Origin of the sequence: Faecalibacterium sp. DFI.5.82 (genome assembly GCF_029076575.1) — a bacterium.
Classification (GTDB): Bacteria; Bacillota; Clostridia; order Oscillospirales; family Ruminococcaceae; genus Faecalibacterium; species Faecalibacterium duncaniae.
In genome coordinates, this window is record NZ_JARFIS010000006.1 from 1 (window position 1) to 57,547 (window position 57,547).

Genomic DNA, 57,547 nt, shown 5'->3' on the forward strand with positions numbered 1-57,547 from the left:
TGGGAAAACTTTGGAGAGAATTTCAGGAGAGAACGACCGAAAATCGTTCACTCTCGAAGTCGGAAAAACCGCATGAAACCTAGCAAAACCGGAAATCCACTTCCAAAAAGCCAGTTGGATTTCGAGTCGTTCTCGTTACGACCACTTCGATACATCTCCATATTCATAGCTATATAATTATAGCAAAAAGCCGCCGTTCCGTCAACACTTTCTGCCGGAGGAGCCCACAGCGCCAAAGAGGCCTTCTGGTCTGGGATAAGTGGAAGCCGCTGCCACCCTCTGTGGGGTGGGCACCCTCCTTTTCTTCTCTGCTCCGGGGAGCCTTTTCCATGCTGTACTGTCATTTCCAAGGGCAAGATTGTAAAATCGTGGAATCATCGCCTGAATTTTCACAAAATATTACTATTTTGCCAAAAGATTGTACAAACTCTGCCCCCCTCTGATGTGCTATACTAAAATCAACAATCGGCCTGTTTCCGGCATTTCTTCTGCCATGCAGGCCGCCGAAACAAAGAAGAAAACCAGAAGGAGCAGTATCGATGAGAGAGATCATTTCCTTGAACGAAAACTGGACCCTGTCCTTCCCCAAGGGCGAGCGTCCCACCGAGCAGGTCACCCTGCCCCACACCTGGAACGCTGTGGACGGCATGGACGGCAACGGCAGCTATCTGCGCACCACCGGTGTCTACACCCGCACCTTTACCCAGCCCAAGCAGCCTCTGGCTGGCGGCCGCACCTACGTTGAGGTGCTGGCAGCTGCTCTGGCCGCAACCGTGAAGGTCAACGGCCAGGTGGCAACCACCCACGAGGGCGGCTTCTCCATCTTCCGTGCCGATGTCACCGACCTGTGCCACGAGGGCGACAACGAGCTGACCATCGAGGTCTCCAACGAGGACACCCCCTCCATGTACCCCGCTTCCGCCGACTTCACCTTCTACGGCGGCCTGTACCGCGGTGTGAACCTGATCAGCGTGCCCGGCACCCACTTTGACCTGGACTACTTCGGCGGCCCCGGCATCAAGGTCACCCCCAAGCCCACCGAGGACGGCGGTGCCACCTTTGAGATCGAGAGCTGGGTCACCAACGGCGAAGAGGCCTATACCGTGATGTACAGCATCGAGGACTGCTACGGCAACGAAGTTGCTTCCGGCGTGCGCCCCTGCGACAGCACCAAGGTCACCCTGTACGTTCCCGATGCCCAGCTGTGGAGCATGGACGAGCCCAACCTGTACACCGTGACCGCCCGCCTGCAGAAGAACAACGAGACCTTTGATGAGATCTACGCCAACGTGGGTGTCCGCAGCTATACTGTGACCCCGAACGACGGCTTCTCCATCAACGGCGTGCCCACCCCGCTGCGCGGCGTGGCTCGCCATCAGGATCGTCTGTACAAGGGCAACGCCCTGACCGCTGAGGATCACTACGAGGATGCCATGCTCATCAAGGAGCTGGGTGCCAACACCATCCGTCTGGCCCACTATCAGCACAGCCAGGACTTCTACGACGCATGTGACGAGCTGGGCTTCGCCGTCTGGGCTGAGATCCCCTTCATCAGCGTCTTTAAGAAGGACCCCTCCGCTCACCAGAACTGCCGTCACCAGATGACCGAACTGATCATCCAGAACTACAACCACCCCTCCATCATGTTCTGGGGCCTGTCCAACGAGATCCTGATCGGCGGCATCTGCCAGGAGCTGGTGGACAACCACCACGACCTGCAGAAGCTGGTGCGTGAGCTGGATCCCACCCGTCTCACCACCATTGCCCACGTCTCCAACACCCCTGTTGACGGCCCCATGCATCACATTACCGATGTAGAGAGCTACAACCACTACTTCGGCTGGTACGGCGGCAAGATGGAGCAGAACGGCCCCTGGCTGGACAAGTTCCACGCCGAGCACCCCGACATCTGCATCGGCATCTCCGAGTACGGCACCGAGGGCATCATCAACTGGCACAGCAACGATCCCCAGTGCAAGGACTACACCGAGGAGTATCAGGCACTGTACCACGAGCATCTGGCTCAGGTGTTCGAGGATCGTCCCTGGGTGTGGGCTACCCACTGCTGGAACATGTTCGACTTTGGCTGTGCTGCCCGCCACGAGGGCGGCGTTGCAGGCCGCAACAACAAGGGCCTGATGACCATTGACCGCAAGACCAAGAAGGACAGCTACTTTGTCTACCAGGCATACTGGTCCAAGCTGCCCATGGTCCACATCGCCGGCCGCCGCCATGCACAGCGCGCAGGCGAGACCACCGAGATCAAGGTCTACTCCAACCAGGACAACGTTGTGCTGTACGTCAACGGCAAGGAAGTCGGCCAGCAGACTGCACACCGCGTGTTCAAGTTCAATGTTGCTCTGGAAGAGGGCTTCAACACCATCCTGGCCGTTGCCGGTGACGTGAAGGATTCCATCACGCTGGAAAAGGTCGAGAAGGAGCCTGATTGCTACACTCTGCCTGAGTTCAACGAGCGTCAGGAGGGCGTTGCCAACTGGTTCAAGCAGGTCGGCAGCCTGGATCTGAAGGCTCCGATGGAGTTCCCCGAGGGCTATTACAGCATCAAGGACAGCATGGAAGATCTCTCCAAGAACGAAGAGGCTCTGGCTCTCGCTACCAGGGCTGTCAAGCTGGCCACCAACTTTGACGTCAAGCCCGGCGTTGGCATGTGGGATATGATGAAGCGCATGACCCCTGAGGCTATGGCTAAGATGATCAACATGCCCGACGGCTTTATCGAGAGCCTGAACGCACAGCTGATCAAGATCAAGAAGTAAGTACTTCCCGCATCTGAACACCAAAAAACAAACGAACCGCCCCGGCACTGCACAAAGCAGCCCTGCCGGGGCGGTTTTTGTTTCCCCAGCTCCACACACGCTGGCAAACCAAAAGGGCCCTGCGGCATTTGCTGCAGGGCCCTTTCGGTTATGGGAGATCATGAAATATCAAAGCATCTTTGCCGCGCTATCTCAGCCTGTGGCTCAGCGCTTCTTGCTGCGCTTCTTCTTGCGCGGGGCAGAACGGGCAGGGTTCTGGGTGGGAACAGAATCATTGGAGCGCTTCTGCTCCATCCGATATCTGACGTAATTGGGAATCACGACCGCGATCACGATCAGCAGGACCCAGACCAGGATGCTGGGCTGCTCGTGGTTGGTGTTGAACAGAAACTGCATGACATTATCCATAGGGTGTTTTCCTTTCCGGCCCAGCAGGCCGCCAGAGAGCTTTTTACAGCCAGATGTTGCCGTTCTCGTCCGGTTTCATGGGCACGGCAATGATGAAGTCCACGATGGTCATAGCGGCAGAGAAACCACTCCAGAAGGTTGCCAGATACAGCAGGCCCAGCACCGGGCGCTTGGCATAGAACTGGTGCGCACCAAACGCACCCAGAATGCACAGGCGCATATACTTCTTGCGGCTGACACAGTGCTTTTCACGGTGTTCTCTCCAGTATAACAGGTGGTCGATGGTGTTCCAGATGAACCCATGATCCGGGTCCTTTCCCCACTGTGTCTTTTCTTCCATTTACGATGTACCTCTTGTTTGAATTTTGTTCCAAAAGCAGAAAACCGCCCGCCGCAAGGGCGAGCGGTTTTTCTATTTGATTTTACAGGTTTCCGCAGAAAATTGCAAGTACCAATTAGGCGTTCTCAGCCATGGTCTTCATCTTGATCTGAGCGACCTCATCCTGGATCTCTTCCATCTTCTCCTTGGTCAGGGGATAGAACTTCATAGCGATCAGGTTGCAGACCAGGCCGATCATGATCATGCCGTATGCGCAGAAGACAACGCCGCCGCGCAGGCCCGGGGTAACGGGGTCACCCATAACGGGGTTGTGGTCGGTGTAGCCGCACATGCTGAACATGACACCGGCGACCATGGGTGCGAAAGAGGAGACCAGCTTATCCACGAAGCTGAACAGGGTGCCCATCAGGCCGGGGACGTACTTGCCGGTACGGTAGACTTCGTAGTCGGCGCAGTCAGCGGTCATGGGGATAACGATGTTGCCGGAAATGCCCTGGAAACCAGCGGCGATGATGGTCAGAACGAGGTACAGGATCAGGAAGTAGCCCCAGTTCAGAGCACCGGTAGCGGGGTTAGAGGTCATGGTGGTGGGATCGCCCAGCAGCCACAGGGCTGCCAGAGCGCCGTTGATGACCAGACCACCCACAGAGCCGATCAGCATAGCCTTGCGCTGACCCAGTCGGGTAGCAAAGAAGCTGATGAACAGGAAGCACACGATGGTGCTGGGGATGGTGACCAGACCGGTAACGTTACTCTGCAGCAGGTTGGAACCAGCGATGCAGGCGAACATGGCGACCATGACGGCGCTGGACTTTGCAGAGGAGCCCAGTTTATCGGTAGATGCGGACAGGACCAGCATCTGAATGGCACGGTTGTTCTTCAGGGTATCCCAGTAATCCTTGATACCGACCTTGATGGGCTTGCCGGTGCCGAAGAATTCAGGACGATCCTTGGGGGTAATGGAGATCACAGCGATCACGGTGAAGCAGGCGGACATGATAGCGGTCATCAGCCACAGGGTGTGCATGAACTGGGTGGAAGCGTAGCCGCCCACATCGGTGTAGCCATCAGCAATACGAGGGATGATGATGCCCAGAATGGCGAACAGCAGGGTGTTGAACACGCCGTCGAAGGAAGCGAACATGGGGCGCTGCTTGGGGTCATTGGTCATGCAGCTCTGTGCAGACTTGGTAACAACACACTGGCAGGTGTAGCCCAGGTAGTAGACCATCAGGACGACCACATAGAAGGGGAAGCGCACGCCCTGAGGCAGCTTGTGGGTGACATGGAAAGCGATGTAGCTGGTGACGCACAGGATGATCTGACCGATCACGATGAACGGGCGGTTCTTGCCGAACTTGCTGTTGGTCTTATCGACCATGAAGCCGACGAACGGGTCAGTGACACCGTCCCAGATACGCATCATCATGGTCAGGGAAGAAGCGACCATCATGCCAACGCCGACCCAGCCCATCAGGTAGTAGGTGGCGTAGTTCATCATCATCAGATAAACGTTGGTTGCGGTGTTGTTCAGCGCGTAGCCTGCGATACGCCACAGGGGAACGCGGTGGATGCCGTTGTGCTCATAGTCCTTATCATAGAACTTATCCGGCAGACTTCTGGTTTTTGCCATTTCATTCTCTCCTTTGTTCACACAGGAACATTCTCCGTTTTCTCCATGGGGCTTACAGCTGCCACTGCGTACCAGCCCGTCCGGAACTTTATGTCTATATTATGAACGCTTTTTGATATATCTGTTAGTAATATTTTAAGGTAAAACAGGTCAATTTTACGATTATGGGAAAAGTTTCACTAATGTGAAAAATTCTATTGTGCTTATTGCACAATCAATTGATATACTAGTATAGCACAACGCCAGTTAGCTGCCACTATGTTCTGCGCCGGAGAACGGGCCTGCAAACGCCAGAAAGGGCCCACGGCAAATGCCGCAGGCCCTTTCTGGCGCTAGGAGGTAAATGAATGAATAGAGGAAGATGTCAGATCAGGATGTCGCCGTTCTCATCGGCCTGCATGGGCAGTGCAATGAGAAGGTCGGTCACGCAGAGGAAGAAGGGCACCACGCTCCAGAAGAACAGGGTGTAGAAGGCCGCCAGCGCATACCGCTTTTCATAGTAGCGGTGGCCGCCGCACCAGCCCAGAAACAGGCAGAGCAGAAGGTACTTCTTTTTGTTCACCTTGTGCCTTACGCGGTTCTTTTTCCAATCGTGATACTTACCAATGAGGCCCGGGCTCTTCTCCTTTTCAAGATCGATGCCGGCTTCCAGCTTGGCATCCTGCAGCGCCAGTTCCGCCTTGATAAAGTCATCCCGGGTGAACTCTTCGCCGGTCTCCAGCTTGTGGAACACATCGTCCGTTACCTGCTGGCGGCTGCCGGTGCCGTAATAGCCGGTGCTCCAATCGTCTTTTTCCTCGTCGTAGTGCTCCACATCGCCCAGCAGCTCGCCGGTGGTGGGGGCCTTTTCCGGGGCCTCAGCGGAGGGGGCCGGGGTGATCTCAGGGGTCTGGTTCAGCTTGTTTTCTTCTGCCATAGTGGTATTCCTTCCGGGTCTCAGGGTATCAGAAAGTCCTGCGGCAGAGGATGGCCCGCCGCAGGACATTTCCGGTTACGATGCAGGACAGCGGCGCTGTCCCGGATTCAAAATTTCCGCAGGGAGATGGTTGGCATTAAGCCTGCTTTGCAGCAGCCTCAGCCTTGATGCGGCCGATCTCAGCCTGGATCTCTTCCATCTTCTCCTTGGTCAGGGGATAGAAGTGCATGGCAACAACGTTGCACAGCCAGCCAACGATGGGCAGCAGGACGAAGCAGCCGATGGTTGCCCAGAAGATGCCGTCAGAGTACGGAGTCATAGTGTCGGGCAGAGCGTCCTTGAAGCCGACCATGGAGTAGAACAGAGCCACAACGGTAGCAGCCAAAGAGGAGACCAGCTTATCCACGAAGCTGAACAGGGTGCCCATCAGGCCGGGAACGTACTTACCGGTACGGTAGACTTCGTAGTCGGCGCAGTCAGCGGTCATGGTGATAACGATGGAGGAGGACAGTGCCTGCACGCCGGACCATGCGATGACCAGCAGCACGAAGATCAAAGCGGTGGTGGTCCAGCCGGTGAACAGGGTGCCCCAGGTGTCAGGACGGATCAGGCGGAATGCGGGCAGAGAGAACTTGGAAGCATCGCCCTTGGGGTTGAAGAAGAACAGGAACAGGGTGATGGCGATGGAGCCGATGATGCCGCCCCAGGTACCCACCAGCATGGATGCCTTCTGGCCCATCTGACGTGCGATCTTGTTCATCAGCAGGATGGAGATCAGGCAGATGGGGATAGAGGTGATCTGAGAGTAGCTGGAGTATGCGGCATAGTTGCCGAAGATGATGCCGAACAGGCAGATCATAACGGTAGCGTTGCTCTTGGTGGACATGAACAGCTTATCGGTAGATGCGGAGACCACCAGCATCTGGATGGCACGGTTGTGAGCCAGGGTGTCAACGTAATCCTTGATGCCGACCTTCTGGGTGGTGCCCAGACCGAAGTACTTCGGATTGTCCTTACGCCACAGGGCGATGATGGCGCAGACTGCAAAGACAGCGGACAGGCCGCCGAACATCAGCTGCATGGTGGTGAACAGGCCGGGGTTGTAGAAAGCGGACAGGCTGCCGCCGGACTTCTCCACGATGCCTGCCAGAGCAGGGTTCTGTGCCACCAGAGAAGCGATCTCGGCAGCGTTGGCCTCGGCAGTCAGGGTGAACTTGGGCACCAGGACATCGGTGACAATGATGGGGAAGAGAATGTTCATCAGGATGATGTTGTACACGGTATCGCACATTGCGAAGATGGGGCGCTGCTTGGGATCGTTGGTCAGGCAGGTCTGAGCAGACTTGGTGACAACGCACTGGCAGGTGTAGCCCAGGATGTAGATCATGTAGATGATGATGAACGCAACAAAGCGGACACCAGTGCCCATCTTGGGGATGAAGTTGAACATCACGAAGGTGGTGACGAACATGATGATCTGACCGATGACAATGAACGGACGGTTTTTGCCGAACTTGCCGTTGGTCTTATCGACCATCATACCAACGAACGGGTCGGTGACACCGTCCCAGACACGCATGATGGTAACAATAGAACCGGCCAGCACGGATGCCAGACCGACGATACCGATCAGGAAGTAGCTGATGTAACCGACCACCAGCATGTAGGTGTTGGTGGAGGTGTTGTTCAGAGCGTACATCATGATCTCCCACATTTTCGCTCTGTGGATGCCGTTTTCTTCAAGCGGCTGTTTGACCTTTGCCATAGAGAAGCTCTCCTTTCAATTCTGCGGCCGGTGTGCTGCCACTCACTCCGGCCTTTCATTCGGTCCCCCGTGGGCTGCGGCTGCCACATCGCGAACCGGGGGATTTTTATGTATACATTATGAACTATCCCTCAAATTTCTGTTAGTAAAATTTTGAGGTAAAACAGGACAATTTTACTCTCCTTGGGCGAAATCAACAGTTTTAAAAAACAGCGTTCGTCATTTTGCACATGATTGCAAGATACTAGTACAGCACATTCCACAAAATAGACTTGTATTCCAACCGCACGCAAAAAAAGAATACAAGGAAAGTGCGGAAATATCCAAAAAATTTTCTAGTTGTTCCGCGCGGCGGCCTATTATAATAGGTATAGCATCTGCGGCTCTGTGGCATGGGCCGCTGCTTTCAAAAGAAAAGGAGAAAACACTATGGCAGTGAAAGCATCCGAGCGTGTAAAGCGCTACCAGAACCCCAACGGCCCCACCATCAGCACCGTGGAGCGCAAGGTCATCGAGCAGGACGGCCTGTATTTCAAGGACATCGACGGCACCGGCACCGTCAGCGCAGTCAACGACTGGCGCTTGACCCCGGCTGAGCGCGCCGAGGCCTATGTCAAGGTTCTGACCACCAGCGAGAAGATCGGCCAGATCTTCACCTCCGACTGGCGCATGGGCCCCAAGTATCCTTCCCCCCGTCTGGCAGCCAACGGCCACAAGCCCGTGGCGGACGAAAGCGGCCTGCTGGACGAGGCACCCGTGAACGTCTCCGACAGCATCTTCGGCTCCCAGTCCCTGCCCAGCACCTCTGACATGGTCAAGAAGAGCTTCAACCGCCACGTCATCCTGCGCGAGAGCCCCACGCCCGAGGATCTGGCAGATTACCTGAACCAGCTGCAGTACCTGACCGAGACCTGTGACCACTTTGTTCCCATGCAGGTCATGTCCAACAGCCGCAACGAGAACGGCGAGGTCGTGTTCGGCATGAACGATGCCACCGGCGTGTTTGCCACCTATCCCGGCACCCTGGGCATTGCTGCTGCCGTCAAGGGCACTGCACGCATCGACATCATCGACAAGTTCGCCGACACCATCCGCCGCGAGTGGAACGCCTGCGGCCTGAAGAAGGGCTACATGTACATGGCCGACTGCGTCACCGACCCCCGTTGGCAGCGCACCTTCGGCACCTTTGGCGAGGACCCCGAGCTCATTGAGGAGATCTTCGACCACCTGATCCCCGGCATCCAGGGCGGCAGCAACGGCGTTACCCCCGAGGGTGTTTCCATGACCGTGAAGCACTTCCCCGGCGGCGGTGCCCGTGAGAACGGCTTTGACCCCCACTATGCAGCAGGCCAGTGGAACATCTACGCCACCCCCGGCTCCCTGCAGAAGTACCACATCCCGGCATTCCGTGCAGCCATCCGCCACAATGCCGAGTCCATCATGCCCTACTACTCCAAGCCCAGCGCCGAGAAGAGCGCTCCGCAGGAGGACTTCAACGGCAACCCCATCGAGCTCCAGCCCTACGGCTTTGCCTACAACAAGGTGTTCATCGACGGCCTGCTGCGCGGCCAGATGGGCTTCAAGGGCTACATCAACTCCGACACCGGCATTGTTCACAATATGTGCTGGGGCGTTGACATGCTGGACGAGCCCGAGCGCATCGGCTATGCTGTCACCCAGAGCGGCGTGGATCTGATCTCCGGCCTGCTGGACAACGAGCTGGGCGAGGAGAGCTACGCCCGCGGCACCAACGACTACTACGACACTCACGCGGTGCCTGCCGGTTTCAAGAAGGAAGATCTGGTGCTGACCGATGCCAGCCTGAACCGCGCTGTCAGCCGCACCCTGACCGAGCTGTTCCGTCAGGGCATGTTCGAGGACACCTACGCCGACCCCAGAAAGGCCGCCGAGGTCGTTGCCACCAAGGCCGACTGGGAGGAAGCTTCCCGCGTGCACCGCGAGTCCGTTGTCCTGCTGAAGAACGACGGCACCCTGCCCCTGAAGGACGGCACCAAGGTCTACGCTGAGGCCTTTGGCAAGAGCGCCGAGGCCGGTGAGGCCGCCACCAAGGCCCTGCGCGAGATGCTGGGCAATGTCACTCTGGTGGACACCCCCGATGAGGCCCAGGTGGCCCTGCTGATGGTCAGCCCCCAGTCCGGTGCATACTTCAACGCCACCCCGGGCTACCTGGAGCTGGACATCTGCGAGGACAAGACGGTCTGCAACGTGGATGAGAGCGGCAAGCCCACCACCGAGACCCACAAGGAGACCACTCTGGTGGGCGCAAACCGTCTGGCCGGTATCGCTGCTGCGGTCCACGCCCACGGCGGCAAGGTCGTTTCCAACATCAACTGCCCGCTGGCCTGGGAGGTCGGCAATGTGGAGAAGGTCTCTGACGCTCTGACCGTCGGCTTTGACACCTACCCCTCCGCAACGCTGGATGTGATGTTCGGCCGCTTTGCTCCCGTTGGCAAACTGCCCCTGACCCTGCCCAAGGGCGACGAGGTGCTGGCTGTGAACGCGGACGGTGTCTGCATCAGCCCCAACGACGTGCCCGGCTTTGCAAAGGACGCCTACATGCCCGACAGCATGAAGGACGAGAACGGCAAGGCTTACGCCTACCGTGATGCCGCAGGCAACTACTACGAGATGAACTTCGGCCTGACGTTCTGAGGGCAGCCCTCTCCGTCTCGCTCAAACCAAAGGAGACACTTTCCATGGCACAAACGCAGAAAAAACAGCAGGATATGGGCACGGGTGACGTGAAAAAGCTCCTGCTCCAGCTGATGATCCCCGCCGTTGTGGCGCAGGTGGTCAACCTGCTGTACAACATCGTGGACCGCATCTACATCGGCCACATCTCGGGGATCGGCGCGGCGGCTCTGACCGGCGTGGGCCTGTTTACCCCCATCCTGATGCTCCTGAACGCCTTTGCCATGCTCATCGGCTCCGGCGGCGCGCCCCGCACCGCCATCGCCATGGGCCAGGGCGACAAGAAGCAGGCAGAAAAGATCGTCAGCAACAGCTTTACCATGCTGCTGCTCTTCTCGGTCGTCCTGACCATCGTCTTTTACGCCGCCGCACCCACCCTGCTGCGGCTGTTTGGTGCCAGTGACACCACCCTGCCCTACGCTCTGGCTTACAGCCGCATCTACATTCTGGGCACCATCTGCGTGCTGATCGTGCTTGGCATGAACACCTTCATCACTGCGCAGGGCTTTGCCAAGATCAGTATGCTGACCACCGTTATCGGCGCGGTCATCAACATCGTGCTGGACCCCATCCTCATCTTTGGGCTGGGCATGGGCGTAAAGGGTGCTGCCATTGCCACCGTGCTGAGCCAGGCAGTGGGTGCCATCTGGGTCATCCGCTTCCTCACCGGCCCCAAGACCATCCTCAAGATCCGCAAAGAGGACATGAAGCTGGAAGGGAAGATCATCCTGCCCGTGCTGGCACTGGGCATTTCCACCTTCGTCATGCTCTCCACCGAGAGCCTGCTGTCCATCAGCTTCAGCTCCAGCCTGGCCCGCTACGGCGGTGACGTGGCCGTGGGTGCCATGACCGTGATCACCAGCGCCTCCCAGCTGTGCACCATGCCCATCTCGGGCATCTGCCAGGGCGGCCAGCCGGTGATGAGCTTCAACTTCGGCGCAGGCAAGAAAGACCGCGTCAAGCAGGCATTCCGCTTCCAGCTGACCCTCTGCCTGAGCTACACCACCATCTTCTGGCTGCTGATGATGCTGGTTCCCGGTGCAGTGGCCGGCATCTTCACCTCGGATGCCTCCCTGATCGATTACACCACCTGGGCCATGCGCATCTACATGGCGGGCATCTTCTCCACCGGTGTCCAGATCGCCTGCCAGCAGAGCTTTATGGCGCTGGGTCAGGCCAAGGTCAGCCTGCTGCTGGCCTGCCTGCGCAAGCTCATCCTGCTCATCCCTCTCATCTTCATCCTGCCCCATGTGGTCGCGAACCCCGTGTTCGGCGTGTTCCTTGCCGAGCCCGTCAGTGACATCATCGCCGCTGCCGTGACCGCCACCACCTTCTTCCTCCAGTTCAATAAGATTCTGGACAAGGGCGCTGGCAAGGTCTGATGCCTTGTCCGCCTGAAAATAATCATCCGTATCCCCACAACCATCTGATCAAAAAAGGAGTATCCTCGTGGAAAAGAATGTTCTGAACACCGACCTGTCCGGCAAGGTTGCCGTGGTCACCGGTGCCAGCGGCACCCTTTGTTCCATTTTCGCCAAGGCTCTGGCCCGGGCAGGAGCCAAAGTGGCTCTGCTGGGCCGCAACATGGAGAAGCTGAAGGAGCTGGCCAATGCGATCGAGGCAGAAGGCGGCGTGGCCAAGGGCTACACCTGCAATGTTATGAACAAGGCCAACTGCCTGCAGGTGGCAGAGGAGGTGATGGCGGATCTGGGTCCCTGCGACATTCTGGTGAACGGTGCCGGCGGCAACAACCCCCGGGCCAACACCGACAAGGAATTCTTCGAGATGGCGGATCTGGACGATGACACCGTGACCTTCTTCGATCTGGACGAGAGCGGCGTGGAGATGGTGTTCAACCTGAACTTCATCGGCACCCTGCTGCCCACGCAGGCCTTTGCCCGGCAGATGGTGGGCCGCCCCGGCTGCAACATCATGAACATCTCCAGTATGAACGCCTACCTGCCCCTGACCAAGATCCCGGCCTACTCCGGCTCCAAGGCTGCTGTCACCAACTTCACCCAGTGGCTGGCAGTGCACTTCAGCAAGGTGGGCATCCGGGTCAACGCCATTGCCCCGGGCTTCTTTGCCAGCGAGCAGAACGCACGGCTCCTCTACAACGAGGACGGCACCCCCACCGCCCGCACCGAAAAGATCCTGGCTGCCACCCCCATGGGCCGCTTCGGCGACAGCGAAAAGGACCTGGTGGGTGCCCTGCTGTTCCTGCTGAACAACGAGGCTGCCGGCTTCATCACCGGTATCTGCCTGCCCATTGACGGCGGCTTCTCCGCCTACTCTGGTGTCTGATGAGGGCTCCGGCCTGAGCCGCAGACCCTGAGAGAAACAATAAGAGCCCCGGAGCTGCAGTTCCCATGCAGCCCCGGGGCTCTTTCTCATTTTTTACAGACCGGCCAGCAGGATGGCCAGCACGGCTTTCTGCACATGGAGACGGTTCTCGGCCTCGTCAAAGATCTCGTCGGCGTGCTCTTCAAAGGCAGCGGTGGAGATCTCCTCGCCCCGGTGCGCAGGCAGGCAGTGGAGGAGCATGGCATCGGGCTTTGCCCCCTCCATCAGCCTGCTGGTCACCTGAAAGCCCGCAAAGTCCCGCAGGCGGCGCTCACTTTCGGGGGTACCGGGGGCCGTATTCCATGCGGCGGTCACCACCACATCGGCATCCTTCACACCCTCGGCGGGGTCGGTGAGCAGGTGAAACTTTTCGCCATACTTGTGGGCGAACATCAGCACGTCGGCGGCAGGGCGGTAGCCCTCGGGGCAGACGCAGGTCACACGCATCCCTGCCAGCAGGCCGCCCACGATGAGGCTGTTTGCCATGCTGCAGCCATCGCCAATAAAGCAGAGCTTCTGGCCCTCCAGCGTGCCCCGGCGCTCCCGGATGGTCATCAGGTCGGCCAGCACCTGGCAGGGATGGGCGTAGTCGGTCAGGCCGTTGATCACGGGCACACCGGCCAGCTCGGCAAACTCTTCCAGATCGCACTGGCGGTAAGTGCGCCAGACCACGCAGTCGTAGTAGCGGCCCAGCACCCGGGCGGTATCCTTGAGGGGCTCGCCCCGGCCGGACTGCAGCTCGGTGGCGGCGTTCATGTAATTGCCCAGACCGCCCAGCTGGTAGACACCCACCTCAAAGCTGGTGCGGGTGCGGGTGGAATTTTTGGAGAACATCAGCGCCACGCTCCTGCCCTTGAGCAGCGCCGGGGTCGTCCCGGCCTTCTGCTCTGCCTTGAGCTCCTCCGCCACATCAAGGATGTGGTGGAGCTCAGCGGGGGAGAGGTCGCTCATTTTCAGCAGATGTTTCATGCCTGCTCCTTTGGAGCCTTCTGCTCCATCTCGGTCAGCACCTCGTTCAGGATGCCCAGAGCCTTTTCCACATCGTGGGCGGTCAGGGTCAGCGGGGGCAGCAGGCGCAGGCGGCTCTTGGCCGTGAGCACCAGCAGGCCCTTTTCGCGGCAGGCGGCCAGCACATCCGCGGCCTGGATGCCGCCAAAGAACTCGATGCCCACCATCAGGCCAATGCCGGAAAGGTTCTTGACCATGGGCAGCTTGGCCAGACCAGCACGCAGCTGGACGGCCCGCTCACTGACATTGGCCAGAAAGCTCTGATCCATCCGATCCACCACCACATTGGCACCGGCGCAGACCACCGGGTTGCCGCCAAAGGTGGAACCGTGGCTGCCGGGGCCCATGCCCTCGGCGGTCTTTTCGTTCAGCAGAACGGCACCGATGGGCAGGCCGCCGCCCAGGCCCTTGGCCAGCGTGACGATATCGGGCTTGAGGTTGTAGTGCTCACAGCACAGGAAGGTGCCGGTGCGGCCCACGCCGGTCTGCACCTCGTCCACGATGAGGACAAGGTCCTTTTCATCACAGAGGGCGCGCACAGCCTGCACATACTCAGGGTCCAGCGCCATCACGCCGCCCTCGCCCTGGATCAGCTCCAGCATAATGGCGCAGGTATGGCGGTCCACCAGTTCCCGGAGGCCCTCGATGTCACCGGCGGTGGTATAGACAAAGCCCTCGTTGAAGGGGCCAAAGTAGTTGTGGAACACCTCCTGACCGGTGGCGGTCAGGGTGGCAATGGTACGGCCATGGAAGCTGTTGACCAGCGTGATCACAACATCGCGGCCCTTGCCGTAGTGATCAAAGCTGTACTTGCGGGCGGCCTTGATGGCACCCTCGTTGGCCTCGGCACCGGAATTTCCGAAGAACACCTTGTTCATGCCGGTGCGCTTGCACAGCTTTTTGGCCAGCTTACCGCAGGGGGCAGTATAGTAAAGGTTGGAGGTGTGCTGCAGCTTGTGGGCCTGCTCGGAGACGGCCTCGGCCCAGGTCAGGTCGCAGTAGCCCAGGCTGTTCACGCCGATGCCGCTGGTGAAATCCAGATACTTCTGGCCCTCGGGGCCGGCGGCATACAGGCCGTGGCCCTTTTCCAGTGCAATGGGGTTGCGGTTATAGGTGTGCAGGACATATTCGTTGTCCCGCTTGATGACTTTTTCGGAATCCATAGATATACCCTCCTTGGTTAGCGTCCTCGCCCTCTCAGTCTCGCATTCGCTCGCCAGCCCAGGTTGTGGCTCCCAGCAGCTGCTTCGTGCAATTGCACTCGCACCTTGCTGGCCACTGCCCCAACAACTCCTCCCTCAATCCGCCACTGGCGGCGGTCGTCGTCGTTGCCCCCAAAGGGGGAGCCTATTCATCTTTATTATATCGCCCGATATAATTTTCAGCAAGCCTTATTCCTGATGGCTGCGGCGGTAGAACCGGGTGCCGGAGCCCCGGTTGGAGAACAGCTCCAGCAGGATGGAGTGGGGCACGCGGCCATCGATGATGACCGCCTCGTGGACTCCCTGATAGATGGCATCGGCCATGCCGCCGATCTTGGGGATCATGCCGCCCGCAATGATGCCGGCAGCCTTGTAGCCCTCGATCTCGCTGACCTCCACCTCGGGGATAAGGGTGGTCTCATCGTCCTTATCCCGCAGCAGGCCGGCGATATCGGTCATGGAAACCAGCTTCTCGGCCTTGAGGGCAATGGCGATCTGTGCGGCGGCGGTGTCGGCGTTGACATTATAGGCCTGGCCCAGATCGTCCATGCCCACCGTTGCGATCACAGGGATATAGCCGCCATCCAGCAGGGTGGAGATCAGGGTGGGGTCCACATGGATGATCTCGCCCACATGGCCCAGCGCGGGGTCCAGCTCGGTGCAGCGGAGCATCTGGCCGTCCATGCCGCACAGGCCCACGCCGCGGCCGCGCAGCTTTGCCACAAGGTCCTTGTTCACCTTGCCGGCCAGCACCTGCTGAACGATCTCCATGGCAGCGTCATCGGTCACGCGCAGACCGTTGTTGAAATGGCTCTCCACGCCGACTTTTTTCAGCATCTCGTTGATGGCCGGGCCGCCGCCGTGCACCAGCACCACCCGCACCCCCAGCAGGGTCAGGGTGACAAGGTCGTTCATCACGGCGTTTTTCAGCGTCTCGTTGATCATGGCGTTGCCGCCGTATTTGATGACCATGGTCTTGCCATGGTATTTCTGGATGTAAGGGGTCGCCTCCGAAAACAGGAGGGCCATTTCTTCGTTTTTCATATACTCTCCTTGCCGCCAGCTCGCTTGCTCCGGCATTCATTTTCCACCAGACAAACTCCTTCCGTCATCGCTGCGCGATGCCACCTCCCTCAAAGAGGGAGGCTTTCAGGCTCCCTCCGTGAGGGGGCTGTCGCCGCAGGCGACTGGAGGAGTTCCATTAAGTTCTATAATCCCCGTTGATCTTCACATAATCATAAGTCAGATCACAGCCCCATGCCTTGGCGTTGGCATCGCCGGTACCCATATCCACCTTGACAAGGATATCATGCTCCGCCAGAACTTTGGCGGCCTCGTCCTCGCTGTAAGGGTGGTAGGCGGCGTTCTCGCAGACATAGACCTCACCTGCGGCACTGCTCAGCCAGACACAGACCTTGTCGATGGAGAAATCGCCGGGGGTGTAGCCGATGGCGCAGAGGATGCGGCCCCAGTTGGCATCGCGGCCAAAGACAGCAGCCTTGAACAGGTTGGAGCAGACCACGCTGCGGCTGACGGCACGGGCCGTTTTCAGGTCGGGGGCGTGGGTCACCTCGCAGGTGATGAGGTGGGTGGCACCCTCGCCGTCACCGGCGTGCTCGGCGCACATGTGCTCAGCAATGGCGGTCAGGGCCGCCACAAAGGCATCGTAGTCGGCGTTCTCTTCGCAGATCTCGGGGTTTCCGGCCAGACCGGAAGCCATAATGATCAGGGTATCGTTGGTGGAGGTATCCAGATCCACGCTCATCTGGTTGTAGGTGCCGGGCACCACGGTCTTGAGGGCCTTTTCCAGCAGAGCGGGGGAAACGGCGGCATCGGTGGTGTAGAAGGCCAGCATGGTGGCCATGTTGGGGGCGATCATGCCGCTGCCCTTGCCAATGGCACCCACGGTGCAGGTCTTTCCGCCCAGCTCAAACTGGATGGCGTACTCCTTTTTGTGGGTATCGGTGGTCATAATGGCCGTGGCCGCATCGGTGCTGCCCTGCGCAGTGGCCGCCAGCTTTGCGGCGGCGGCAGGGATTCCCCGGGCAAAGGGGTCAATGACCATGGGCTGGCCGATGACACCGGTGGAGGCGGGCAGCACATCCTCGGCGGGGATGTGCAGCGCCTCGCCCACCAGCGCACAGCACTCCTCGGCCAGAGCCACGCCGTTGGCGGCGCAGGTATTGGCGTTGCCGCTGTTCACAAGAATGGCCTGTGCATAGCCGTCCTTCAGGTGGGCACGGTCCACCTTGATGGGTGCACCGCAGACCTTATTGGTGGTGTAGACACCGGCGGCGGCACAGCGCACCTCCGCCTTGATGAGTGCCAGATCGTATTTTTCATTATGGTTTGCGCGGATGCCGCAATGCACGCCAGCCGCTGCAAAGCCTTTGGGGGCACAGATGCCGCCCGCAACTTCCTTATACTGCATAACGATTTTCCTTTCCCACAAAGAAATACTCCCTCAGTCACGGCATTCGCCGTGCCAGCTCCCTCACGGAGGGAGCCTTTGCGTAACCGTCAGCTGCAAAAGCCTCCCTCTTCGAGGGAGGTGGATGCGAACACCGTGAGCAGACGAAGGGAGTTTTTATTCCAACCCTTTGGTTTCTTCCAGACCCAGCATCAGATTCATACACTGGACTGCCGCGCCGGACGAGCCCTTGCCAAGATTATCAAACAGGGAGACCAGCATCATCTGATCCCCGGCGGCGTTCACGGTGCTGTACAGCTCCATGCGGTCGGTACCGGCCATGGCGTTGGAATACAGGCCATTCTCGGGCAGCGGCTCGTTCAGGGCGTGCACCTTGATGGTGGCGGCATCCCTGTAATACTCCGCCAGCCCTGCGGCCACCTTTTCGGCACCGCCCCAGACCGGCTGGAAGGGCACCAGCACCTGCATCCCGCTGTAATAATCGCAGACCACAGGCACAAAGGCGGGCGGGTTTTCCAGCCCGCTGATCTTCTGCATCTCGGGCAGATGCTTATGGGCAAGGCTCAGACCGTAGCTCTTGGGTGCATCCAGCTTGCTGTGGGCCGGACGGTCGGGGCTTTCGTAATCGGCGATCATCTTTTTGCCGCCGCCGGAATAGCCGGAAATACCGGTGCAGCTGTAAAAATCACCCGCTCCGGCAAGGCCCAGCTCCACCAGAGGCCGCATGATGCTGATAAACCCGCTGGCATAGCAGCCGGGCACCGCCACGCGGCAGGCGTTTTTGATCTTTTCCTTCTGGCCCCTGAGTTCCGGGAAGCCGTAGACCCAGTTGGGATCCGTGCGGAAAGCCGTAGAAGTATCCAGCACCTTGACATCCGGACGGAGCAGGGGCATGACCTCTCTGGAGGCGGCATCCGGCAGGCAAAGGAAGGCGAGGTCAGCCGAATTGATGACCTTTGCCCGCTCGTTCACGTCCTTGCGGCCCTCCTCGGAGATGGAGAGCAGTTCAATTTCGGGCCGGGCGGCCAGACGGTCGGCAATGCGCAGACCCGTGGTGCCTGTGGAGCCGTCGATAAAGACCTTTACGCTCATGCGTTGTTCGCCTCCCATGCGGCCAGCTGGTCCATGGCCAGCCGGATCTGGTTATTGACGCTTGCCTCGCTGGGGCCGCCGTAGCTGGTGCGGCCCTCACAGCACTTGATGAGGTCGATGGCATCATAGATATCGTTCTCGAACAGGGCGCTGTAGCCCTTGAATTCGTCAAGGGTCAGTTCCTCCAGGGTCTTATCCTTTGCGATGCAGTCGGAGACCATGCAGCCGGTCAGCTTGTAGGCATCCCGGAAGGGCATCCCCTTCTTGGTCAGGTAGTCGGCGCAGTCGGTGGCGTTGATAAAGCCCTTGGCGGCAGCGCGGCGCATGTTGGCCGGCAGGGTCTTCATGGTATCCAGCATGGGGGTGACGGTCTTGAGGCACAGCTCCAGCGTATCCACCGCATCGAAGATGGCTTCCTTGTCCTCCTGCATATCCTTGTTGTAGGCCAGCGGAATGCCCTTCATCATCACCAGCAGGGTGTTCAGGTCACCATAGACGCGTCCTGTCTTGCCGCGGATCAGCTCGGTGACATCGGGGTTCTTCTTCTGGGGCATGATGGAGGAGCCTGTGGTAAAGGCATCGTCCAGCTCGATGAACTTGAACTCCCAGCTGCACCAGAGGATGATCTCCTCGGAAAGGCGGGACAGATGCATCATGCAGATGGAGATGGCATTGGCCAGCTCGATGCAGAAGTCACGGTCAGAAACGCCGTCCAGGCTGTTGGCACAGGGTGCGGCAAAGCCCAGCTTTTCGGCGGTGAACTGACGATCCAGCGGGTAGGTGGTACCGGCCAGAGCGCCGGAACCCAGCGGGCACTGGGCATCCATGCGGGCGGTGGCATCCTCAAAGCGCTGCAGGTCGCGCAGGAGCATGGAGGCGTAGGCCATCAGCGCATGGCCAAAGGTGATGGGCTGGGCGCGCTGCAGGTGGGTGTAGCCGGGCATGACAGCGGTGATATTCTCCGCGGCCTTCCTGCAGATGACCTTGATGAGCTCCACGATGTAAGCCTGCAGGGTGTGGCTGTAGTCCCGCAGGGTCAGGCGGATATCCAGCGCCACCTGATCGTTGCGGCTGCGGCCGGTGTGCAGGCGCTTGCCTGCATCGCCGATGCGGGCGGTCAGGGTCTGCTCCACGAAGGTATGCACATCCTCGGCGTTGGGGTCGATCTCCAGCGCACCGCTTGCCAGATCGTCGGCAATGGAGGCCAGCCCGCTGAGGATATCCTCGCAGTCCTTTTCGGAGATGATGCCCTGCTTGGCCAGCATGGCGGCGTGGACCCCGCTGCCGCGCATATCCTGCGCGATCATCCGCTGGTCAAAGCGGATGGAGGAGTTGAAATCATTGACGCGCGAATCGACCGCCTTGGAGAAGCGGCCCTTCCAGAGTTGTTCTGCCATCGTTATTGTCCCTCTATCTCAAAATGTTAAAGCTCTGCGCAACCAAACCCCTCAGTCTCGCATACGCTCGACAGCCCCCCTAATAGTGGGGCCCTTGGCATAACGGAAAACTCGCATATCCTCACGCAACGCCAGGGCCGCCCCTACTAGGGGCGGTGGCAATGCGAAGCATTGACGGTGGGGTTGAATACCTTTAGAAACGGCAAAGCCGCCGCAGGGGAAAACGCTCCTGCGGCGGTGCCGCCGGCAACTATGCCGGTTTTGGAACTCCGTTGTGAAAGTGTAGAAAACACACCGGAGAGAAAGTTGGCTTTGTGTGATCCCGGTGGATCAGCCGCTTAGTCCTCGATCTTCGGCCAGCTCTTGGACAGCTTTGCACGCTCCTTGATGGACAGGCCGAACAGGTTGATGAAACCTGCTGCATCTGCCTGGTTGTAATCCTCGTCCTCACCAAAGGAAGCGGTCTGCTCATCGTACAGGGTGAACGGAGAGGTGACACCAGCGTTGATCATGTTGCCCTTGTACAGCTTCAGCTTCACGTCACCGGTCACGGTCTTTGCCAGGCTGTTGGCAAAAGCATCCAGAGCCTCACGCAGCGGGGTGAACCACTGGCCGTTGTAGACGATGTCGGCATACTTCTGTGCCAGCTGCTCCTTGAGGTGTGCGCTCTCCTTGTCCAGGGTGATGGTCTCCAGAACATTGATGGCCTTGTACAGGATGGCACCGCCGGGGGTCTCGTACACGCCGCGGCTCTTCATGCCCACCAGACGGTTCTCAACGATATCCAGCAGGCCGATGCCGTTCTCGCCGCCCAGCTTGTTCAGGTACTCCACCAGCTCCACAGCGCCCATCTCCTTGCCGTCAACGGCAGTGGGAACGCCCTTTTCAAAGTGGATGGTCACATAGGTCGGGGTGTCGGGAGCCTGCTCAGGGCTGACACCCAGCTCCAGGAAACCGGGGTGGTTGTACTGGGGCTCGTTGGCGGGGCTCTCCAGATCCAGACCCTCGTGGCTCAGATGCCACAGGTTCTTGTCCTTGGAGTAGTTGGTCTCGCGGTTGATCTTCAGGGGGATGTGGTGAGCCTCGGCGTAGTCGATCTCTTCGTCACGGCTCTTGATGTCCCACTCACGCCAGGGAGCAATGATGGCCATATCGGGGCACAGGGCCTTGAGGGTCAGCTCAAAACGCACCTGATCGTTGCCCTTGCCGGTGCAGCCGTGGCAGATGGCATCTGCGCCTTCCTTGATGGCGATATCGGCCAGAGCCTTGGCGATGCAGGGGCGTGCAAAGCTGGTGCCCAGCAGGTAGTCCTCGTACTTTGCACCAAACTTCAGGGTGGGGAAGATGTAGTTCTCCACAAAGTCCTTCTTCAGATCCAGAACGTACAGCTTGGAAGCGCCGGTAGCCTTGGCCTTTTCCTCCAGGCCGTCCAGCTCGGTGCCCTGGCCCACGTCACCGGAAACGGCGACGACTTCACAGTTGTTGTAGTTTTCCTTCAGCCAGGGAATGATGATGGAGGTATCCAGACCACCGGAGTAGGCCAGAACGACTTTTTTAATGTTTTCCTTTTTCATAATAAACGCGCTCCTTTTAATAAAAATACACTTTTGTACCCTGATGCGCACTTTCCCTTCGCATCCTCTGTCTTTGATTCGCGGTTGATGCTTTTATTATACGCCACGCGACTTTTCCGTCAATGCTGAAAACTGCCAAACATGCCGCGCATTTGCGGCAGGATTTGTTACACTTTGTATGTTTATGCAGTATTATTTGTTTATATTCAAATTTTATGCAGTTAAAATGTATATATGAAATGCAAAAAAGCGCCCCGAAGGACGCTTCCTTTATGCTTGATATCTTCCCAGGATCTCCTCCACCTGTTCCTGTGTCAGCGGGTGGGTGGGCTCCGGCTTTTCATTGCCCCTGCGCAGGGGCAGCCACCAGGTGGACAGGCCCAGCCAGCCGAACTTATAGGCAGTGTGGGGCTCACGGCCCACGCAGGTGAAGCCCAGGCGGGCATGGATACGCTCACTGGCGGGGTTGGGGTCTGCCACAAGGGCGTAGACATTCCAGTAACCCATCCCGTCCAGAATATCCAGCAGGGCGCGGTAGAGGGTATCCCCCACACCAAAGCCCCGGGCATCGGGGGCACAGTAGATGGTGCTCTCCACAGCCCAGTCGTAGGCCTCCCGGGGGTGGTAGCGGTGGGCGCAGGCGTAGCCCAGCAGCTTACCGTCCCCATCCCGGGCCAGCAGCAGAGGGATCAGCGCACGGGTGCTGTCCACCCAGTTCTCATACTCCGGCAGGGAAGAGGGCGTTACCTGAAAGGTTGCCGTGTGGTGCAGGACATACCAGTTGTAGATGTCCAGGATCTCCGCCGCATCGGCCCGGGTGGCCAGCGAGAGCCGGGGCAGGTTCTTCTCAGCCCATTCGGCGCACAGGGCTTCCTTCTGCGCTTTGGTCAGCTTTTTCAGGGCTGCTTCCCGGCGCAGGGCGGCAGATTTGTCTGTGCACCGTTCCAGATACGCGAACCGCTGTGCCCCCAGCGCACGGGTGCACTTGGCCCCCTTCCCGCTCTTGTGGGCGTGCAGGCGGCTGGCCGGGTCATTTGTCCAGCCCGTGTAGAGCTGGCCGCCTGCGCAGCGCACCATATAGACATAGGCCCGCTCCGTCTTCTCCGCTTCCCCGCTCATATCACAGTCTCCCGTTGTTTTTCAGCACCTGACGGCAGGCGGCCAGCGCCGTCTCCTTGTCCTTTGCGGTGATGAGGAAGCGGCTGGCGTGGCAGAAGCTGATGCCCTCGATGCCGCTCTTCTGCTCAATGACCTCCTGCGGCTGGCCCGCCCAGCTCTGGGGGAAGGGCAGCCTCGGCTTTTTGGTCTTGTGGTCGGTCACGCACTGGGCACTCCACCCGCCGCGCTGGCTGGGGTAGATGACGAAGAGGGCATCGGTCTTGTACAGGCCATTCTTCCAGGGCAGGTAGCAGGGCAGGATCACGATGCCGTCCCGGGAATTCTTATAGGCCTGCTGCACTTTCTCGTCGGCGCGGTTCACGGCGTTTGCGCTCTCGATCTGGTTTTCCAGGATCTGCTTTGCCACAGCCACCGCCTTGAAGAAGCAGGTGTCCTGATCCTCCTTGGAATCCCACACCGGGTTGAAGAAGCCAATGGCATCGCACAGGCTGTTCTGCTCGCCGGTGTTATCGTTCAGATCAAGGGGCTGGATAAAGTTTTCATCGATGAGCCGGGCCTGACGCTCCCCCACCAGCCCCGGGCCCAGCACCCGCCACAGCAGGCCGAAAGCCGCATAGGGGATGCCGTTGGCGCGGTACTCTCGGGGCTCCTGATGGTGATCGAACATGCCAAAGCCGATATCATACACGATGCCGTCGAAATCGTCCGGTACCACAAAGCCGCGGGTGATCCTGATGTCCGGCCGGATGATCTGCAGCAGCGCCGTTGCAAATACGTCGTCCGCATGGAACTTGCCGGCGTGGGTGAAGCCATTTGCAGGAATTTTCATAACAGCAATACCTCGTTCTCTTTCTTTGGGAACAGTATATCACATTCTGAAGCAGGGGACAATAAAACCCCGGAACATGGAGTTTTCTTCCTTGTCCCGGGGCTGTTCTCTAGCTTCTGGTCACTTTCTCTTCCGTGCTGTCTTTGTAACGGCGCGGGTGGGGGTCTTGGTCACAGCTGTGGTGGGCTTCACGACGGGGGAGAGGTTCGGCTTTTCGGTGAGGGCGGTGGTGGTGGGCTCGCCCAGTGCCAGCACCTCGGCCAGTTCCTTCTGCACCTTGGCGTTGACAGGGTCGTTCACAGCCAGCACATCGGAGTAGAACTGCTCCATCTCTTCGCGGGTGGAGAAGGTTGCAACGTACATCTGGTTGCCCATGGCACCAGACAGGGCCTCAGGGATGCGGTCCACCATCCGCATATTCTTCTGGTACTTCTGCATGATCTGCTCATGGCTATACACAAAGTTCTTGCCATCGCGGCGGCCCGCAAAGGGGCAGTAGTAGTGCTCGCCCACCGGCATATCCGTGCCGCCGAAGGCGATCATATCCGCCCAGATCTTGTACACGTTGGTGGAGCGGGCAAAGTTGATCATATCCGGGGTAAAGCCGCCGCAGGGGCGCATATTGACCTCCAGTGCCACGATCTTTCCCTTTTTGCCCATGCTGGCCTGATCCTCGGTCATGCGGAAGAACTCAAAGTGGACGAATCGGCTCTTCACGCCAAAGCTCTTGACGGCGGCACGTCCGGCGGCGCGGGTATCCTCGGGCAGATCCTTGATGATATAGTAGATGGAGTTATCGTTGTCGTTGACGATGTCCATGATGGACACCGGGCTGACATTGCCCGCCTCAAAGATGGGGTTGCCGCTGCCGTCGATGATGGCATCGTAGCTGTTGACCTCGGCGTGGACGAACTCCTCCATGATGTAGGAGAGGTCGGGGTGATAGGTGCTCTTATAGAGCAGGAAGCGCTTCAGCTCCTCATCGCTGGACAGCTTATGGGTATCGGAGGCACCCACACCGTTGTCCGGCTTGACCACCACCGGATAGCCCACCTCGTTGATGAACTTCCTGCAGCTTTCCAGGTCGTCCACCATGTGGTAACGTGCGGTGGCGATACCGGCCTTCTGGTAATACTCTTTCATCTTGCTCTTGTACTTGATGCGGGGCATATCCTCGGTCTGGAAGCCGGACTTGATGTTGAAGTCCGTGCGCAGGGCCGCATCCCGCTCCAGCCAGTACTCGTTGTTGGATTCCAGCCAGTCGATGCGGCCATACTTGAAGGCAAAGAACGCCACCGCCCGGTAGACCTCGTCATAATTCTCCAGACTGCCGACCTTGTAGTATTCGTTCAGACTGTCCTTCAGCTCCGGCCTCAGCTCATCATAGGGCTGGTCACCGATGCCCAGCACATTCATGCCGTTATTTTTCAGCTCCCGGCAGAACTGCCAGTAGTTGGTGGGGAAATTGGGGGAGATAAAGATAAAGTTGCTCATTGTTTTTGATTCCTCTTTCTTGTTCACGTCCTCGCCCTCTCCGTCATTGCTTCGCAATGCCACCTCCCCCAAAGTGGGAGGCCTTGGCAGTCCCTGCAAAGTTCACGGTTTTGCCAAAGGCTCGCCCTTTGGGAGAGCTGGCAAAGCCGCAAGGCTTTGACTGAGAGGGTGAGCCGCCTTATCCTAGAATATAAGGCATATAATACACGACCTGCTGATACCACCAATCCCAGTCGTGCTTGACATCATAGCCCCACAGGTCCACCCAGACAGGGATGCCTTTCTGCTCAAAGATCTGCTTGAGCTGCCGGGTGGTATCGGGCTGCTCCCAAGCACCCTGACCGCAGCAGATGACCGCTTTCCTGCTGCGGTAGAGATCCATATAGGGGTGATCGGTGGGGAAGTTGGCCATATAGTCCACGGGGGAGTTCTGGTAGACCACCTCGTCCATGTAATCGCCAAAGCCGTATTTTGCGGTGTAGATGCCGCTGAGGGCCAGACAACCATCGAAAAGATAGGGGAACCGCAGGTAGAGGTTGACGGCATGGGTCGCGCCCAGGCTGCAGCCAAAGGCGATCACGCCGGGGAGGCTGTCCCAGCCGTTGCGCTCCTTGGCGATATACTGGATCTTGGGCACAACTTCCTCCACGATGTAGCGGATCCACTGCTCATAGCGGCGGATCCGCCAGTAGGGGTCGCCGTTGGTGTCGGACCAGGTCTCCTGATCGATGGTGTCGATGGAGATGACCATGATCTGCCCGGATTCGATCCACGGAGCCAGCGTACCGGCCATGTGGAAGTCCTCAAAGTCGAAGAAACGGCCATCCTGACAGGGGATAAAGAGCATGGGGCGGCCTGCGTGGCCGTAGACCTTGCATTCCATCTCCCGGCCCAGTGCGGGGCTGTAATCCTTGAAGTATTGTGTTTCCATGTAGTTCCCTCCTCTATAAAAAACCTCTCAGGCGCTCCGCGCCTCTCCTACCCGGAGAGGTGGCATCCCGAAGGGATGACGGAGAGGTTCAATCCAGTTCATACATCAGTGTATGGAACACGAACGGCAGCTGCTTTTCCCAGCTGGCTTCGCTGTGGGTGCCGCCGGGCACCAGGCGGCTGGTCAGGTGGATGCCCCGGACCATGATCTTGCTGCACATCTCGGCAAATTCCCTGCGCATTCCCTCGTGGCTGCCCATCTCCTGGGAACCATAGTCCATGTAGAGCACCGTGCCGGGCTCCAGCTTTGCGCGGCCCACCAGACCGCTGAGCTTTTCAGGAGACACCCAGATCGACGGCGACAGGGCTGCCGCGCGGCTGAAGGTATCGTTATACTGCAGCAGAGCGTACAGGCTCATCAGGCCGCCCATGGAGCTGCCGCCGATGAACGTGTGCTCCCGGTCCGGCAGGGTGCGGAAATTGTGGTCAATGAAGGGCTTGAACCGGTGGATGAACCAGCTCATGGTCGCCTGCCCCTTGCCGTCAAAGTGGCCATAGATCGGGTCATCGAAGCGGTAGGGCGAATACTCCACAAGGCGCTCGTTGTTGGAGCCTGCATTGCACTCCACTGCCGCCACGATGAGCGGGGTATCGGTGTAGTCCAGATAATCCGCCACGCCCCAGCTCTTGCCGTAGGTGGCATCCGCATCAAAGAACACATTCTGGCCGTCGAACATATACAGCACCGGATACCGGCGCTCCGGGTCGGCTTCGTACATGGTGGGCAGGTAGACATACACCCGGCGCTGCTCCACGCCGTTCACCGCAGGATAGCTGACGCTCCATTTTTTGACCATATTCCAGTTCCCTCTCGTTTCTGTTTTTCTGCACATAGTCTAGCACTGTGCAGGCGGAAAAGCAATCGGGGAACAAAACCTATGATACGGCAAACGCCGCCTGGCGGCATTCCCACTCGGCGGCGTTTGCAAAAATTCTGAACAGAGAGAAGCGCGGGAAGGATCAATACTTCTTCTCAACCGGAACGATCCAGCCCTTGGTATCGGGGATCTTGCCCCACTGCATCCCGGTCATGGTGTCGTACAGCTTCTGGGTCACAGGGCCGATCTTGCCATCGCCAATGTAGGCGTGCTCACCCTTCCAGACCAGCTCCTTGACAGGGGAGACGACTGCGGCGGTACCAGTGCCGAAGACCTCCTCCAGCTTGCCCTCACGGGCGGCCTGCATGATGTCCGCAATGGCCAGCTTGCCCTCGATGACATCATAGCCCCAATCCTTCAGCAGCTCGATGCAGCTGCGGCGGGTAACGCCGGGCAGAACGGTGCCGACGGTTGCAGCGGTGTAGACCTTGCCGTCGATCTTGAACATGATGTTCATGCTGCCGACTTCCTCAACGTACTTCTTCTCCACACCGTCCAGCCACAGCACCTGTGCGTAGCCCTGCTCCTCGGCCAGCTCACCGGCCTTGATGGAAGCAGCGTAGTTGCCGCCGCACTTGGTGAAGCCGGTCAGGCCGGGAGCGGCACGGATGTATTCATCCTCAACGTAGATGCGGACGGGGTTGATGCCCTCGGCGTAGTAAGCGCCGGAGGGAGCACAAATGATGCAGAAGATATAGTGCTTGGAAGCGTGCACGCCCAGACCCACATCGTTTGCAAAAATGAAGGGACGGATGTACAGAGAAGCACCATCGGTATGGGGCACCCAGTCGCGCTCCACGTCCACCAGAGCCTCAACAGCCTGCACAAAATCCTCCTCCGGGATCTTGGGGATGCACAGACGGTCGGCGGAATCCTGGAAACGCTTTGCGTTGCACTCAGGGCGGAACAGCTGAATGGTGTCATCCGCGGTGCGGTAAGCCTTCATGCCCTCAAAGATCTCCTGCGCATAGTGGAACACCACCGTGGCCGGGTCCAGCGGGAAGGGTGCATAGGGGACGATGCGGGCATCGTGCCAGCCCTCGCCCTCGGTATAATCCATCACAAACATGTGGTCGGTAAATTTCTTGCCGAAGCCCAGCTTGGTCTCGTCCTGAGGCTTCTCCTTGGGAGAAGTGGTACGAGTGATCTTGATATCCAACATGATATATTTCCCTCTTTTCTGATCTCACACAGCAGATTTTGCGCGGCACGCGCCCGCACCTGAAATGCCGAATGTTGTTTTCTATTATAGTAGCATGAGCCGGATTTGCAAGGAAACGCAAAATCTTTCATGTTTGGGGGCTGTAAGTTGTCGCAAATTGTGATATTATTGCTGTAAGCAGGGCTTCTCCCACAGCGGCCCCTGCTGTTAAACCTCTCCGTCAAAACCTATCGGTTTTGCCACCTCCCCTAGTAGGGGAGGCCTTGGCAGTCCGGGCAGGTTTTCAGTTTTGCCAAAGGCTCCCCTATTAGGAGCAACAGCAACAACCGCCGCCAGTGGCGGATAAAGGGCGTTGCTGTTGGGGCCGCGGCCAGCAAGACATAAAATTGGATGCTGGGAGCCGCAGCCCGTGTCTGCCGAGCGATAGCGACGGCTGAGAGGTTAGACAAAGTATTATCTCATCAAGAAGGGAACCAATCCATTATGATCAACGGCGTGATTTTTGATATGGACGGCCTGATGTTCGACACCGAGCGGATGTGGGCTACTTTCTGGGAACCGGCGCTGGCGGCGCTGGGTCTGGAGTACAAGGAGGGCCTTGCCGAGGCTGAACGCGGCACGGCAGGCGAAACTTCCCGTAACATCGTGCGGCAGTTCTACGGAGAGGACTGCGATGCCAACGCCATCATCGACAGCCTGCACCGGGTGGCCGATGAGGAGTTCCAGAAACCGGTGCCCAAAAAGCCTGGGCTGGACGAGCTGCTGGCCTGGCTGGATGCCAACCACATCCCCATGGCAGTGGCCTCCTCCAGCCGGGTCCATGTCATCGAGGGCAACCTGAACAACTGGGGCCTGACCCACTACTTCAAGGCGCTGGTATCCGGCCAGCAGGTCAAACACTCCAAGCCCGACCCGGAGATCTTCCTGCTGGCGGCAGAAAAGCTGGGCACCGCCCCCGCCCACACGCTGGTGCTGGAGGACAGCTACAACGGTGTCCGCGCCGGTGCCGCCGGGGGCTTTGTCACCGTCATGGTGCCCGATCTGCTCCCCGCCGACGATGAAATGCGCGGCCTGTATACCATGGAATGCACCAGCCTGAACGAGGTGCTGGCCAAGCTGAAAACGGGAGAACTGTAATTGAGGGAAAGCTCCGCAAAAGGGTTCCCTGTTCCGGAGTTTTATTGTCTCCTGTGTTATGTTATAATAAAAGAAAAGAAAAAAGGAGATATCCCCCATGAAAATCGCAATCCCTTATGAAAACGGTATGGTATTCCAGCACTTCGGCCACACGGCAGAGTTCAAGTTCTACGAGGTCGAAAACGGACAGGTGACCGCCAGCGAGGTCGTTTCCACCAACGGGCAGGGCCACGGCGCACTGGTGGGCTTTCTGGCCCAGCACAATGCCAATGTGGTGTTCTGCGGCGGCATCGGCCCCGGGGCACAGAACGCCCTTGCACAGGCAGGCATCCAGCTGTTCGGCGGGATCAGCGGCCCGGCAGACGCGGCAGTAGTAGATTATCTGGCCGGAAAGCTCCGCTTTGACCCCAACGCCCATTGCGACCACCACGACCACGGCGAGGGCCACCATTGCGGTGAGCATCATTGCGGCGGGCACTCCTGCGGCCAGTAACCCATAACATCACAAAACCCCGGAGCGATGCATCACAGCAAACGCTCCGGGGTCATTTTATGCCTTAGAAGAACCGGCAGAAGCCAGGGCAGTGCTGTGAACGCTCTGCCTCATCTCGACAGCATTTTATTGGGACACAAAAGAGATGCTCTCGGTCTGCTTCGATTCGGCCGGGCGGGGCGGATCTGCTTTGGTCAGCATCTGCTGGAATTTCCGCGCCGCCGTATTCAGTGGGCGGTGGCGGTCGTAAACAAGGCAGATTGAACGGGTCGGGATGATCTCCTGCAGATGAAGCTGCACCAGCTCGCCCCGCTCCAGGCTATCCCTCGCCATGGGTTCCGGCACAAAGGCAAGGCCCAGCTCGCTTTTGACCAGCGTGAGCATCTGGTCGGTGGTGGCGGCTTCCGTATCCGGCTTGAGGACCGCGCCGTGATCCAGGAAGAACTGCCGGTACAGGCTGCGGGTCACGCTCTCGTCGCTGAGGGAGATGAGGGGATAGCTGCGCAGCTCCTTCAGGGTCAGGCTCTGACTTGCCAGCGCGGTGAAGGTCCTGCCACCCACCAGCACCTCGTAAAACGGCTTCAGCTCCACCATTTTCAGCCCTGACTCGATCTCCGCCGGGGTGCTCACAATGGCAAAATCCACCTCACCGTTCTTCACGGCCTGCACCGCCTGCGGGGTGGAGTGGTTCGAGATGCGCAGGCGGATGCCGGGATATTCGGTATGGAAATCCCGCAGCTTTTTGGAAAGATAAATGTTGAGCGCCGTCTCGGTGGCGCTGATGCTGATGGTTCCGTGCTCCAGCGTGGCACTGGCGCTCAGCTCCTCCTCGGCATCCTGGATCTGCACCGCCGCCGAAGCAATGCGGGAGTAGAGCATCTCGCCTTCCGGTGTCAGGGTCACACCCCGGTTGGAGCGGATGAACAGCACGCAGTTCAGCTGGCTTTCCAGTCGGTTCATCGAGTGGGTGATATTGGGCTGGTTGTTACCCAGCACCCGCGCGGCCTTGGTAAAGTTCTGATACTTCGCCACATAATAGAAGATCTTGTAATACTCCCAATCCACATACATGATATGCCTGCCTCCTCCATGTAAAAATCGCATTGCTGCCTTGTGCAGGATACTTTTTGCACATTCTTTCCCTGCCCGTATCATAACAACTGCAATCGAAAATTGCAAGAGGAAATTGAAAAATAGTACACCTATCAGGACGAGTACGGCAAGAGCTGCGACAAATGGGAGAGCTTTCCCACCAAAGAGGAGGCGGTCAAACGCCAGAAGCAGATCGAGCACGAGCTGGCGACCGGTAATTTCCTGATCGGACATGGAAAACACCGACCGTGCAAAAACCGTGCAACCATGGCTTACAAAACAAAAAAGCCATGAAATCTTTCGATTTCACGGCTTTTTCTGGTGCGATGGAAGGGACTCGAACCCCCGGCCTACTGATTCGTAGGAACCGAATGGCACATTTTGTCCATTTCATCATTTGACGTTAAAACGTTATTTTAATCGAATTACCGTTATTTTGCTGTTGTTATTCTATTGCATTCTTTGCATTGCTTGCACGTCTTTGCACCTGTTATCCATCCTTGCGATGTGCAGAAAATGTGCAAAAGTGTGCAGAGCCAAAATCAGCCCGGCAAAACAGGCTGTTTCGCACAGCCCCAAAAGCTGGATTTCAACGGTATTTATCACGCATAATCTTCCAGTTTTGTCCCGACAACAATCTTACATAACACATCGGTTCTATGGCAGGGTTTAGGACATCCGAACAGACACCATTTGATATAGAAATGAGGTTCACCATGAATAAACTGCTTTCCTGCCGCTACAATATGGACACCAACCGGGTGGAAGCCCGGTTCGCAGATGGCACCACTCTTGCCATCGACTGCATCGCCGTCGAGGATGAGTACGGCAACACCCCGGCACAGCGGGCGGAACTGGACTGGCTGCTCTACAACAAGCCCTTGGAGTATGCCCAGATGGTGCTGAGTGGGGAGATGGAGCTTTATCTTTCTCTCGGCTGCGACCACGGCAGGCTGGAGGATTGAGCCACAGAAAACGCGCAGCAAAAATGCTAATCGCGCAGCGCGCGTTTCAGCGCGCGATTAACGATTTCTGTTTTTATCGAATTGCAGTCATTTTCTGCCCTTTCCCAAGAAAATCGCACGTTTCTTTGCGCGTAATAATCGCGCGGCGCGCGTTTTTATCGCTGATTTTCTTTTAAGCAGTATCTCCTTCCGCGCCCTGCTCCTTTTACTTCAATCTTCCCTTCTTCTACAAGCTTTCGGAGAATACGGTATGCCTGATCTTTTGTGTATCCGCACAGCTCTTGTGCTTTCTGATTCGTAATCCACGGCTTATGCTTCAGATATTCAAGAATCCGATCCTTTGCTTGAATCTGGCTGACCGTCTTATCCTGCACATAGGCCACATCGGTTTTCACCGTTTCGTAGACCTTGAGGGACAGCATATAGGTCTTACCGTTCAGTTCCAGAAGCCCCTCGTCCCGGAGACTGTTCAGAACCTTGTGGGCATTGTCATCGGTTTCCTGAATCGTCTTTGCCGCCTGCTTCAGGGTGATTTTTTGGTGCTCCCGCAGATAGTGCAGAATCATCAGCTCCGACAGCGTGAACATCTTGGACCGCTTATCCTGCGTCTCTGCGATGAAACGCACGAAGTTCTGGTTCTCCATCGTGCTGCGAAGGGTCAGCCGGACAGAGTTGGGCGTGCTGGCATACTCCGGGTAGGGTTTGCCCTCGGTGAGCATACTCTGGAACATAATGTCCACGCCCTGCCCGGAACGCTGCACATACTTCAGGTGTTGAAGGGTCATGGCGATCAGCTTGTTCCGGGGAATGGACTGGTGGGTGATGATGTTGCTTTCGTTGATGTCCCCCGGAAAGCCGCCGGGGTTTTCAATCACGATCTTTGTGGGGTAGTGCTTGACGTAGACCGGTGCCATGTCCTCATAGGAGCGATGCGCCAGCGCATTCAGCAGCGCCTCCTGAAAAACCGCTTCGGAGAAATCGTACACCTCCAGCCGGAACAGCCCCACCTGCACATTGGTCAGGCGGTTATAGGTGCGGATGCGCTCGGTCAGCTTATCCAGAATCGAGATCACCGGCTCCTGCATATCCATGCGGTTGTCGTATTCCGTCTGCGCCTCGTCGCTGTAATGGAGGTAGATCACCTCCGCCTGGGGCAGCAGCCGGGCAATAGACGCTGCCTTGCCCACAAACAGCAGCCCTGCCACCGTCACACGCACTTCGTCCTTGTCCATGCGGATCAGGTTCAGGTTGTCCAGAAAGGTGGTATCTGCCAAATCCGGCAGGGCAGAGCCTGCATCCCGAATCCGCAGCTTCTCTTTCAGGCGGTACACTTCCAGCAGGTCAATGTCGCTTTCGGTTGCGCCCTCCACGATCTTTGCCGAAAAATCCGGGTTATCGGCAGGGGAGTACACATCGTTTGCCGGGTAGTCGGGCTTTGTCACGTTCCCCAGCCGTCTGTAATAGATGCCGCCGGTGGTGGCAACATGAGAATTGGATTTCTCCACCGATACCACCAGCACCACACCGTCAGAGGTTTCCACCGGCTCAATTTCGGTAAACAGGCTGGGCCGGGTCATATCGTAGATGGCTTCCATCAGTGCCTGCGGGTCGCTTTTAGGGCAGCCCGTAATGGTGCCGTCATCTTCCACACCAAACAGCAGAATGCCGCCCTTTGTATTTGCCAGCGCAACCGCACTTTTCACCGCAAGGTCTTTCCGCTGCCGGTAGTCCTTGCACTTCACCCACGACTTAAACTCCTGCCGGGTGCTTTCCCCGGCAGCAATCATTTTGCGGAGTGCTTGTTCGGTCATGGTGGGGCCTCCCCTCAACATATATTGCATTTCTGCCTTCAAAAAGGAAACAGGACGTACAGCTATAAACTGCACGTCCTGTTTTGGACTAATTAGCGATTCTTGTCAGACTGCGAGAGAACGCTGCCTGCAAGAGTTTTGGTCGTGCTGCTGTATTTCGGGCTATTCAAAGCTGCCGATGCAACGCCTTCCATTTTCTTTCCCGTCTGATGACCGCTCTTTGCCTGCGAGAGTGCACTTCCGGCAAGCTGCCGCTGAATCTTGGAAGTGCTACTGCTACGCAGCGCACGAGATGCCTGAGATGCAACAGACGAAGATGTCTTTTTGCTGTTCATATAAAAATCCTCCGTGTTATAAAAACAAGGAGGGCGAAGCCAACCCGATACCCTCAACGATCAAATCACGCAAGCATCACTTGCGTTTGCGGTGTTTGTTGTCACGAATGTGAAGTTCAAACGCCTTTTTGCCGTACTGCTTCGCGTACAGACGATGTCCGTTACGCAGCGTAATATACGCAGTGTAGACGATGGTCACATTCTCATCCATCCGATTGTCTCGCATAGTTGCACTCCTCCTTTCAAGCAACGCTCGAACACGACGGAACATTTTTCCGACGAATCCGTGGAATGCTTGAAAAAGCCGGAGCAACCGGGTATACTAATCATGGTTATAGGATTAGCTTTGAGCTTCTGCTCTGGCTTTTTCAAGGAAAGCACTTGTCGGATAGTTGCCGCTATCCGATGGGTGCTTTTTTATTTGTCAAACAGTTGGAAACTGTTAGACCAAAGGTTTTGCGGAATTTAGATCGAAAAGCATCAAGCCATCTTCGATCAATTCTCCGTCAACACGGTAACCGTGCTCTTGGAAATCGTTCTCTAACAATCGTTTGAACGTCGCAACCAAATCTTGCGAACTCCATCTTACAGAAAGCACACCGTTCTTCTTGGGCTTGTAAAACGTGGTTGCCTTTGGAGTTGTTCCTTCGCAAACCTGAAGCACCACCTGACGGCTTTCCTCATTGATGAGAAGTCGCACATAAGCCGGAGAGCCCAGCTTGAGCACAACCGCCTTATTAAATGTAAGCCCGTTCAAAGTGACTGAAAAGTAAGGGACGCCTTCAGAAAAATCGAAAGCCGAAAAACCGCTCAAATCCATCTTTAGACACCTCCTTCGTCCTTTTTAGTATAATCTCATTTATCTCGCATGTCAACCACATTTTCATCAAAAAATCTTCTAAAATTTTTTCGTCTACATTTTTGAATTTTTCGTGAACGCAGTTGCATCGCAATTTTGCGTTTTGTATTGTTTGCGCATTTGTCGTGTTTTTGCTTTTGATTGCGACTATTCGCGATTATTAGGGTTTATCATACAAGAATACGCATCTATAAGTGAGTATTTTCACTCCATCACTCTAATCGTACTCTCAATAAACGCAATCTCATCTTCCGTCAGCTCGTACTTCTTGTACAGCTTTTCATCCGTCCATTCTTCTGTAAAATCCTGATCGGGCACAAAGATAAAGTTTGCTCTTGCAATGTGCATGGAAGAATAGGTCAGACGCAGCATGAAGCGAGTAAACTTACACATCAGATACTGCTTGTAGTTTTTGATTTCTGCTTCGGTATCGAATGCACCCAGAACCAGATAGGAGAAGGTGTTCACCTCACCCGGAACCTCAATCCGGGGTGTTGTGATGGCCTTATAGCCCTTGGACGGGTCAATGCCAACCTCACCATTGCAGGGAACCAGAATGGAGATCGTTGCCTTGTACTTGTCGATCAGCTCCGCATTTTTCTTGACATCGCTTCTCTTAATATAGCCGGTGCCTTGGCTGTGAATAAGGGAAATGCAACCATCAAAGGGTTCTTTCTCACCACGAGCCGCCGAGGGGAAACCAAAGGCATCAATGGGCTGCACCCGATCGGTCAGGAAGTGTTCCGAACGGTTCAGAACCTTATGGATGATGGATAGCGATTCATTCGACCGAATGAAGATCTCCCCAAACTCATTGAGGTTGCGCCGCATGGTATGGCTTTCCAGACCGCTGACGTTTGTAACCTCGCAGACCTCCTCCTTATCCCGATCCCACAGGAAATAGCAAATGCCGCCTGCAATATCCACGGTGCTGAAACAGTCCTTGGAGTTTACAAAATCCGTCAGCCTGATCAGATGCGGATCGTTCAGCATCTCATTGCGGAAATCGTTCAGACCGATGCCGCCAGCATACCAGCGTGCCGGCATAATCATGGAGATATAGTGGGGCTGCATGGTTTTTGCCTGATCCACAAACAGGTTATAAACCGGGCGTGCCTGCTTTGCCGCAACATTGGCTGCGCTGCCGCCGCCTGTATCCTCCTGATACGGCGGATTGCCCACAATGGCATCAAATTTCATGGGCTGTCCCTCCTTTCCCCATGTATCGGTTCGCTGCAGCTTCTTTGCCAGACGCTGCGGGTCGTTTTCCATCCGTTCCAGCAGGTGCGGAATGTAGGTGGTGTTGACCGTCCAATCCTGATAGCCCACCAGCGTCCGCCGGGTGATGCTTTCTGCCATCCGGGTCTTGCACAGAACAAAGATCTGCTGCTCCACGGTCTCCTGCCAGAGAGCCTGTGTCTGCTCCAGCGGCAGCTTGTCCTCCGGGCCGGGCAGCTTCATGGCGTACAGGCTGTATGCCATATACAGGGGATACAGGCCGGATTTGGAGTTCATTTCCAGAATCCGTGCCTCCGGGTTGAGGAAGATGTCCTCCGTGACCTGCCCCTGATCCACCAGACGAGGTTCCTCCAGAACCTCCTGCGAATCGAGCTGCTCGTTGAGGAAGCAGTAACCGCCCACCATGCTGCTCAGATGAAGGTTCACCACCCGCCACGGGGTCAGAACGGTTTCCTTGTCGGGGTTGCGGAAGTGGCTGAAGATCTCGGCAATGCGCTTCACACGCTCGGTGGGCGGCAGCTCGTCCGCAGCCTTTGCCATGCGGCGGATGCGCAGACCCGCCCCGCTGACTACATCCTCATCGTAGTATTTCAACAGCTTGCGGAATAGCGGCTTGTCCACGGTTTTGGGCATGAACTCCTGCCAGGATTCCTCATCCACCAGCGTGATGAAGTCTGCCATCTTGATGCTCTCGGTCAAATCCACCTTGGCACCGTAAATCAGCAGGGGCAGACGGATGGACACATTTCGCAGCAGCCGGATGACCTTTTCCCGCTCTTTCTTCTGCTCTTGCAGTTTCTTGAGCAGGTCATCGTCCTCTTTGGTGCGCTCCCGCTTGGGCTTATTGGAAATCTTGTCTGCTTTTTCGTATTCCTCGCCCGTCAGCCCCTGATGGTTGATGTGGACTTTAGTTTCCTTTTTGGCGGCTTTCTGCTCGCTGAGCTTGTCCGACAGGGTATGGAACAGCTGCACATCGTCCTCGTCCATAACGATGCCGGTGTCCTGCTTGTAGACCGATTCATCGTCAAAGCCGCTCTTGATGGCTCTATCCACCGTCAGACGTTTGATCTGCCGCATCATTCTGGAGACGCTGTATGCAGTCATCTGGGTGCCGTCCACTGCAATCACCGGGCAGAAATTCAAAAACTCGCCCAGTGCCGCCCGGTTCTGCTCCTCGTTGGTTCGGCCCCGCTTGGTAATGCGGTTCACCTCAGAAATCACGTTCAGGGCACGGTCCGGGGCAAAGTCAAAGACGTAGCAGCGTTCCTTCTGTTTGCCGTCCAGCACTCCTGCCGACTGCACCCGGAAGATGGTCTGCATATAGCCGGATGCAGCCGTGCTTGCCGACCCGGTCAGCATCATCACAGCCGTCCACTCCGGCACTGTCACGCCGGTGGTCAGCTTGCCGCAGGAAATGGTAATGGTGTAGCGGTTCGCCTTGATGACCTGCTTTACCAGTGTCAGGGCGTTGTCGTAGGGCATTTCGGCATCGCCGTCACCTGCAACGTTAGCAACTTTATAGGCTCCAAATACAGGGTGGTCTTTCAGCAGTCTGCTCAGAGCACTGGCTTCTTTCACGCTCGGAACCATCCAGAGGGTATGCCGGAACATCTCCCGGTACTCCGGCGTGGAGTAGGGGTAGTTGCTCTCCGGGTTCTCCGAAGAAATCAGGTCCAGAAAGCTGCGCACATCGGCCTCGTGGACAAAATCACCCACCTGTGCGCCAGCCGGCAGAGGACGGAAATCCCGTGCAGGGTCGCCCACTCCCGCTTGCGTCTTTGCTCCTGCCGGATCTACAAAAGTTTTCGGTAATGACCTCGTTCCAGAAATTCGATCATCCCTTTATCCCGAAGAAATTGCATCTGTTGGCGAATCTTCGCTTCAACGTTTTGATTGTCAGGATGCTGGTGCTTTAGTTTATCTGCAAACGCATAAATATCCTTCAGATAAAAATCTTTCGTCGGAATAGCATTTACACAGTTAAGCACATCAAATAGCCACCCTCGCTTTTCAATGGACTCCGTTTGCAGACGTTTGATTCTTGCATAGTCTTGTACGATACGATCCGTACTGCGATAATTTTGGTTTTCAATAATAGGGATTCGCCCTTGTTCTGGAATATCGCCATATAAAATATTACAGCCGACCCATCCGGCACGTCTGGCAGTTGGCGATAACGGTTTTCTCTTTTCGATCACCGTAGGCGTAAAGAAGAATTTGGGAACAACCGTTAAATCGACAACCTGTAACGAGGAGTAGTGCATAACCAATAAATCAGGATTTGTCATACTGGTTATGCGACTTATCATAGTATCGTATGCTCCATCCGATATTTTTCTTCCAATTCTTCCATCTTTACTTTTTAACTCAAAGATTTCCCCACAGGATGGGCACTGAAAGTCTGCAACAGGGCGGTTATTTTCCAATTTTGAAATTCGAGCGTTTCCACATACTGGGCAGAAAATATTGTCATTGACCCAGCTTTCGCTCATTACACGGATTTTCTGTGAATTGCTTTTATATCCAAGTCCAAGCGATTGGTCAAAGCACAAGTTCATAATTCAAAATCCTCACACCGGATATTGCTTTTTATGATTGTACCACGTTAGTCAGGCACTGTAAATATCAGAGCCTCATGCCGCCATCTTTTTGCATCCGAGGCACAGGTCGATCTGTTCTTCGGTGTCCGTGTTTTCGCTGATAACACGCAGCTTGCGGTCCAGCAGGCCAATTCGCTGGGAAATGGGAATGGTTTCACCCGTTACGGTGTCGTAGCGGCTTACCAGATAGGGAGCCTCGCCACAGGAGATTTCCAACCGCTGTGCATCCACATATTTCTGCCATGTGTGCTGACGGTCGTCCGGGAAGGCGATTTTGTCAGCCGTTGCTTTCCACGACATCTCCTTCTGGATGTTGAAAACATCCTTCCTGCCAAACCACTGCTCATCCACCAGATTGTTCTGTGCGTTGCAGATCCAACTGGGGGTAAACACCTCTGCTTTATCACGGGTGCGGTTGGTCTGGTGCTCCAGTGCTTTTTCCACTCTGGGCTGGATCAGACTGTCCTGTTCGCCTGTAACCAGCTCCGGCAGGATTTCTTTTTTGAAGCTGTACTGTTCGCCCAGTTCAGCGTAATCATCGGTTGCTCAGATGATGTTTTTCTTGGTGGTCTTGTCCTGAAGCAAAATCTCAAGGAGGGTGCGTTCATGGTCCAAAAGCTCCTGCTCCAACAGGTCAATCCCTGCAATGCTGAACATCCGCCGCCCTCCCTTCCATTTATTGATGGTACTATAATAACACACCTTTCGGGGTTTGTGAATGTGTACCATCCACCGTTTTCATCAGGGCACCCCATTTTCCAGTGTCCTGCCGGGAAGATTCCAAAGAGCGGCGGAACGCTCGTTGGCACACGACTTTGCTTGCAAAGTCTACACCTATCAGGATGAGCACGGCAAGAGCTGCGACAAATGGGAAAGCTTTCCCACTAAGGAGGAGGCGGTCAAACGCCAGAAGCAGATCGAGCATGAGCTGGCGACCGGTAATTTTCTGATCCCGTCCACCGTGACGGTAGCAGAGTTCCTGATGGACTGGCTGCCCAAGCAGTGCAGCAAGCACAAGTGGGCACCGAAAACCTACCAGTCCAATCTGGCCCTCATCCAGAATCTCATCATCCCTTATATCGGGGAGATGCAGATGCAGAAGCTGCGGCCCTACCACATCGAAGCCCTGTACGACACCCTGAGCAAGACCCCCTGCGGGCAGTATGTGGGCGGCAAGCGGCGAGACCTCTCGCCCAAGCAGCAGAAGCGCACCCTCTCCGGCACTACCCTCCATGAGGTCCACCAGTTGCTGCACAATTCCTTTCTGCTGGCGGTGGAGCCGGTGCTCATCCGCAAAAAGTTCCTGAAATGGCAGGACGCACACCCGGAGTTCCCCCGCATCGTCTTTCACGGTCTGCGGCATTCCAGTGCCACCTACCAGTTGATGATCTCTGGTGGCGACATCAAGGCGGTGCAGGGGACTACCGGACACGCCAGTGCGGATATGCTGGTGAACACCTACGCCCATATCCAGCAGTCCTCCCGTGTGGAGCTGGGCAAGAAGTTTGAAAGCGGCTTCTATGCCAAGCCCGACACCTCCAGCCCGCAGGCTGTACCCGCCGCAGGCGAACCCACCATCTCCATGACGGCTCTTTTGGAATTGCTCAAGGATGCCGACCCGGAGATGAAGGCAAAGCTCCGCTTAGCTCTGCTCACCTGATGCAAAAAAGGGCACTGATTGCAATGCAATACAGCGCCCTACATAATCGGACATGGAAAACACCGACCGTGCAAAAACCGTGCAGAAACCGTGCACTCATGGCTTACAAAACAAAAAAGCCATGAAATCTTTCGATTTCACGGCATTTTCTGGTGCAGTAAAGCAATCCAAATCCGAACCATTTTCCTTTGATGCGGCTTGGGCCGCTTCCTCAAACGTGATGGTCTGTGTCCCTTCTTTATAGTTGAAGGCAATTAAAACCTTATCATCGTACAGATAAATCGAATTGATGAACGTATCCACCAACGCCTGCCGCTGGTCTTTCAGGCTCATGTCCAATTTACGGAACCTCATCAGCCAGAAACGGATAAATTCCTCTTTGATCTTGGGCTTTGCCAGCTTTTCTTCCGCAATGCGGGCTTCAAGCTCTCGCTTGGTTTCTTCGAGCTGCTCCAGCCGCTCCTTGGTGGAACTAGTGAGGATTCCGGCCTGAATCGCGTTGAGCATATTCTGGATACCCGATTCTGCATCCCGGAGCTGTTTCTCATAGAGAGGAAGGTTGGTGTTCTCTCGGTCTTGCAGCTCCATGACCTTGGCGATAATGGATTCCATGGCGGCATCGTCCCGGACAAGCTGCATGGTCTGGTTCACCACCAGATCTTCCAGCCACTGTTTGCGGACAGTTTTCTTCTTGCAGCCCTTCTTCTTTTTGGCCGTGGCACATTTATAGTAGCGGTGGACTTCTCCCGTCCGGCTTGTGCCGCTTTCGCCAAACATCAGCGCACCGCAGCAACCACAGTGCAGCTTGGTTGTCAGCAGGTAATCGTCCTCTGCCTTTCTTCGGGCAGGGGCTTTCTTGTTTTTGGCAATCTTTTCCTGCACATCATCGAACAGTTCCAGCGGCACGATGGGCGGAATCGCATCCGGCACGACCACATCCCGGAATTTCAGTTCTCCGATATAACGCCGGTTTTTGAGCATGTGCTCCACGCTGTTGTAAGTAAATTCGCCTCCGACCGGGTTCTTGATGCCGTTTTCATTCAGCCAGTCCCGAATCTCTTTCATCGTGAGGCCATCCCGATACTTCGTGAACGATTCCAGCACGAAAGGGGAGGCAAGCGGGTCGATGTGAAATTTCCGCTCGGAATCCAGCGTATATCCAAACGTTCCACGACCACCGTTGCAGCGGCCTTTCAGGATGTTCTCTGTCTGTCCACGGACAACCTTTTCGGCAAGGTCGGCAGAGTAGTATTCTGCATAGCCCTCCAGAACCGATTCCAGAATGATACCCTCTGGCCCCTCGGAGATGATCTCCGTAGCCGACATGAGCTTGACACCGTTCTTCTTCAGCTGGGTCTTATACCGGGCACTGTCGTAGCGATTCCGGGCAAAGCGGTCAAGTTTCCAGACCAGAACAATATCAAACAGCTTCTTGTCGCTGTCCTTTATCATCTGTTGGAATTGAGGGCGATTATCCGTCTTGGCAGAGATGGCGCGGTCAATGTAGTGCTTGACGATAGTGATGTCATTCTTTTCGGCATAGGCCGTGCATTCACGAATCTGGCCTTCGATGGATTCTTCGCGCTGGTTATCACTGGAATAGCGGGCGTAGATCACAGCGGTCATGGCAAGCACCTCTCTTTACACGTCATTGAACGGTGGAGCGTTCTTTCAAAGCACTGTTTCGTATAATGTATATACCATGTTTTGATGGAGAAATCAAGACTTTTTATTATCTTCAGTTTTTCTTTTTGAACAATTGACCCAACAGCCACCCCTCTCGTTGAAATGAGGTGACTGTTGGGCCGACTTGCTCGGATTCCTTTATTCTTCGTTTAGCTGGACGATGGTATTATAAAAGATTTTGTTTGGAATAACGACTTGAAGAACACCCTTTTTCAAAAGTGCTTCTATGCGTTTCATGACATACCAGTCACTTACCGGAGCAGAAATCGCTTTTAATACGTCTGCGGTAAGTTCACCAACCGAAATAGGAATTCTCGATACTAAACTAATAATTCTCTGGTCGAAATAATCTATGTTAACGCTTTTAACATCGTTCGCATGCCAAATACGCATGGAGGTGTTTTCGTTTAATAGCTTTCCCCATCTTTTGGCATACTCAGTAATAGTTTCTTCCGTCAAATACTTTTGTGAGATCTTATCGGTTTTCCCTTCCATAAATTCTTTCAGACCTTCTCTGGATGCAAGCAAAATTCTATTTGTACCATACTTTGCTGCATAGTAACAAATATAATAAATGCCGCACCAACAATCGGCAGAACTCCTGACCCAAACACGCAGTGGCTTATGATTTATCATATCACATTGAACCGCATTCGCTGTACCATGATATTTCGACCACAGTTGTCTAGCTTCAATTTGGCTGTCAGGATAATATTCTGAAAGGCAATTCACGAATTGTTTGCAACGATATTCTGAATCGCAAGCATATTGAAGTTCTCCCATTGATAACATAAACGGAAACAACTTTACACTTTCGACGATGCCTAAAGCTGCTAACATATTGACATCACTGGGTTCAAAAACAATTTCATCCATAGCTGGTCAAAATCATAATTTCGGGATGGTAACTTGTGTAGTTGCACTCCAATAGATTGGTTTGCTTGAGCCAACCACTCCAAAATAACACCCAACGCTGCAATCAAGATAAGTTCCAACATCATAGAAGTCATATGTATAGGTTGTATTATATATACTTTGTTCTGGAACTAGTGCTGTCGTTGAAAATGGGCAGCTTCGTTCGATGTTATCGGAATAGCTCGTGTAGTAATCCGTTCCTGAAACATTTTTTATTAAATCCGGGCCAATACTGACGGTAGTTCCACTCATATAAAAGCCCAATCCATTGGCCTTTGTATAAAGAACTCTCCATGTTCCATCAATATACGATACAACTCTTGAGCCGTCTGTATTAGAAACAGGAACGCGCATTGGAACCTCGGCCAAAACATAAAATCCGAGATTCTCTTGTTCTTGCACAGAAAGATTGAGAAGTTCTTCTATCGAATAATCATCGATCTTTCTCTTATTTCCAGTTGCAAATGCTGGCTGAATGGTCAGGAGAAATAAAACCGTGACCAATAGAATGGAAATCAGCCGTTTGATTTTGTTAGTTATAGTATACTGCCTCCTAATTTATTTTTTTCTTCACTCAATACACTAAAGCTCCATTGGAATCACCTTCATTAAATTTTCCCCTTCAGGTGTATACTCCTCGGCAAATAAATGTGAACCATACAAATGCTGAAACTACTAGAATACTGTTGGAATAGAAAATATTGTGACCTTACACTGCTTTGGGTGATTACTTTGCTTTCCTTCATTGAATAGCTAGAACAACAGCTACTATCAAGAACAAAGTTGAAAGCCCAAGCATAAGGTACTGCGCTTTTATCTGTCAATCGGACAAGATTACTAGTCCATACTGAAATGCAGCCCCAAAGGGCAAAAGGAGCAATAAGAAAAAAGTTGCTTTTGCCTTTTTTCATTCTTAGCCTCCCACAGCTTGATGGTACGATTTTGTAGTATCCATAAGGTGTCCACCGGAATCATACGAATACAAAATATCATGATAGCAATGGGTATAGTAGCTATTATCATATGCGAAATGGACTTCATACAGCGATTGATTTATAACAACTTTCGATGGAGAAGTAGCTAGAACCACACTAACCAAAAAGGATCCAACCGTAACAGCAGTGCTTCCCGGCAAGTGCAACCCAGTAATTAAAAGGCTTGCTGCAGTTTCAACTCCACCAATCTTAATTTGCGCAATCGCCGTATTGTCAATTGTATAGCTGAGATTTGATACAAATATATGCTTATACTGTGATCCTGTAACATCACTTCCAACATTGGCTCCCCTTGTTTGAGGCATAGATTTTGAAGTTGCTAATTTCAAAAAGACATCATAGCTTTGATTGGTCAATTTGCTTTTTTTCGTTTTTTGGGCTTTCGTATAGACAAGTTCACCTGTACCATCTTCTTTAACGCTCCGGTTCAAGGTAACATTTTGTCCATCAATATCAGTAAAGCGAGTTACTTCAATGATCGTATTTTTATCTATTTTGTAGGACACTTGCACAGTTCTTGCAACAGTAGCCACCAAATTTTCACGGTCGCTTTTAGAAATAATTTTTGTTTTACTGATTGCACTGTCTGCAAAAGCCGTTGTCATTGGCAAATTTTGTAAAGCGGCTACTGTTATGCCTAAACATAAAGTTTTCAAGAATTCTCTTCGAGATACATCTTTCATATTCTATCACCTCACATCGTTTTTGATATAATGTCTATCATATGAGTTTAGTTGCGATCAAGCGATTCAGGGACATCCGGCTGATACGCTGTAAAGCAGCAGGTGCTATTCACACTTAAGACTGCAATCGCCATTGCAAAAGCACATGTAATTTTACTCAGGAAAAAAATCAGTTTTTGTGAATTCTGTTTCATATTGTCCTCCACATTACATAGAATACGTTACATCGACTTCATTGTTTGTTCCGCGAGGAGTTCCCTTCAGCCAGCAAGTATGAGAAGCAATACCATTATAAGCGTTACTGGTAAAGGTGAGTTTTGCCGAACTGGAGTTATACGTCAAACTTGCATCACTATATGTGGAACCCAAAGTTGTAATCGAATAGTCCCATGCATTTGTGACTTTGTTATTCGTCACTGTCATATAAAAATATGCATGAATCACCACTCCCTTATACGAAACCTTCCAAGAATTCGACGATTTCGCTACACGAGAAATTGAATTGTCCACTGACTCGATAGTAATAGTTGCTGGATCACCATTACTGTCAACTACCGCAATTGCGAGCTTCTCGTTTGCCTTCAGTTGATCGAGATTGCTAAAAGTAACAACATTGTTCTTAACGGTAGCTTTCGGTGAATTCGATTCAGCGAAGGCAGACTGAACGCCAAACGACATTACAACCGCAATAAAAAGCAGACTCGCCGTAAGTTTTTTGATGAATTTTCTTGTACTCATGATCACATTTTCCTTTCCTTATTTTGATTTGATTGCTTTTACGACTAAATAAATGACCAGTATGCCGATGCAGAGCGAAATAATTGTCAATGCCTCTGCCGTTGCATTAAGGCAAGCACCAATAAAATAAACCAATACCAAAAATGCAACAAAAGCGATAAGAAGCAGCACCCATTTGTTTTTTTTCATGTTATCACCTCCCTATCTACAAAAGTTGGCATTAAATTTTTGTTGAACCAAAGGAATTGTTGAGAATACAATCAATACCCATTTGGAGAGATAGTAGCAAACTACATGACGTGTATACGGAAGCACATTAAAAATGGCAAGCAGGAAATCTATTGACGAAAGAACAGATGCGACCATCTTGTAACTTGACCGCTTCTTTTCACTTAAAGGCTTATTCTTTGCTTCGATAGGTGAGAGAAAGATAGAGATGCCCAAAAGAGCTACTGTTGTCAGGATACGGAAAAGGTGATTTGCTGCGATTGCCTTACTTAGCAAAATGCAGATAAGTGCCAGTCCGGAGAATGCCAAATAGCATCTGGTGTGCGATGTTGCATGGTATCCGCCAATGTAGATTCGCTGTGGGATAAACCCAATCAAAAATGAAAGTGCGTACCGCACATCACCACACACAACAGCGATTAAAACAACAAGCAGAACGCTCACAACAGATGATATGAGCAACTCGTACCCATAGACATACGCATCCGCCTTTGCTTCATCTATCACTTTTTGCTCGCAGAAAAGACGGACTGATTTTTGAGACAGCGTGCGTTCCCACATTGCAGTTGCGCCACCTTATCTTCTGATTTTTGCTTCACTGTATCATAAATTTCAGCAAAATCAAGAGGTTTGGCAAAACTGGTCGTTCTGGTGACAAAAGTGGTAGGTCAGGCTACTTGTAAGGAGCCTTTGCACAGTCTATAATAGTAGCAGGACATTATTTTGTGGAGGTTGTCGAAATGCTGAAGTACCACGTTGCAGTCTGCGATGATGAGAAGTCAGACCTTGATGGCATTGTTCAAAGCGTCCAGCAGTACGATGTGCAAGGCTGCTTTGACATTGAGACTTACATGGATGGGAATGAACTTCTGAGCGAATTGCAAATGCAGAAAAAATCCTTCGATTTGCTGCTGCTCGATATCGAGATGCCATCCAACGGTTTTCAGTTGGCGCAGTCTTTGATCCAAATGGAGAAGCATCCTTTGGTGGTATTTGTCACGAAGCGGCATGAGTACGCTGTGCAGGGATATGGCGTTGCATTCCGCTACCTTGTCAAACCTTTGGATCAGACACTGTTCGCTGCGGCAATGGATGCCGTCCTTCAGGAACTGAACTCCAAACATTTCACGATCGAATACGATGGTGTTACCATGTCCTTGGAAACATCGGACATTTACTTTCTGGAAAGCCACGGACATAAAGTTCTGATTCACTGCAAGGAGCAAGACCTTACATTGCGAATGAGCATTCCTGAAGCCTTGGAGCAGCTTCCCAAACGGTGCTTTGTGTCACCACACAAAAGTTATCTCGTCAACATGGAACACATTGTTTACGCTACGGGAACCGCTGTTTTTCTTTCCAGCGGACATCAGCTGCCGATCAGCAGGAGGAAGCGTCAGGAGTTCAATCAGATCTTCAACGCTTATTTGGGAAGATGATGCTTTATTATTTCGTTGAGTTTGCAGGGAGCTTTGCCAACATTGCCCTGTTGCTGCTTTTTATCGGTCGGCTGTTTCCCAAAAAGGAACCCGTCTCAAGGTGGTTCTATGCGTCATATGTTGCACTCTTGATCGCTGGGCAGTGCGCTTTGAGTTTATTCCCGGATTGGGTAACGCAGCGCACGATTTATCTTTTAGTTGGCGGATTTCTCCTTGCATTGCTGTTCTATGAGGTTCGACCGTGGCAGGCGGTTTTTGCAAGCGGAGCTTTCTTCACACTGATTGCTTTGGTGGAAGTGCTTGCAATGCTTCTGATTGGGCTGCGTATCCCGGATACCGACATTCTAATGCAGGCTGGGGCAGCACGGTTGGTCTATGTTGTTTTTTCAAACCTGATTCAAATTCCACTCGTAGTCCTGATCTCACATTTTTTCAGCCGAAAAGGAAATGCTCTGCGTATCCTATGGCTGCTGCCGATCATTGCGATTCAAATCGCAAGTATTGCTGTCTGTTATGTGGCACAGTATCATGCTGCGGATGAGTATTTCCCGGATTATATGGTCGGTCTTATGGCGGTGCTTCTCCTTATAAACATCCTGATCGTGTTCTATGTGGAAGCTCTCCGGGAAAATGAACTGGAAAAATTCAAAGTTAAGTTCAACGAACAGCAGTACAATCTTCAAATGGAATACTACCAGCAGCTCAAAGAACGTCAGGAAGAAGTCCGTTCTCTACAGCATGATGTGAAGAAATACATTCTGGCGATGCAGGCAGTTGCAGAACACGGTGATACCGAAGAACTTCACAAGATCGCACAGGCCGCCACGAATGTTTTCGAGCGTTCCACAAATATTTCTGCTGTCGGAAATCCTGTTGTTGATGCTCTTTTGAATTATTACTTACGAATTGCGGAAAGGAATAACATCAAAGTCAAACTGGATGTGACGATTCCTGAAGTTCTGACGATCTCATCGTTGTCTTTGAGCATCATCATCGGAAACACATTTGACAATGCCATTGAAGCCTGCTGCGACTTGCCAGCAGAACAGCGAATCATTCATCTACAGCTGCGCAAGCAGTATCGCAGTCTCTTTTACCGGCTTGAGAATCCATACAGCGATACCGTTCGCAGCATCCGCATCGGAGAGTATCACGGTTACGGACTAAAGAACATAAATCGTATCGTTCAAGAGAACCATGGCGACTTCTACACAAAGAAGAAGGACGGTGTGTTTACCGTCCAAGTCCGCCTGAACTGCGAAAATTAAAACATTCTTCTAAAACGCAGCCTTGCTTTCGCTTGTACTTTGTGTGTTTCGTTCATCTGATGTATTCATTATCCTGAAGTGTTGACACGCATTCGTACTTATGTTATCATTCCCAACAAATCCACAGAGATTTCTGTAAAGAAACGATTCTGTGCGGTTTTATTTCCTGCGAAGATTTACCGCCCCGCAACACACCCGATCATTTTGCCGTCTGTTTCACCCGACAAAATCCTTCGCCTGTACTGCGTGGGCGGTATTTTTCTTTTCCGGGGAAGATTGCACCTTGAAAATTTCATGAGCCGACCGAACGTGATACCGGCTCTCCAGTCAACGCCGCTGCAAAACAGGGGCAGGAACTTCGTTCGGGGCAAACGGCGATTCACATATATGAGCAGTGGAACTCTCTACTTATTTTTGCGTCTTAACAATTCGGAAACAACTTTCGGAAATACGTTTTGAGCGCAGCAGTGGAGAGCAAGAACCGTCCCGTGGCCACAAATTTTCAATTCTTGAAAATCTTGTGCTCCACCGGGACTTCACTTCTTCAATGCACCTGCATTTCCGAAGTGATCTTGTTGGGGCGTGCCTGCCCCAAACCCTGCTCATATTCGCACCTTGCGGTGCGAAAGAACGGCGCGTCGTGCTTACATAGCTTCACCGAGGAGCTAGCGAAACGACAGGAGGTTCAATGAACAAAACGAATGTCAAAGCGAATCCCAGCACGACCCACCGCCACGACACGCCGAACAACAAAACGCACATCATCAAGTTCCGTGTGACGGAAACTGAAAAGATGGAACTCCAATGCACAGCAAAACTCCTTCACCTCTCCCTGTCCACCCTCATCCGCCGTGCGCTGCACAGTGCGAAGATCGAGCGCACTGTTATCGTTGCCGGCGGCGGAGAAGAAACCCTGACTGCCGTTTCCACTCTGCTCGCTCAGTGCAGCAGGGTGGGCGGCAACCTGAACCAACTCGCACGACACTTCAACTCCGGCGGAGCAGACACCGAACAGCTCCGGGCGAAACTTCTGGACGAACTTGCAGACCTGACCGCCTTCCGGCTCAATGCCGAGAAAGTTCTGGGTGAACTGTATGGCAACGCTGAAGCATATCGCCTCTAAAAATTCGGACTACTCTGCTGCCGAAACCTATCTGATTTACCAGCACGATGAATTTTCCGGCAAGAAGATTCTGGACGAACAGGGCAGACCCAAGCTGCGGGAATCGTACATTCTGGACACCCTTGAATGCGGCGAAGCCTCGTTTGCAACGGCCTGTCTGCTGGCAAATCGGAAGTACGACAAGAACAACAACCCGGATGATATCAAGAGCCACCAGTATATCATCAGCTTCGACCCACGGGATGCAGTCGAAAATGGACTGACGATGGAAAAGGCACAGGCCCTCGGCCTGAACTTCTGCAAAGAGAACTTTCCAGGTCATCCTGCTATCGTCTGCACCCACCCGGACGGGCACAACCATTCGGGTAACATCCATGTCCACATCGTGATCGGCAGCGTCCGGACACGAGAAGTGGAGCGCAAGCCCTATATGCAGAAGCCCCGTGACTGGCGTGAGGGCATGAAGCATTCCAGCACAGCCATGACCATGCGGCATTTGCGTGTCGCAGTCATGGAAATGTGTCAGGATGCCAAGCTGTACCAGATCGACCTGCTCAGCTCGAAAAAGCGCGTGAGCGAGCGTGAATACTGGATGAAACGGCGCGGTCAGATGAAACTTGACCGTGAAAACGCAGCCCTGCTTGCCGCCGGACAGCAGCCCACACAAACGAAGTTTGAAACCGCAAAAGAAATTTTGCGGAAGCAGATCTCGGATGTGCTCAATGTCGCAATGAGCTTTGAAGATTTCTCGGACAGGCTCTTGCAGCAGTACGGCATTACCGTTAAGGAAAGCCGTGGACAGCTCAGCTACCTGCCTGCCGGAAGAAAGAAGTTTATCCGGGCGCACAGCCTCGGTGACAAGTTTGAGAAAGAACTCGTGCTTGCCACCTTGAAAGAAAATGCCAAGAGCCAGCCCATTATCCTCCACAACAATCTTGAGGAAGAACCCGACCGAATCAAGAAACTGGTGGACATTCAGGCGAAGCTGAAGCAGGGCAAGGGCATCGGCTACGAGCGTTGGGCGAAGAAGCACAACCTCAAGACCATGGCACAGACCTTGATTCTCTTGCAGGATAAAGGTCTGCTCAACGAGGACGCACTCGACCAGAGAATCGCAGAGCTTGACACCAAGTTCCATGAATCGCTGGCCGTAGTGAAAGACCTCGAAACCCGCATGGCAGAAAACAAGACGCTGCGCAGCCACGCTGCTGCCTACAAGCAATACCGACCGCTTGCGCAGAAACGGAACGCTGCCAAATCCCCCGCAGCCTTTGAAGAACAACATCGTGTAGAGCTGACAGCATACCGGGCGGCAGCGGCCTATCTCAAGGCAAACAACATCACCAGCCTGCCCAGTCCGAACAAGCTGGAATCGGAATACTGCGCTCTTGCTTCCGAAAAGGCACAGTTCTATGAGCAGTACAAGGAAGCCAAGTCCGAGCTGCTCAAGCTGAAAGATGCAAAACAGAATGTTGCCCTGTTCTTCCGGGAGGAAAAACAGACGCAGCATCACGAGAGAGAAGGAGTGTGCGTATGATCAATCTGAAAATCGACCCGGAGTTCCAGAATCAGATTCCGCCGCTGACGGACGATGAATACAGGCAGCTTGAAGAAAACATCCTCAAGGAAGGCAAGCTGCTCTCTCCTTTGATCGTCTGGAACAACACCCTCGTTGACGGCCACAATCGTTATGCCATCCTCCAGAAGCACCCGGAGATTTGCTTTTCCACCATGCCGCTCCGATTTGAAAGCAGAGAAGAAGTCCTCGCATGGATCTGCAAGAATCAGTTGGGGCGGCGTAATCTTACCCCGGAGCAGAAGCTGTTCCTCATCGGAAAGCAATATGAAGCGGAAAAATCCTCTCATGGCGAAGCCCGCAAAGAATCGCATGATGAAAATGGCCGATTTCACCGGAGTTCTCAAACTGATAACTCCGGTGAAGCCATAAAAACCTGCGAACGAATCGCAGAGGAAAATGGTGTAAGCAAGGCAACTGTACTTCGTGCATCGAAGTACATGAAAGGCGTTGAAATTGCTGAATCCCTGATTCCCGGTATGCGGGAGAAGATTCTGAACAAACAGGTAAAAGTCAGCAAGTCTGATATGCACCGCCTTGCACGAGCCAACTATGATGCCCGCGCACAGACCTTGCAGGAAATCCTGCACCCGGAACTGAAGGTTGAACCGAAGCCGGATGCCGATGGCATCATCCGGGAACCGGGAAAGGCACCTGTGATGCCGTTTCAGAAAATCGAATCGGTTTACGACAGCGATGCTTACCCGGAAGAAGTGCGGCATGATTATGTCGCACTGGAACACGTTACAACACGTTTCCGCACAGAGTTTGACTATCTTCTGAGAACTATGCCAGACACAGCACAGCGAGAAGTCATTCTCGAAATCATCCACAAGCACAAGGAGTACCTTGATTCTCTGGAATCTGCGCTCGCAGAGGATGAGCAGACAGCATAACAAACAGGCCCATTGTATGCTGTCAACGGAAGTCCAAAGGAGTGTGCGTTTGAACAAAAAGAAAAAGTCCACAAACATTTCCCCGTATCCCGATGAAGCCATCGAACGTCTGGCACGGGCATTCTATCCGGCGATCCTTGCCTGCTGGAACAGCGAGGAAGGCCAGCGCGAGTTTGCTGCGTGGCAGGCGGAGCAGGCTCACATCTCCGGCAAAGAAAGACAGGAAGTTCCCGCTGGGGAACTCCCTGTCTTACTTATCGTGTGTGGATTTTTGCAGGGTGCGTCCTTCGGGGCGCACCCTGTTTTTGTTTTGTGATAATCTTTTTGCCCATATTACTTGAAGCCACCCACTAACTCTACATAGCAGAATCCAGTAGCCGGTTTTCCGAGATAGGTTCCTTTCACTTGGCTTGCAGCTTCATACTTGCTGATGTGCTCTGACACGATTTCCTGCTCTACCGGATACGGCGCGACATAAAGTTTTGCATCCAAGTCTTTGATTTCTACTGTAAATTCAATTGGATAATTCTGTCCGGAAGCCTGACTGTACCATTTTTTGGCCTTGAACTGTGTGAATGGGGTAACATCAACGACTTTATTCGTTCCATCCGCGTGAAGAACCGTTGCCCAAGCTCTTGTAATTTTAGCGATTTCAACACACCAGAGACTGAGTTTGTCTCCGTTGTCCATATTTAAGTCCATCCAATACCAGTGAATAGTTCCGCCCGTTACAGGGTCATCCGAACCTTCTCCGGTTTTGCTCTTTTGGGTGGGGACTTTTTGCCACTGACGGTCAAACCATGCATCCCCAGAGATTGGATACGTTTTTCCGTTTAAGACGAGTGTTCCAGTAGGCTTGATTCTTGGCTTTGAATACTGCTTTACGCCAATGACAGCAATCGAAAATTCGCCGGCCCCACCGTTCATGATGATGCCATCTTCAAATTCAAGTTCCAGATCAAGTGATGCGTGTTCCATAAAAGCAGTAACGCGCATGTTGCGAAGATCTCCCTCCATCGAACCATTTGGTACGATGATGCCAAAATGGTCTTCTGCAAACTTTGTCTGATCCATCGGATAAAATTTATCTTCTCCCAAATATTCGCCGGTCGTTTCATCTGTAACTCCGATCACGGAATTCAACTTTAAGGAACCGTCCTTGTCTTGCCATACCATCTGGTGATATAAATAATTCAGTTTATGGCCTTCTGCTTCAAAGTGACCAATGACAAACCATGAGCTGGAATTGTAAGTTCTATCCCACATGAGTTCGTTCTCAGGATCATAGGCTGGCTTCCTGTTCTTGGTCAATCGGATCACGGCGTTATTCAACAGCTTCATAACAAGATCTCCTTTTATACGGGTCAGATTGAAAGATCTAACAGTGGTTTGATTTTCAACAGATGTTTGATAATATGATACTATCAAGAGCCGCAGCATTGTGCAATGGTTGATTTTAATCGAACTGATGAATATTGAACAGTTCAAGCTCTACTGTTGAAAAACAACTTCAGAAAATCGTTGAATTTCCAACAGGTGATTGATATAATACAATCGTGCAAAATAGAGGAGATGATCTGGTGAAAAAAGAGGATAGAAGAATCCAAAAAACAAAGGCGGCGATCTCTGCTGCGTTATTCGACCTACTGGAAGAAAAAGATTTTGACCAGATCTCAATCAACGACATCGCAGACAGAGCAAATGTGAACAGAGGGACAATCTACTTTCATTATGCGGACAAGTTTGATTTGTTAGATAAAATCATCGAAGATCGACTGGAAGACCTTCGGGCTGTATGCTCTCCGATTCACTGGGATTCTACGGAAAAAGAACTTAAACATTATTTCACTGCGGTGTATCAATTTTTTGAGGATAACTACAGGTTCTTCTCTGTCATGACCAAAAGGGGCGGTACCAGTCGCTTTCAAGATAGATTCAAACAGCTAATTTTACAGGAAATGACAAGGATTCCGGTAGCATCAACGAAGGATAGCAACGAAATATTCTTTTTACAATTCCGTGTGAGTGCTCTTGTTGGCGTCGTAGAATGGTGGATCAAAGAGGACCACAGTTTATCCGTGAAAGAAATGGCAGACAATACCGTAATTCTATTCATCAGAAATAAGTGACGCACACAAGAATCACGCTGTGTTTGGCCTTTTGTAACAAAGAAATCTTACTCATTATCGAATAAATTGAACCATCGCCGAATAGACCTTGGTCGCTGTGGAAGTGCAACTCCTAGCGAATTTCTGTTTTTACAGACTTCATCGCAAGGTGAATGTTATTCTTCTTTTGTTGTTACCCATTTCAAATATAACAAGAACGATTATGCGACCGAATTGGAAAAGAAATGCCAGGTTTCTTTTGGTACCCTTGCTTTGGTGATCTGCGTGGGACTGCAGGTTCTGTTCATCGTAGAATTTGGCGACCACAAGGCGGAGATCTATTCTGCCTATTTGCAGAATATTGCAATGTCCATCGCCTATCTCTACCTGCTGAACCGGCGGCGAAGCTCCAAAGGACAGACAAGGCTCATTGCGATCTGTAAGTGGATCGGGACCCTGACACCGACCCTGATCGGTGTCATCGAGCGGAATAGATTTATTGCTGCGACCGGAATCATCTGCTTTGTGCTGGACGGACTGTATTTCTTCTGCCTGTCCTATGTGCAAAAGAACGAGCAGAAATAATTGTCGATCCGGTGCGTAAAGGCCTAAATATTTTAGAAAAGGCAGGATGTTCTCATGGGAGCATCCTGCCTTTTCTATGTCTTTAATCTTCTAGCCCGTGGCACCCAGCCGCATTCTTCAGATACTCCTCTGGCTCACCGTTCAGGATCAGCTCAGCATACGCCAGTGGGTCATTATAGATGAGGTAGTCCAGTTCAGACCGCTGCGTCATGGTAACATCTAGTGCATCCTCGACCCCGGTGCAGTCGATGGAGATTTTTCTGCCATCTTGGAGCAGCAGCTCCACGCATCCGTTGTCCATGTTAAAGTGACAGGCTCTTACATCATACTTCATAATCATGCCCTTTCTGCCTTACGGCAATCTTACAGTTGTGACCTTCGTGATGCGGTCTTTCTTCTGATAAGGTTTCGGACACACAGCCGTCAGGGAAGAGCCGGAATTGTCATTTCCGAAGAAAACAAAAAATCCGAACCCTTCTCCTATCGAGAAAAGGTTCGGATTTTCATTGTTTGGTGCGATGGAAGGGACTCGAACCCCCGGCCTACTGATTCGTAGCGCACGCCGGGCGATTCCCTCAATTTTTGGAAGTTACGTTTTGTCGTTATTTCTTAGCGATACATCGCAAGTTTTGAGCTTGGAGTTTCTGCATCCTTTGTCCGATTTTGCAACGATTTGCACCCTTTGCACGTTTTGAAACCGTGCAAAAACCGTGCAGAAACCGTGCACTTACTCCCGGACAAACTAAAAACCACTTCATCCGACAACGACTTGACGGCATTGGTTCGAGTGACTGCACACCAAAAATCAAGTCTTGGAGGATATGACTATGACAAAATTGCTTTCCTGCCGCTACAACATGGACACCAACCGGGTGGAAGCCCTGTTCGCGGATGGCACCACCGTTGTCATCGACTGCATTACCGTGGAGGACGAGTACGGCAACACCCCGGCACAGCGGGCAGAACTGGACTGGCTGCTGTATAATAAGCCCTTGGAGTACGCACAGATGGTGCTGAGAGGGGAGATGGAGCATTATCTTTCCCTCGGCTGTGACCACGGCAGGCTGGAAGATTGAGCCTTAGAAAACGCGCGGCAAAAATGCTAATCGCGCGGCGCGCGTTTTTATCGCTGACTTTTATTCAGGCAACATTGCACGCGCGCATTCCAGCGTGCGATTCCACTTTTCCGAAATTCAATCGTATTACAGTTTATTTTTACAAGTTCCAACTTTCACGTCGCACCTTCCCACGCATGAAGAATGCACGCCCGTGCGATCTTTGTTCGCGGTTTATTCGCGGTCAGCCGGATTTATTCGCGCTTTGTTCGCGCGATTGCGCGTTTTCAGCGTAAATTCAGCGTAAACCATGCCAAGTCAGCGTATTTTCAGCGTAAATCCCGGGAAGTCAGCGTAAACAACCATTTACCATATATAATAATGCCCGCCCACCTGTGGAAAGCCACAGTGGGCGGGCATTCTGCGTTTTCAGATGGACTGGAACCCTTTGCCGATGATCTCGCTTGAGTTGACAATGGTCAGAAAGGCCTCCGGGTCCTCCCGGCGCAGGAAATCCCGCAGCAGCCCTGCCTGCCGCCGGGTCAGCGCCACCATAATCATGGTGCGGGGCTCGCCGGTGTACACGCCGGTGGCGTTCTGCTGGGTCGCTGTGCGTCCCAGTGTTTCCGTAACGAAATGCCGGATGGGCTCCGGCCTTGAGGTGATGACCGTACACACCTTGCGGAGATTCAGGCTCTCGATAGCTGTATCCACGATGGTGCTGCGCCCGATGAGTCCCAGCACGCAGTACATCCCGGTCTGCGGGCCGTAGAGGTAAGCCGCAAACAGCACTGTGCCGATATCGCTGAGCAGCAGAGCCCTGCCGATCTCCACCTTGATGTACTTGTGCAGGATCATCGCCACGATCTCGGTGCCGCCGGTGGATGCCCCGATGTTGAATACGATGCCGCTGGCAATGGCAGGCAGCGCCACCGCAAAGCACAGCTCCAGCAAAGTATCATCCGTCAAAGGCTGCGACACGGGAAACATCTTTTCGCACATACTGGAATAAAAGCTGAGCATGAAGGAGGAGTACAGTGTCCAACCCATGGTCTTTATGCCCAGAAAGACGCAGCCCAGCACATCCAGCACCGCATTGGTGATCCACATAAAGGTGCTGACGCTCAGAGCCGGAAAGCAGGTGGCCAGAACGATGGAAAGACCGGTGGTGCCGCCAAATACAAAGTGGTTGGGCGCACAGTAAAAGTTCAGTGCTACTGCATAGATGATAAGTCCCAGATTCAGCAGTAGAAAAAAGCGTGCGCCGCTCCACAGCTGTGCCGGAGTCAGGTTTTTGCGCAGACCGTTCTTGATCGCTTCCATCTCAGTCCAGATGCTCCTTTACATCCATCAGCTGGGTGATGATGCAGTCTGCGGCGGACTGGTCCAGCGGCTCGCCGTGGCGGGGCTTCAGTGCCAGCACCTTCAGCCCTGCCGCCTTTGCGGAGGCAATGCCTGTGGGAGAATCCTCCACCGCAATAGCCTTGTCTGCCGTCAGCCCCAGTGCCTTCAGCGCCTTGAGATAGATATCCGGTGCAGGCTTATGGGCGGCGCAGTCCTCGCCGCTGAAGGCGAAATCCACCATGGCTTTCAAGCCGCCCTCCGTGAGCATCTTCATGATATCCGGTGCTGCGCTGGAGGACGCCACCGCCACCTTCAGCCCCCGGCTGCGCAGCGCATTCATCAGCGGCTCTGCCTGCGGGTCGGTAAGCTTGCCGTAGGGGGTGGGGCGAGCCTTGCGGTACTCCCGGTAAGCCATCAGCATCTCCTGACGGCGCACAGGGTCGTTGGGGACAATGGCTTCCCAGATGGCTTTTTCGTTGGAGCCGATGAAGTTGCCCTCCGGGATGGGGATGCCGTTTTCCAGCAGAAAGTTTTTACGGCGGTTCTCGTAGTAATATTCTGTATCTGCCAGCACCCCATCCATATCAAAAATCACTGCTTCAATCATTCTTCATTTCCCTCTTCATCAAAAAAGGGGAGGGGCAAGC

Annotated in this window: 55 protein-coding genes; 17 read left to right on the top strand and 38 right to left on the bottom strand. The window is 54.0% G+C overall.

Annotated features, from left to right (window positions below):
- The first annotated feature begins 539 nt into the window (after positions 1–539).
- Positions 540–2,777 carry a glycoside hydrolase family 2 TIM barrel-domain containing protein gene (locus P0G09_RS08690; protein WP_275252462.1) on the top strand — a complete coding sequence of 746 codons (2,238 nt, stop codon included), beginning with the start codon at positions 540–542 and terminating at the stop codon, positions 2,775–2,777.
- Between the two features lie 204 nt (positions 2,778–2,981).
- Here P0G09_RS08690 and P0G09_RS08695 read toward each other — a convergent pair whose 3' ends face one another.
- The 5 genes from P0G09_RS08695 to P0G09_RS08715 form a co-directional block, all read right to left on the bottom strand.
- Entirely contained in the window at positions 2,982–3,185 is a 204-nt protein-coding gene (locus P0G09_RS08695; RefSeq protein ID WP_005928830.1) for a hypothetical protein, read from the bottom strand.
- A 43-nt stretch (positions 3,186–3,228) separates the two neighbouring features.
- Positions 3,229–3,525, bottom strand: coding sequence for a TM2 domain-containing protein (locus P0G09_RS08700; protein ID WP_097773042.1), 297 nt, complete (start codon positions 3,523–3,525; stop codon positions 3,229–3,231).
- A gap of 115 nt (positions 3,526–3,640) precedes the next feature.
- Complete coding sequence (locus P0G09_RS08705; RefSeq protein ID WP_275252463.1) at positions 3,641–5,158, bottom strand: MFS transporter; 1,518 nt, start codon at positions 5,156–5,158, stop codon at positions 3,641–3,643.
- 364 nt (positions 5,159–5,522) lie between these two features.
- The gene (locus tag P0G09_RS08710) at positions 5,523–6,074 is read right to left on the bottom strand and encodes a TM2 domain-containing protein (protein WP_097773044.1); all 552 of its coding nucleotides are present in this window, start codon (positions 6,072–6,074) and stop codon (positions 5,523–5,525) included.
- 136 nt (positions 6,075–6,210) lie between these two features.
- Positions 6,211–7,839, bottom strand: a complete 1,629-nt coding sequence (locus tag P0G09_RS08715) for an MFS transporter (RefSeq protein ID WP_275252464.1) — start codon at positions 7,837–7,839, stop codon at positions 6,211–6,213.
- A gap of 429 nt (positions 7,840–8,268) precedes the next feature.
- On the opposite strand from P0G09_RS08715, the gene P0G09_RS08720 reads away from it, so the two are divergent.
- The 3 genes from P0G09_RS08720 to P0G09_RS08730 all read left to right on the top strand — a co-directional run bounded on the left by P0G09_RS08720 (position 8,269) and on the right by P0G09_RS08730 (position 12,855).
- Positions 8,269–10,512 (top strand): glycoside hydrolase family 3 N-terminal domain-containing protein, encoded by a 2,244-nt coding sequence (locus P0G09_RS08720; RefSeq protein ID WP_156066716.1) that lies wholly within the window; start codon positions 8,269–8,271, stop codon positions 10,510–10,512.
- Between the two features lie 44 nt (positions 10,513–10,556).
- Positions 10,557–11,933 carry an MATE family efflux transporter gene (locus tag P0G09_RS08725; RefSeq protein WP_275252465.1) on the top strand — a complete coding sequence of 459 codons (1,377 nt, stop codon included), beginning with the start codon at positions 10,557–10,559 and terminating at the stop codon, positions 11,931–11,933.
- Positions 11,934–12,000: 67 nt separating this feature from the next.
- Entirely contained in the window at positions 12,001–12,855 is an 855-nt protein-coding gene (locus tag P0G09_RS08730; protein WP_005928852.1) for an SDR family oxidoreductase, read from the top strand.
- 93 nt (positions 12,856–12,948) lie between these two features.
- Here P0G09_RS08730 and argF read toward each other — a convergent pair whose 3' ends face one another.
- The 13 genes from argF to P0G09_RS08795 all read right to left on the bottom strand — a co-directional run bounded on the left by argF (position 12,949) and on the right by P0G09_RS08795 (position 28,070).
- Positions 12,949–13,863 carry an ornithine carbamoyltransferase gene (gene argF / locus P0G09_RS08735; RefSeq protein ID WP_275252466.1) on the bottom strand — a complete coding sequence of 305 codons (915 nt, stop codon included), beginning with the start codon at positions 13,861–13,863 and terminating at the stop codon, positions 12,949–12,951.
- On the bottom strand, positions 13,860–15,065 hold the full coding sequence (locus P0G09_RS08740; RefSeq protein WP_275252467.1) for an acetylornithine/succinylornithine family transaminase: 1,206 nt from the start codon (positions 15,063–15,065) through the stop codon (positions 13,860–13,862). Before P0G09_RS08740 ends, argF begins: the two co-directional genes overlap by 4 nt.
- A gap of 228 nt (positions 15,066–15,293) precedes the next feature.
- Positions 15,294–16,148, bottom strand: coding sequence for an acetylglutamate kinase (gene argB / locus P0G09_RS08745; protein WP_035393210.1), 855 nt, complete (start codon positions 16,146–16,148; stop codon positions 15,294–15,296).
- Positions 16,149–16,305: 157 nt separating this feature from the next.
- Positions 16,306–17,535 carry a bifunctional glutamate N-acetyltransferase/amino-acid acetyltransferase ArgJ gene (gene argJ / locus P0G09_RS08750; protein ID WP_275252468.1) on the bottom strand — a complete coding sequence of 410 codons (1,230 nt, stop codon included), beginning with the start codon at positions 17,533–17,535 and terminating at the stop codon, positions 16,306–16,308.
- A gap of 156 nt (positions 17,536–17,691) precedes the next feature.
- On the bottom strand, positions 17,692–18,627 hold the full coding sequence (gene argC / locus P0G09_RS08755) for an N-acetyl-gamma-glutamyl-phosphate reductase (RefSeq protein WP_275252469.1): 936 nt from the start codon (positions 18,625–18,627) through the stop codon (positions 17,692–17,694).
- A complete protein-coding gene (gene argH / locus P0G09_RS08760; RefSeq protein WP_275252470.1) occupies positions 18,624–20,024 on the bottom strand; it encodes an argininosuccinate lyase in 1,401 nt (466 codons plus the stop codon). The genes argC and argH overlap by 4 nt, the downstream gene beginning before the upstream one ends.
- A gap of 338 nt (positions 20,025–20,362) precedes the next feature.
- Positions 20,363–21,598, bottom strand: a complete 1,236-nt coding sequence (locus P0G09_RS08765; protein ID WP_005928879.1) for an argininosuccinate synthase — start codon at positions 21,596–21,598, stop codon at positions 20,363–20,365.
- Positions 21,599–21,868: 270 nt separating this feature from the next.
- Positions 21,869–22,717, bottom strand: a complete 849-nt coding sequence (locus P0G09_RS08770; protein ID WP_275252471.1) for a GNAT family N-acetyltransferase — start codon at positions 22,715–22,717, stop codon at positions 21,869–21,871.
- A 1-nt stretch (position 22,718) separates the two neighbouring features.
- A complete protein-coding gene (locus P0G09_RS08775; protein ID WP_275252472.1) occupies positions 22,719–23,546 on the bottom strand; it encodes an MYG1 family protein in 828 nt (275 codons plus the stop codon).
- A gap of 120 nt (positions 23,547–23,666) precedes the next feature.
- On the bottom strand, positions 23,667–25,040 hold the full coding sequence (locus P0G09_RS08780) for a carbamoylphosphate synthase large subunit (RefSeq protein ID WP_275252473.1): 1,374 nt from the start codon (positions 25,038–25,040) through the stop codon (positions 23,667–23,669).
- 178 nt (positions 25,041–25,218) lie between these two features.
- Complete coding sequence (locus P0G09_RS08785) at positions 25,219–25,971, bottom strand: alpha/beta hydrolase-fold protein (RefSeq protein WP_097773053.1); 753 nt, start codon at positions 25,969–25,971, stop codon at positions 25,219–25,221.
- An 88-nt stretch (positions 25,972–26,059) separates the two neighbouring features.
- Positions 26,060–26,827, bottom strand: a complete 768-nt coding sequence (locus P0G09_RS08790) for an alpha/beta hydrolase-fold protein (protein WP_275252474.1) — start codon at positions 26,825–26,827, stop codon at positions 26,060–26,062.
- A 163-nt stretch (positions 26,828–26,990) separates the two neighbouring features.
- Positions 26,991–28,070 (bottom strand): branched-chain amino acid aminotransferase, encoded by a 1,080-nt coding sequence (locus P0G09_RS08795; RefSeq protein ID WP_156066291.1) that lies wholly within the window; start codon positions 28,068–28,070, stop codon positions 26,991–26,993.
- Positions 28,071–28,553: 483 nt separating this feature from the next.
- Here P0G09_RS08795 and P0G09_RS08800 point away from each other — a divergent pair, with 483 nt between their 5' ends.
- Together P0G09_RS08800 and P0G09_RS08805 are read left to right on the top strand one after the other, a co-directional pair.
- Entirely contained in the window at positions 28,554–29,207 is a 654-nt protein-coding gene (locus P0G09_RS08800) for an HAD family phosphatase (RefSeq protein ID WP_097773055.1), read from the top strand.
- A gap of 97 nt (positions 29,208–29,304) precedes the next feature.
- Positions 29,305–29,700, top strand: a complete 396-nt coding sequence (locus P0G09_RS08805; RefSeq protein ID WP_156062430.1) for a NifB/NifX family molybdenum-iron cluster-binding protein — start codon at positions 29,305–29,307, stop codon at positions 29,698–29,700.
- Between the two features lie 126 nt (positions 29,701–29,826).
- Here P0G09_RS08805 and P0G09_RS08810 read toward each other — a convergent pair whose 3' ends face one another.
- Positions 29,827–30,771 carry a LysR family transcriptional regulator gene (locus P0G09_RS08810; RefSeq protein WP_156062431.1) on the bottom strand — a complete coding sequence of 315 codons (945 nt, stop codon included), beginning with the start codon at positions 30,769–30,771 and terminating at the stop codon, positions 29,827–29,829.
- A 737-nt stretch (positions 30,772–31,508) separates the two neighbouring features.
- Between P0G09_RS08810 and P0G09_RS08815 the strand changes: the two genes are divergently transcribed.
- Positions 31,509–31,757, top strand: coding sequence for a DUF6061 family protein (locus P0G09_RS08815; protein WP_275252475.1), 249 nt, complete (start codon positions 31,509–31,511; stop codon positions 31,755–31,757).
- A gap of 155 nt (positions 31,758–31,912) precedes the next feature.
- Here P0G09_RS08815 and P0G09_RS08820 read toward each other — a convergent pair whose 3' ends face one another.
- From P0G09_RS08820 to P0G09_RS08850, 7 genes are all read right to left on the bottom strand, one after another.
- Complete coding sequence (locus P0G09_RS08820; protein WP_275252476.1) at positions 31,913–33,568, bottom strand: RNA-binding domain-containing protein; 1,656 nt, start codon at positions 33,566–33,568, stop codon at positions 31,913–31,915.
- Between the two features lie 92 nt (positions 33,569–33,660).
- On the bottom strand, positions 33,661–33,903 hold the full coding sequence (locus P0G09_RS08825) for a hypothetical protein (protein ID WP_275252477.1): 243 nt from the start codon (positions 33,901–33,903) through the stop codon (positions 33,661–33,663).
- Between the two features lie 76 nt (positions 33,904–33,979).
- Positions 33,980–34,129 carry a hypothetical protein gene (locus P0G09_RS08830; protein ID WP_270834591.1) on the bottom strand — a complete coding sequence of 50 codons (150 nt, stop codon included), beginning with the start codon at positions 34,127–34,129 and terminating at the stop codon, positions 33,980–33,982.
- Positions 34,130–34,345: 216 nt separating this feature from the next.
- Positions 34,346–34,723 (bottom strand): hypothetical protein, encoded by a 378-nt coding sequence (locus P0G09_RS08835; protein WP_275252478.1) that lies wholly within the window; start codon positions 34,721–34,723, stop codon positions 34,346–34,348.
- A 243-nt stretch (positions 34,724–34,966) separates the two neighbouring features.
- A complete protein-coding gene (locus P0G09_RS08840) occupies positions 34,967–37,765 on the bottom strand; it encodes an Eco57I restriction-modification methylase domain-containing protein (RefSeq protein ID WP_275252479.1) in 2,799 nt (932 codons plus the stop codon).
- 29 nt (positions 37,766–37,794) lie between these two features.
- Entirely contained in the window at positions 37,795–38,559 is a 765-nt protein-coding gene (locus tag P0G09_RS08845) for a DpnI domain-containing protein (protein WP_275252480.1), read from the bottom strand.
- A 75-nt stretch (positions 38,560–38,634) separates the two neighbouring features.
- Positions 38,635–39,045 carry a hypothetical protein gene (locus P0G09_RS08850; RefSeq protein ID WP_275252481.1) on the bottom strand — a complete coding sequence of 137 codons (411 nt, stop codon included), beginning with the start codon at positions 39,043–39,045 and terminating at the stop codon, positions 38,635–38,637.
- A gap of 358 nt (positions 39,046–39,403) precedes the next feature.
- On the opposite strand from P0G09_RS08850, the gene P0G09_RS08855 reads away from it, so the two are divergent.
- On the top strand, positions 39,404–40,261 hold the full coding sequence (locus P0G09_RS08855; protein WP_275252482.1) for a tyrosine-type recombinase/integrase: 858 nt from the start codon (positions 39,404–39,406) through the stop codon (positions 40,259–40,261).
- 96 nt (positions 40,262–40,357) lie between these two features.
- On the opposite strand, the gene P0G09_RS08860 is transcribed toward P0G09_RS08855, so the two are convergent.
- The 8 genes from P0G09_RS08860 to P0G09_RS08895 all read right to left on the bottom strand — a co-directional run bounded on the left by P0G09_RS08860 (position 40,358) and on the right by P0G09_RS08895 (position 46,067).
- The gene (locus tag P0G09_RS08860; RefSeq protein ID WP_275252483.1) at positions 40,358–41,887 is read right to left on the bottom strand and encodes a recombinase family protein; all 1,530 of its coding nucleotides are present in this window, start codon (positions 41,885–41,887) and stop codon (positions 40,358–40,360) included.
- 198 nt (positions 41,888–42,085) lie between these two features.
- A complete protein-coding gene (locus tag P0G09_RS08865) occupies positions 42,086–42,823 on the bottom strand; it encodes a DUF3658 domain-containing protein (protein WP_223387800.1) in 738 nt (245 codons plus the stop codon).
- Between the two features lie 12 nt (positions 42,824–42,835).
- Complete coding sequence (locus tag P0G09_RS08870) at positions 42,836–43,366, bottom strand: hypothetical protein (RefSeq protein WP_275252485.1); 531 nt, start codon at positions 43,364–43,366, stop codon at positions 42,836–42,838.
- A gap of 409 nt (positions 43,367–43,775) precedes the next feature.
- Entirely contained in the window at positions 43,776–44,540 is a 765-nt protein-coding gene (locus tag P0G09_RS08875) for a Tat pathway signal sequence (protein ID WP_275252486.1), read from the bottom strand.
- Positions 44,541–44,587: 47 nt separating this feature from the next.
- Positions 44,588–44,734 carry a cyclic lactone autoinducer peptide gene (locus P0G09_RS08880; protein WP_081027705.1) on the bottom strand — a complete coding sequence of 49 codons (147 nt, stop codon included), beginning with the start codon at positions 44,732–44,734 and terminating at the stop codon, positions 44,588–44,590.
- Between the two features lie 13 nt (positions 44,735–44,747).
- Complete coding sequence (locus P0G09_RS08885; protein WP_005934533.1) at positions 44,748–45,278, bottom strand: DUF5626 family protein; 531 nt, start codon at positions 45,276–45,278, stop codon at positions 44,748–44,750.
- An 18-nt stretch (positions 45,279–45,296) separates the two neighbouring features.
- Complete coding sequence (locus P0G09_RS08890) at positions 45,297–45,467, bottom strand: hypothetical protein (protein ID WP_005924488.1); 171 nt, start codon at positions 45,465–45,467, stop codon at positions 45,297–45,299.
- Positions 45,468–45,479: 12 nt separating this feature from the next.
- Positions 45,480–46,067, bottom strand: a complete 588-nt coding sequence (locus P0G09_RS08895) for an accessory gene regulator B family protein (protein WP_005924490.1) — start codon at positions 46,065–46,067, stop codon at positions 45,480–45,482.
- A gap of 179 nt (positions 46,068–46,246) precedes the next feature.
- On the opposite strand from P0G09_RS08895, the gene P0G09_RS08900 reads away from it, so the two are divergent.
- The 6 genes from P0G09_RS08900 (at position 46,247) to P0G09_RS08925 (ending at position 52,124) form a co-directional block, all read left to right on the top strand.
- A complete protein-coding gene (locus tag P0G09_RS08900; RefSeq protein ID WP_097800473.1) occupies positions 46,247–46,945 on the top strand; it encodes a LytTR family DNA-binding domain-containing protein in 699 nt (232 codons plus the stop codon).
- The gene (locus P0G09_RS08905; RefSeq protein WP_275252488.1) at positions 46,942–48,213 is read left to right on the top strand and encodes a GHKL domain-containing protein; all 1,272 of its coding nucleotides are present in this window, start codon (positions 46,942–46,944) and stop codon (positions 48,211–48,213) included. The genes P0G09_RS08900 and P0G09_RS08905 overlap by 4 nt, the downstream gene beginning before the upstream one ends.
- Before the next feature lie 688 nt (positions 48,214–48,901).
- Positions 48,902–49,336 (top strand): mobilization protein, encoded by a 435-nt coding sequence (locus P0G09_RS08910; RefSeq protein ID WP_270192828.1) that lies wholly within the window; start codon positions 48,902–48,904, stop codon positions 49,334–49,336.
- A complete protein-coding gene (locus P0G09_RS08915; RefSeq protein ID WP_270192827.1) occupies positions 49,308–50,873 on the top strand; it encodes a relaxase/mobilization nuclease domain-containing protein in 1,566 nt (521 codons plus the stop codon). The genes P0G09_RS08910 and P0G09_RS08915 overlap by 29 nt, the downstream gene beginning before the upstream one ends.
- The gene (locus tag P0G09_RS08920; protein ID WP_227621847.1) at positions 50,870–51,808 is read left to right on the top strand and encodes a hypothetical protein; all 939 of its coding nucleotides are present in this window, start codon (positions 50,870–50,872) and stop codon (positions 51,806–51,808) included. The genes P0G09_RS08915 and P0G09_RS08920 overlap by 4 nt, the downstream gene beginning before the upstream one ends.
- A 43-nt stretch (positions 51,809–51,851) precedes the next feature.
- A complete protein-coding gene (locus P0G09_RS08925) occupies positions 51,852–52,124 on the top strand; it encodes a transposase (protein ID WP_275252489.1) in 273 nt (90 codons plus the stop codon).
- A gap of 17 nt (positions 52,125–52,141) precedes the next feature.
- Here P0G09_RS08925 and P0G09_RS08930 read toward each other — a convergent pair whose 3' ends face one another.
- Positions 52,142–53,149 carry a lipocalin family protein gene (locus P0G09_RS08930; protein ID WP_275252490.1) on the bottom strand — a complete coding sequence of 336 codons (1,008 nt, stop codon included), beginning with the start codon at positions 53,147–53,149 and terminating at the stop codon, positions 52,142–52,144.
- A gap of 239 nt (positions 53,150–53,388) precedes the next feature.
- On the opposite strand from P0G09_RS08930, the gene P0G09_RS08935 reads away from it, so the two are divergent.
- Entirely contained in the window at positions 53,389–53,937 is a 549-nt protein-coding gene (locus P0G09_RS08935; RefSeq protein WP_275252491.1) for a TetR/AcrR family transcriptional regulator, read from the top strand.
- A 264-nt stretch (positions 53,938–54,201) separates the two neighbouring features.
- The gene (locus P0G09_RS08940) at positions 54,202–54,501 is read left to right on the top strand and encodes a hypothetical protein (RefSeq protein ID WP_275252493.1); all 300 of its coding nucleotides are present in this window, start codon (positions 54,202–54,204) and stop codon (positions 54,499–54,501) included.
- An 82-nt stretch (positions 54,502–54,583) separates the two neighbouring features.
- Here the strand turns inward: P0G09_RS08940 and P0G09_RS08945 are convergent, their stop codons facing one another.
- On the bottom strand, positions 54,584–54,835 hold the full coding sequence (locus P0G09_RS08945; RefSeq protein WP_275252524.1) for a DUF6061 family protein: 252 nt from the start codon (positions 54,833–54,835) through the stop codon (positions 54,584–54,586).
- Between the two features lie 493 nt (positions 54,836–55,328).
- Between P0G09_RS08945 and P0G09_RS08950 the strand changes: the two genes are divergently transcribed.
- Positions 55,329–55,577: a DUF6061 family protein gene (locus P0G09_RS08950; protein ID WP_015565010.1), complete on the top strand. Its 249-nt coding sequence runs from the start codon at positions 55,329–55,331 to the stop codon at positions 55,575–55,577.
- 408 nt (positions 55,578–55,985) lie between these two features.
- On the opposite strand, the gene P0G09_RS08955 is transcribed toward P0G09_RS08950, so the two are convergent.
- Positions 55,986–56,879 carry a YitT family protein gene (locus P0G09_RS08955; RefSeq protein ID WP_015565011.1) on the bottom strand — a complete coding sequence of 298 codons (894 nt, stop codon included), beginning with the start codon at positions 56,877–56,879 and terminating at the stop codon, positions 55,986–55,988.
- A gap of 1 nt (position 56,880) precedes the next feature.
- The gene (locus P0G09_RS08960) at positions 56,881–57,507 is read right to left on the bottom strand and encodes an HAD family phosphatase (protein WP_015565012.1); all 627 of its coding nucleotides are present in this window, start codon (positions 57,505–57,507) and stop codon (positions 56,881–56,883) included.
- Positions 57,508–57,547 lie beyond the last annotated feature (40 nt).

Excerpts from the sequence above, each read along its gene's own strand:
- P0G09_RS08845 (WP_275252480.1), bottom strand. The coding sequence starts at position 38,559 with ATGAACTTGTGCTTTGACCAATCGCTTGGACTTGGATATAAAAGCAAT.
- P0G09_RS08825 (WP_275252477.1), bottom strand. The coding sequence starts at position 33,903 with ATGAACAGCAAAAAGACATCTTCGTCTGTTGCATCTCAGGCATCTCGT.
- P0G09_RS08885 (WP_005934533.1), bottom strand. The coding sequence starts at position 45,278 with ATGAGTACAAGAAAATTCATCAAAAAACTTACGGCGAGTCTGCTTTTT.
- P0G09_RS08865 (WP_223387800.1), bottom strand. The coding sequence starts at position 42,823 with ATGGATGAAATTGTTTTTGAACCCAGTGATGTCAATATGTTAGCAGCT.
- argB (WP_035393210.1), bottom strand. The coding sequence starts at position 16,148 with ATGAAAAACGAAGAAATGGCCCTCCTGTTTTCGGAGGCGACCCCTTAC.
- P0G09_RS08790 (WP_275252474.1), bottom strand. The coding sequence starts at position 26,827 with ATGGTCAAAAAATGGAGCGTCAGCTATCCTGCGGTGAACGGCGTGGAG.
- P0G09_RS08740 (WP_275252467.1), bottom strand. The coding sequence starts at position 15,065 with ATGGATTCCGAAAAAGTCATCAAGCGGGACAACGAATATGTCCTGCAC.
- P0G09_RS08785 (WP_097773053.1), bottom strand. The coding sequence starts at position 25,971 with ATGGAAACACAATACTTCAAGGATTACAGCCCCGCACTGGGCCGGGAG.
- P0G09_RS08890 (WP_005924488.1), bottom strand. The coding sequence starts at position 45,467 with ATGAAAAAAAACAAATGGGTGCTGCTTCTTATCGCTTTTGTTGCATTT.
- P0G09_RS08765 (WP_005928879.1), bottom strand. The coding sequence starts at position 21,598 with ATGAAAAAGGAAAACATTAAAAAAGTCGTTCTGGCCTACTCCGGTGGT.
- P0G09_RS08955 (WP_015565011.1), bottom strand. The coding sequence starts at position 56,879 with ATGGAAGCGATCAAGAACGGTCTGCGCAAAAACCTGACTCCGGCACAG.
- P0G09_RS08700 (WP_097773042.1), bottom strand. The coding sequence starts at position 3,525 with ATGGAAGAAAAGACACAGTGGGGAAAGGACCCGGATCATGGGTTCATC.
- P0G09_RS08715 (WP_275252464.1), bottom strand. The coding sequence starts at position 7,839 with ATGGCAAAGGTCAAACAGCCGCTTGAAGAAAACGGCATCCACAGAGCG.
- P0G09_RS08705 (WP_275252463.1), bottom strand. The coding sequence starts at position 5,158 with ATGGCAAAAACCAGAAGTCTGCCGGATAAGTTCTATGATAAGGACTAT.
- P0G09_RS08805 (WP_156062430.1), top strand. The coding sequence starts at position 29,305 with ATGAAAATCGCAATCCCTTATGAAAACGGTATGGTATTCCAGCACTTC.
- P0G09_RS08860 (WP_275252483.1), bottom strand. The coding sequence starts at position 41,887 with ATGACCGCTGTGATCTACGCCCGCTATTCCAGTGATAACCAGCGCGAA.
- P0G09_RS08960 (WP_015565012.1), bottom strand. The coding sequence starts at position 57,507 with ATGATTGAAGCAGTGATTTTTGATATGGATGGGGTGCTGGCAGATACA.
- argJ (WP_275252468.1), bottom strand. The coding sequence starts at position 17,535 with ATGCAGTATAAGGAAGTTGCGGGCGGCATCTGTGCCCCCAAAGGCTTT.
- argF (WP_275252466.1), bottom strand. The coding sequence starts at position 13,863 with ATGAAACATCTGCTGAAAATGAGCGACCTCTCCCCCGCTGAGCTCCAC.
- P0G09_RS08770 (WP_275252471.1), bottom strand. The coding sequence starts at position 22,717 with ATGAGCGGGGAAGCGGAGAAGACGGAGCGGGCCTATGTCTATATGGTG.
- P0G09_RS08915 (WP_270192827.1), top strand. The coding sequence starts at position 49,308 with ATGGCAACGCTGAAGCATATCGCCTCTAAAAATTCGGACTACTCTGCT.
- P0G09_RS08810 (WP_156062431.1), bottom strand. The coding sequence starts at position 30,771 with ATGTATGTGGATTGGGAGTATTACAAGATCTTCTATTATGTGGCGAAG.
- P0G09_RS08815 (WP_275252475.1), top strand. The coding sequence starts at position 31,509 with ATGAATAAACTGCTTTCCTGCCGCTACAATATGGACACCAACCGGGTG.
- argH (WP_275252470.1), bottom strand. The coding sequence starts at position 20,024 with ATGGCAGAACAACTCTGGAAGGGCCGCTTCTCCAAGGCGGTCGATTCG.
- P0G09_RS08725 (WP_275252465.1), top strand. The coding sequence starts at position 10,557 with ATGGCACAAACGCAGAAAAAACAGCAGGATATGGGCACGGGTGACGTG.
- P0G09_RS08905 (WP_275252488.1), top strand. The coding sequence starts at position 46,942 with ATGATGCTTTATTATTTCGTTGAGTTTGCAGGGAGCTTTGCCAACATT.
- P0G09_RS08780 (WP_275252473.1), bottom strand. The coding sequence starts at position 25,040 with ATGAGCAACTTTATCTTTATCTCCCCCAATTTCCCCACCAACTACTGG.
- P0G09_RS08875 (WP_275252486.1), bottom strand. The coding sequence starts at position 44,540 with ATGAAAGATGTATCTCGAAGAGAATTCTTGAAAACTTTATGTTTAGGC.
- P0G09_RS08895 (WP_005924490.1), bottom strand. The coding sequence starts at position 46,067 with ATGTGGGAACGCACGCTGTCTCAAAAATCAGTCCGTCTTTTCTGCGAG.
- P0G09_RS08720 (WP_156066716.1), top strand. The coding sequence starts at position 8,269 with ATGGCAGTGAAAGCATCCGAGCGTGTAAAGCGCTACCAGAACCCCAAC.
- P0G09_RS08710 (WP_097773044.1), bottom strand. The coding sequence starts at position 6,074 with ATGGCAGAAGAAAACAAGCTGAACCAGACCCCTGAGATCACCCCGGCC.
- P0G09_RS08835 (WP_275252478.1), bottom strand. The coding sequence starts at position 34,723 with ATGGATTTGAGCGGTTTTTCGGCTTTCGATTTTTCTGAAGGCGTCCCT.
- P0G09_RS08930 (WP_275252490.1), bottom strand. The coding sequence starts at position 53,149 with ATGAAGCTGTTGAATAACGCCGTGATCCGATTGACCAAGAACAGGAAG.
- P0G09_RS08795 (WP_156066291.1), bottom strand. The coding sequence starts at position 28,070 with ATGTTGGATATCAAGATCACTCGTACCACTTCTCCCAAGGAGAAGCCT.
- P0G09_RS08800 (WP_097773055.1), top strand. The coding sequence starts at position 28,554 with ATGATCAACGGCGTGATTTTTGATATGGACGGCCTGATGTTCGACACC.
- P0G09_RS08880 (WP_081027705.1), bottom strand. The coding sequence starts at position 44,734 with ATGAAACAGAATTCACAAAAACTGATTTTTTTCCTGAGTAAAATTACA.
- P0G09_RS08690 (WP_275252462.1), top strand. The coding sequence starts at position 540 with ATGAGAGAGATCATTTCCTTGAACGAAAACTGGACCCTGTCCTTCCCC.
- P0G09_RS08820 (WP_275252476.1), bottom strand. The coding sequence starts at position 33,568 with ATGACCGAACAAGCACTCCGCAAAATGATTGCTGCCGGGGAAAGCACC.
- P0G09_RS08775 (WP_275252472.1), bottom strand. The coding sequence starts at position 23,546 with ATGAAAATTCCTGCAAATGGCTTCACCCACGCCGGCAAGTTCCATGCG.
- P0G09_RS08950 (WP_015565010.1), top strand. The coding sequence starts at position 55,329 with ATGACAAAATTGCTTTCCTGCCGCTACAACATGGACACCAACCGGGTG.
- P0G09_RS08920 (WP_227621847.1), top strand. The coding sequence starts at position 50,870 with ATGATCAATCTGAAAATCGACCCGGAGTTCCAGAATCAGATTCCGCCG.
- argC (WP_275252469.1), bottom strand. The coding sequence starts at position 18,627 with ATGAGCGTAAAGGTCTTTATCGACGGCTCCACAGGCACCACGGGTCTG.
- P0G09_RS08910 (WP_270192828.1), top strand. The coding sequence starts at position 48,902 with ATGAACAAAACGAATGTCAAAGCGAATCCCAGCACGACCCACCGCCAC.
- P0G09_RS08830 (WP_270834591.1), bottom strand. The coding sequence starts at position 34,129 with ATGCGAGACAATCGGATGGATGAGAATGTGACCATCGTCTACACTGCG.
- P0G09_RS08695 (WP_005928830.1), bottom strand. The coding sequence starts at position 3,185 with ATGGATAATGTCATGCAGTTTCTGTTCAACACCAACCACGAGCAGCCC.
- P0G09_RS08900 (WP_097800473.1), top strand. The coding sequence starts at position 46,247 with ATGCTGAAGTACCACGTTGCAGTCTGCGATGATGAGAAGTCAGACCTT.
- P0G09_RS08945 (WP_275252524.1), bottom strand. The coding sequence starts at position 54,835 with ATGAAGTATGATGTAAGAGCCTGTCACTTTAACATGGACAACGGATGC.